This window comes from Desemzia sp. FAM 23988 (assembly GCF_045528365.1).
Taxonomy (GTDB): domain Bacteria; phylum Bacillota; class Bacilli; order Lactobacillales; family Carnobacteriaceae; genus Desemzia.
The window spans coordinates 1-57,671 of sequence record NZ_JBGQQS010000011.1 but is presented as its reverse complement, the minus strand read 5'-3'; the positions used below and the strand labels follow the sequence as shown (position 1 = coordinate 57,671).

Here is a 57,671-nt window from a genome sequence, read left to right as displayed (position 1 = left end):
GTGTAGAAAAATAAGTAGAATTATTAGGTGAAGTCTAAAACGAGAGGGTTTACTGATGAGAAACTAAATAATCGTAGGTATGCTAAAAAGAGGTCGATTCGGTTCAACCAAATAATATGGATAAAAAAGAGTCTTTAAAATATAAGGAGAAGAGTCAGAACTTGTGAAGCATTACAATGAGAGTGTATGAAAGAATTATCCAGGCTGGATAAGAAAGAAATGCTGCTATCTTAGGGAAGATAAGCAAGATGGTTTGAAGCGAGGTGAAAATGAGAAAATTGCCATTTCTTTAAGTTGGCACAAGTATAGCACGCTTCATTTTATGAATGGAAGCCATTACACTGGCAGGACATCGTTTTGTCACAAAGATATGTCTAAAAATTGACAAACTTTATTGAAAGATCGAGCTTGTCCATTTGACGTGAGGCTCCGTAAATCTCCCTAACTAGATCATAGAGTTGTTCTGACTGGCGCTTATTTCCTCTACAAATGAAACAAAATGAGTTTATAAGTCAGTCTTTGTCTAGCTTAAATCAGATTGATTTACATCTTATTTTACGAGCGGTACTATAAAAACAAGAAAACAAGGAGGTCTTTTTTATGACAAAAGTATCTTATAAACCCCTATTAGCTCTTGGGGTATGCGGTATACTACTTGTCGGCTGTTCATCAAACCCAGAATCAGAGTCGGCGGAATCCTCTTCACAAATAGAAGAGTCACAAAGCAGTGAACCTGCCAGCAGTATGAGTAGTGACTCCGAATCATCCAGTAATCAGGAAGAATCGAGTGATACATCACAAGAAGAAAATGAATCCTCAGAATCGGAAGTCGGTTCTGAATTGGAAATGGATCCGGCTGTTGTGTTATTGCCGTCTTATTTGCCGGAAAACAGCAGCGCCAGTATCGTAACCAATAGCGAAGATGAATATACAGTAGCTTACACTGATGAACAAGGGAACGATTTGGCTGCTGTATCGGGAACCATTTATACAGATGCCGATACTGCTTTAGCTGAAATGGAAGCCAAAATGAACGGTGCTGTTTCTGTGACACCCAATGAAGAAACAGCTGTTGAATTAGGTTACGATGTTACTGGTTATGGAGAAGGCGCTGCAGGAAACCAATACTTCAGTTGGGAAGAAGGCAATTGGGATTTCACCATTCACTCTCTAACTATGGATGAAATGGATGCGCCTGGAATAGCGAAGAAAATTGTCGCTTATTTGGAAGAAAATATGCTTCCTGCTCCAAGCGAAAAAGGGCTGATACTCATTGATTATCCACAAGGTGGAGACACAGTATCTGTGGATATCATGTGGCAAAAAGAAAACCGCGTTTACGAACTTTCTACCAGTCAAGTACCGTTGGAAGCCTTAGAAATGGTTGTTTCAATGAAATAACGTAAATGTTATTAGAATAACTCTAAAAAGAGTCTTTCACATCGATTGCGGTCGATTTGAAAGACTCTTTTTATGGTATTAATATTAGAATTCAAACGATGCATTCATTTTAAATTCATTTTTATGATAAAAAAGATTGCTCTTAGATCTGATTAGATGTTAGAATAGCGATTAATATTAAAAATATATTAAATTAAAATGTGTTAATCTTTAATCTGCTAATTAATAACGGCAGAAATCGTGATTAGCAATCATTTGAGGAGGATGAGTATGGAAAAGAAAAAAAGCTGGCAAAATTATCCACTGCAGATCATGGTGTTGATCTTTACCGTGATCGCTGAGCTGATCGGCACACAACGTATACCTTTAGGGAGATTCTCTTTCACCTTGGCGCCATTGATTTTCTCTATGATTTTAATGACCTTATTTTATTTAATTCCCAAGCAAAAAATCGTTACAGAAAAAAGTACTCATCATGCTTCTGAAATGATGGCTTTAGCTGGCGGATTATTGCTGGCTAAACTAGGGGTTTCCAGTGGTGCTGCCATTGAGGAAGTATTCGGAGCGGGGATTCCTGTTATTCTACAAAATCTAGGAGAAGGTTTTTCATTTGCTATCGGACTGCCGCTCGCTGTTGTAGTCTTCGGTATGGGCCGCGAATCTATTGGTATGACATTCGGAGTAAGTCGTGAAGCAAACGTAACATTGATCTCAGAAAAATACGGCGCTGAATCACCAGAATTCCGTGGTGTGATGACGAACTATATCGTTGGGACCGTATTTGGTGTGATTGCGGTTAGCTTCCTAATGTCTGTTTTAGCAGAGCTGCCGTTTATTTCCCCTATCTCCCTTTCGTTAGCATCAGGGATTGGTTCAGCTTCTATGATGGTGGGAGGATTAGGTACACTGTTGGAACGCTATCCAGAAATGGCTACTGAATTGGAGGCCTATGCGGCGATTTCGAATCTGGTTTCCTCAGTCATCAGTATTTATACCGCGTTATTTATTGGTCTGCCTCTGACCGAGCGTGTGTACAGCTGGCTGGATCGAGGAAAGAAAGGACAAGTGACTGAATATGGAGAAAGCTAAATTAAATAATAGAATGATTTTAGACTGGTCAATGGCTCTTTTGATCTCTGGTACGATAGCTCTTATCGGAAATGTTCTCGGTTATGGAGCCACAATTACTCAATCGATTTTCGGTATTCTTTGGTTATTATTGTTTACACTTTCGGGGCTGATTTTTAAACAGATCATCCCTCTAAATTTACCCGCTATGGCATACATTTCGTTTATCGCCATACTTTTTTCAGTTCCCATTTCGCCTGTTTCTGATATGGTGATCACACATGTAGAGCAAATCAGCTTACTAGCATTATGTACTCCTATTTTGGCTTATGCTGGGGTATCGATTGGTAAAGACTGGCCAGCGTTTCGCAAAATCGGCTACAAAGGAGCAATCGTCAGTATTTTAGTCATCATGGGCACAGTATTGGCTTGCGTCATTTTTTCAGAAATTTTATTCCGTATGTTCTAATAAGGAGGATTTAGTTTGGCTCAAATAGATGTGATTCAATTGGCAAAAGACACTGAAGCAGATATCATTCACTGGCGGAGGGACTTGCACCAAATTCCTGAATTAACGCTGGAACTCCCACGCACAGTGCAATATGTCACTCAAGTATTAGAAACATCCGGCATTGACTACGATGCTTCCTATGTAAACGGCAATGCTGTTGTCGGGTTGATCAAAGGGACGAAATCTGGCCCCAATAAAGACCGAGTGTTAGGCTTGCGTGCCGATATGGACGGATTGCCGGTCCAAGAACAAACAGGTCTCCCTTTTCAATCGATCAATCAAAATATGCATGCTTGTGGTCACGATGGACATACAGCCATGTTACTGGGCGCAGCAAAAATTTTACAAGAAAACCGTCATCTCTTTAGCGGCTCAGTTAAATTGTTGTTCCAACCCGGCGAAGAATATCCCGGCGGTGCTAAACCGATGATTGAAGAAAAAGTATTGGAAAATCCTAAAGTGACTCGTGTCCTAGGATTTCACGAAGGACAAATCGACCCGCATACACCAAAAGGCAAAATTGGGTATAAATTCGGACCGATGATGGCTTCCATGGATCGCTTTCTCATTGAAGTCAAAGGCAAAGGTTATCACGGTGCTTATCCTGAGCTGTCAGATGATCCTGTGAACGCTATCGGATACTTGATTACCGCAATCCAATCGATTAAGAGCCGAAACTTAAGAGCCATCGATCCTGCAGTGGTCTCCGTAACACGGGTGGACGGTGGTTTTAATCAAAATGTTATTCCAGATAATGCAGAAATTGAAGGCACAGTACGAGCATTTGATGATGCCATCCGGCAAAAAATATGTGCTAAGTTAGAACAGATTGCTAAAGGAGTCGGAGAAACATTTGGCGTGGAATGCACTGTAACTTACGACTACAAATACCCTCCTGTCATCAATGATAACGACGTAACCGCTGAAGTTGTCGGTAATTTAAAAGAGATTTTCGGCGATGATGTGCTGACGGAAGTTCGTGAACCTTTGATGGGCGGGGAAGATTTTGCTTTTTTCTTGCAAGAAGTTCCGGGGACATTTCTCTTTTTAAGCAACCCGCGTGAAATTGAAGGCTCTTTCCATGGTCATCACCACCCGAAATTTGATATTGATGAAACTTACTTATATATGGGTACTGCTTCCTTTGTGCAAGAAGCTTTGACATATTTAGAATAAAGAGTCTTAAAAACAGAGTTGTCTCAAGATAAAATGAGGCAGCTCTGTCTTTGGATTGCATAGGGCTATTTTGGCTAAGTAAAGTGTTTTTGTGCGTTTGCTGAGCGAATAGCGTCCATTCGGAGTGAGGCGAAGTATTCGGATGGCTCTTACTAGGTGAATAACATCTATTTGGGGTGGCACGAAGCATTTGAATGGCTCTTACTAGATGAATAGCATCCATTTGGGGTAGACGATGCCTTCCAAATAGCTCTTACTTGGCTAATAGCGTCCATTTTGGGTAGACGATGCCTCTCGAATGGCTCTTACTTGGCTAATAGCATCCATTTGAGGTGGCATGAAGCATCCGAATGGCTCTTACTAACCAAATAGCGTCTATTCGAAGAGGAACGAGGCATCCAAATGGTCCTTACCTTTACTAGACAAATGTCTATTTGCCCATTCAATAAAAAACGAAGCTGTTTCACTTTTTGTGTACTTAACAGGAATAAGGGCTTGATCGAAAAGAACTAGCTAATATAAAGGAACCACTCTATTCAAATTTACACCAATGTTCTTTAAAGAAATCATAATACGTGCGCACATTGTCCAGTTCGGTCCATTTTTTGACATCTACAGGATCACTATAAAAATCATATATTTGAGTCTCTTTAAATGCCAGCAGAAATGGCTAATACGTGGAAATTAACAGTGCGGGGCTGTTACTATTTAACAAAAGTATCTCTTTTCTGTATAATTTGAATACACTATTACTAAATCAAAATTATCAACATTTAATGAAAGGAGATAAAAAATGTTTACTAGCGACTCTTCTTCACTCATCCGGATTCTTGTTGTGGGCACTCTTTCTTATATACTGATTCTGCTCGTTTTGAGAATTTCCGGCAAACGTACCTTATCTAAAATGAATTCCTTTGATTTCATTGTTACTGTCGCGTTAGGCTCTGTATTAGGAAGCATATTAACGAGTCAAGATATTGCCTTGGTGGATGGAATACTGGCTTTTGGCCTGCTTGTCTTACTCCAATTTATCACTTCATGGCTTTCAGTTCGTTCAGATTTTTTTAGTCAGCTAATCAAATCGTCCCCTAAGTTACTTTATTACGATGGACAGTTCAATAGATTTTCTATGAAAAAGGAACGCGTTCCTGAAAAAGAAATATTACAAGCCGTCCGTTCAAATGGTTACGCTTCTCTTGATGAAGTAAGGGCAGTTATTCTCGAAACAGATGGCACCTTTTCAGTTATCAGCAATTCGTCTAATGAAAAACCAACTATCTCAAGTCTTAAAAACGTAAAAAAAGGGAAAGATGATAATTGAAATCCATTTTCCGTCTTATCTCTGGTCACTTACATGTTACTCGAACTCCATCCAATGTTCTTTAAAGAAATCATAATACGTGCGCACATTGTCCAGTTCGGTCCATTTTTTGACATCTACAGGATCGTTGTCCAAGTCATAGATTTTCGCCCCTTTGAGAGCTAGCAGAAATGGCGAATGCGTAGAAATGACAAACTGACAGCCAAAGAAACGCGCGTAATCTTCTATCAGTTTCATCAATTCCATTTGCCGCTGGGGAGAAAGGCTGTTTTCCGGCTCATCAAGAAGGTACAATCCATTCTCTTCTATCTTCTCAGTGAAATAGCGAAAGGCATTTTCACCATTGGAATATTCCCGGACATTGTCCATCAATTCATTGCGAACGTATTTGGACTGTGTCTTCCTTCTTGCATCCACCACTCTGCGGAGTTGTTCATAATCATCCAATGATTTCATTTGAAACTTGGAGTATTTATTTTCCAAATATTCTTCAAACAGGTCTTCTCGTTTATAATCGATTCCCTCATTAAGATTCCGAATGTTTAAAATATAATCAAATACATCATCACTTGTGATAATACGGCTATGAGTGGGAATCGTCTGCACTAATTCTACAGAGCAATAGTTCAAATAGTCTGAAAAGAAATTCGATTGATTAAATATTGCCTCTCGCTGCAGCTCTGTTTTCTTTGCAATGATATTTAAAGCGGTCGTCTTGCCTGAGCCGTTTCCTCCATATAAAATCGTGATTGGTTCAAAATCAATCCGTTCAAATCGGTGCTTCGGCATGATTTGAAAAGGGTAAAATGAGTCATATACCGTTCGTTTGATCGCGTTGAAAAAATCAAACTCTACTTCTGCATCAGGAAAGGTAAAATAATCTAAATAGCCCACAGCTGCCCCCTCCTTTTATGTACAAAAATCTCAACGAAACCGGTCCGCTGAGATTCTATGTTGATTACAGTAACTCTCTTCTTAATTCTTCCCCAGATTTAGGAGAAAGATAAGCTGGTGCGATATCAAAAACTGATTTAGCTCCATAATTGCCTTCTTTGTCTAGACGGTGTGCTGCTCGCGCATAAGCGATCGCTGCAGCTGCAGTGAATTGAGGATTACTTTCTAATTCCAAATTAAATTCGTACACTGCCATATTTTCATCATCCGTATAGCCACGACGAATTACGCGTCCGCCATGCGGCATACCTGTGTGCTGTTGTTTGAACTCAGCTTCATCAATAAAGTGGACTTCTGTTTCATAGCCTTCAAAATAATCTTTCATGGTAGAGATACTTTGAGTAATAGCTTCCTGGTCTGCCCCCTCATCAGCCACCACATAACAAACCCGTTTGTGTGAAGAAGTTTTGGTATACGAAACGTCTTTGCCATCTTTGATTTGGGAGATCAATTCATCATTTGGAATCGTATATTGCACACCCATTTTGACGCCGTCTACACGTCTGATGGCATCGCTGTGGCCTTGGCTGACTCCTTTGCCCCAGAAAGTATACGTATTTCCTTTTGGCAACACTGCTTCCGCCACTAAACGGTTCAATGAAAAAAGCCCAGGATCCCAACCAGTGGCAATTACTCCAACATTATTGTTCGCAAGAGCTACCTCATTAATACTGTCAAAGTGAGCTGGAATCTCTCCGTGGTTGTCGTAACTGTTTACTGTCGTAAAGTCTTTTTGCAATTCAGGAGCTTGTTCCGGAATATCTGAACGAGAGCCTCCGCAAAGGACCAATACATCGATTTTATCTTTAAATTGTTGGATATCATCTAAGTGATAGACTGCTGATTCACTGGCTACTTGAGCAGGATTTCTTCTTGAAAAAATCCCTAATAATTCCATGTCTGGGTTAAGCTTTAACTCCGTTTCGACACCTTTACCTAAATTTCCATAGCCTACAATACCGATTTTGATCGTCATTCTGTTTCTCCCTTCGAAACTATCTGATTTCTTGTTTTATCTTATAGTTTATTATAGCTAAAATACCCAACTAAAAAACAGCAAAACATAAGAAAATTATTCAGTCCTAGTTACTTATTTTTTGCTTTAGTTAGATTCTCTTTTACACGAGTTTTTATCATTTGTCTGATTAAGTCATATGGAATAGGTTTTGAAAGTAGAAATTGGACAGATCCTTTAGCGTGTCTGTAGGGTTTTAATTGCTCTTCAAATTTGGCAATGCCGCTTGGAGTAGGATAAAAGCCAATATGATTTTTATAAGCTGCAAAGTGAACCAATACACCCTTGTACGAAAAAGTCGGCATCCCATAACTGATTTTTTCTTGTGCCTCTGGCGCTTCCTCTTTCACGATAGCTCGAATTTTTTGCAAGATTTCTTGCACTTCTTTAGGAAATTCTTGAATGTACTCTTCTACTGTTATTGGATTTTTTTTGGTATCAGACAAAATGATCCCTCCTATCATTCACTAGATGCTTATTACTGATATTGTACCTTTATCTGTTGTATTATCAAAAGGAAAATAGTCATCGGCTAATTTTTTTATACCAATAGCTAAAAGTAAGTTAATCTGCAATGGTTCAAAAACGCGTTGCTATTTTTGAAATTGGAATAGCTTTTAATTTTATATTTTATCGACAAGAAGAAAGTTTTCCATCTGAAAAATAATCTATGTTTTATTGAATGTCCGCTATTTAAATTACCCTATAGACTAAAAAAACACTAGAACCTCTAAAGTATTATGCTTAGCGATGCTAGTGTAAATTTTTTTATTCAGTTAGCCTTTATATTCTCTCATCGAATTTTCTTTCTTTCATCTCTTTGTCTAATTGTTTTTGGGCTTTTTTGGATCCACGATCTAAGTCTCTTCGTGTTTTTCTCGTTTGGTACTCTGTAAACAAAATGTCCAAATCATATCCTTCTGGGTACAGTTCATTAGCAGAAGTTAACAGTTGGACTCTTTGTCTCGGTACTTCTACAACTTCTTTATTAAAATAAACGTAAACATTATCTGAAGCATTGTCTTCATATATTAGCCCTTTTTGTTGGCTTTCTGTCAGAATAACGCGGTCCCCTTTTCCTAATAAAATCTTTTTCTTTGTGCCAGTTTCGAGCTTCACTTCACTTTTCCTAAAAGATTTTTTCTGGGTTGGATAATCTTTTTTATCCATATATTTTTTAGCTTGTTTAATCAATGATGAAGCCATATTAACTTTTTTAGCAATCCAAAGAGCTTGGCTGTCGCCACTTTCGCCCAAATGAAGAATAAATTTAGGCGTTAATGTTTCTCGATCAAATTCCATTGCTGCTGGAATAAAATCCTCATGTTCTTCAGCAAAACGTTTAATTTCTCCATAATGAGTTGTCGTAACGACCAAAGCTCCTTTAGCATATAATTCTTCCATAATCGCGATAGCTAAAGCCGCACCCTCGTTCGGTTCCGTCCCGCTGCCAATTTCGTCTAATAGAACTAAAGTATTTCTTTTTGTCTTATTTAAAATAGAAGCGATATTGTTCATATGTCCAGAAAAAGTACTTAATGCATTTTCCATACTTTGCTGATCTCCAATATTCACAATTACTTCATCGAATACTGCTATTTCCGTTCCTTCTGCAACAGGAATCTGTAAACCAAACATTGTCATCAAAGTTAATAAACCAACTGTTTTTAGCACCACAGTCTTGCCTCCAGCATTTGCTCCGGTAATGACTAACCCACGATGTTCTTCGCCTAAAGTGAAATCTAGCGGAACCGATCCTTTTGGTAAAAATGGATGGATGCCTTTTTTTATGACAATAGTCTCTGATTTATTCACCAGTGGAGTGATTCCGTTGATTTCTCGACTATATTTTGCTCGCGCAAAAATCATATCAAATGCAGTGATTGTTTCTATAATGAATTCAATCGTAGTTTCATTCTCAGCCAGAAAACCTGTTAACTGAGCTAATATTTGATATTCTTCTGCAACTTCTTCGGCTTTTAACAGAATCAGCTGTTCATTTAGTTTCGCTATGGCCGCTGGTTCAACAAAGACTGTTGTACCTTTATTGGATTGTTCAATCACACTTCCAGCTACTTTATTTTTATAGCTTGACTTGATTGGGACTGTGTAACGTCCGTCTTTTTGAACTATTATACCGTCTTGAATCTTATTCTTATTACTCGAATGCTTTAAGAACTTCGTTAACTTATCTTGAATCTCTTTTTCATTTTCCCGCACTTGCCTGCGTACTTTTCTAAGACTTCTTGATGCATCATCACTGACCTTTTGGTGCTGGATTTTTTGATAAATCTCTTCTTCGATTTCTAATAAGCTCGGCAAACTCTTACTATATTGGTAAAGCAGCGGAGTTTGATATTGGTTTTTATCAAAAAACTGCTCGATCATACGGCTACTTCTAAGGAAATCAGCGTATTCAATCAAGTCCCCTGGAGACAATACCATCCCATTTTTCACTTGCGTCATTAAAGCGTCAATTCTAATTAGTCCCATAAATGGCACATGCTGATTGCTTTCCAAAATCAAGCGAGCTTGCTGTGTTTCTTGCTGCCATACTTTTACCGTTGCTAAGTTCGTTTGTGGTGCAAGTTCTTCAATTCGGATTTTACTGTAATGCCCAATCGCTCTAGATTGAACTTCTTTTTGAACTTTATCAAATTGTAATTTAGTGAGTGTTTCTTTATCCATTCTTCTCTCCCTTTCGATGAAGAGATACCTGTCCCAAAATAAATCATTAAACCTAGAGGGTACAAAAAAAAGACCATAGTCATACATACTATCGTCTTTAGAATACAATATTTTATCTATCGACAGGTATCACTTATAAGCATGCCAAATAAACTGATAGTTTATCGGCTATTCAACTTACTGGTTAGATACCTGCTACACTCACAAAAAAATCCCCATTCGTCTAGGTTTATATTTATTCTCATTTAGAACTATAGCAAAAAAAACATTGTTCTGTCAATGAGTCATTTAAAATGATTGCGTTAAAATTCTATACAAAATATTTTACACTCTCCGGCTCCTGATAGGATATATTTAGATTAACCGTCCATTTTATTGCATCAATTTCATCTAAGATTTCTTAAAAAAAATATTGAGCAAACAGAATTTACTGAAAGAACTCAACTTTCTCAAGTGCAAATTGCCAGATTTGAAACTTTGGCTCCTATTCCTTCTATTGAACTAATAGCTAAAATTGAAAATTCATTAAATTTAGAGCTTACATTTATTGATAAAAATACTAAACATCCATAAGCGCTCCAAGATGTTGAAAGAGTGAAGAATCTAATTCATAAACAGTTAGACTCTAAAAATGACATTTAAAATGAATTGATTTTGACTGACTGAAACAGAAGTCACCCTCTTCAGCACAATTGGTGGGTGACTTCTATTTTGTTTAATTAAAATACAAAAATCCTCATGGAAACTTAAATTTTGAAAGAAAAATTATACATAAACATCTGAACAATGTGGTAAAAGTTTTCTTCTTCAAGTCTATCTATAAATTGAATATGTCTATTTGCCTGTTCTGTATAATCTAATGAAAAAACTTGATTAGTATTTACTTTACTAACAGCTGTTCCATTAGCACGCAACTTCTCTGATAAAATTGGGATGAGAAAAACTTTTTCCTTTTCTGTTGTTGTAATCGGACAAACAATAACAAGATTGGTAGCTCGATTATAGTCATCACTACTCATTACAAGTGCAGGACGTCGCTTATTAATCTCATATCCTTTAGACGGTGCAAAATCAATGATGACTACATCTCTCTGCTTCGGTTTATAACCCATCTAGTTCTCTTTCAGTGGGCATGTAATCAACGTTTAAATCTGGAACATAAAATTCTCCATCTTGAGCATTTTTAAAAGGGTCTTCAATTTTAGGTATCATCGTAATTGCACCATTATCTTTTTTGATAAAAAAGAATTCTTCTCCTTCTTTAATACCAAACGAACTAGGAATAGTAATCATAATTGAATTGCCTTGTTTTCTAGCCTTTATCGTAGTCATTAATAACCCCTCCGTTTCAACGTTATTATAACACGTAATTATTACCCCTTACAATTAATTAAGTAGTTATCCTTAATATAGTGAAGCTAGCATTACCTTTATAATAATTTACGCAAAATGAGCAGATTTTCTTCAATTTTTTTATTTCGTTTATCACTCACTATAAGCTAGGAAAAAATTTTATAAGTCATTTGATCAAGTCCTTGTAACGCCAAATCTACACCTAATTAGTCAATCATTTCCGTTAAAATAGTTTACAAGAAAGACCATCCTTTACGATTGTATTTAGGTACTGAAACCTATAATTGTATAGTAATGGTCTTCCCGTTTTTTTGTCCACTTCATAAAGAAACGATTATCATTCGTTTTTAGTTTCTATCACCGAATATTTTACATTAAGAGGTTATTCTGAATTAGTTCATTCAAACTCGAGGTAGTTGAAAAAAGTTAATTCCTTGCTACTCGAATATGAGTCTCATTTTGATGTTGAGTAAAAAGTAAACTTCAAATAAGATAAAGCAACAGCCAAAGTGGATTCTCTAAACTAACGAATCCACTTTGGCTATTGTTGATATATTTCTTATCTTTTCCCTTCAACTCTTAACGAAAAAAGTTCTTCAAAATCCATTTAATTTTCAATGTTTTAGGTACTAAGTGCATAAATTTTTGGTGGACAGTTAATTCTTCGATAGCCTTCTCATTTTTCTTGAGGTATGTTACTACACTATCTATGGAACCTTCATTCTTATTCAGTCTTTCCATCATAACTTTCATATTGGGGCCAGTAATCAAAGAATGCTTGTCCTGCAACTGGTATTTTTCTCCTTCATCAGCAATACTCTTGATGAGCAGCAACAAGGCAATATTGAATCGAGTCCCTTTAAAAGTCACGATACCAATGTTCGCTTGATTGTCCTCATACCAATAATTTCCGTCATCATGGAACAATTCACTCTTCATAAACTCAAAATCTTGATTGATTTTCTCGTTGTTCAAGCTTAAATATGTCCCATTCTTTAACAGCATTTCCATATTTTCCCGCACTTCATTGGAAACGAATCCTGCATCACTAACGAATTTAGGAGCTTTTACTTCTGTTGTCTTTTCGACCATAACTCGCTTCGCTTTGATATCAATGTCTTTTACATTCCAGACTCTACCTGCCAACAGAATTTTACTGTCAATTTGGATATCAGGTGTAAACGGTAGACTACCGATGCGCTCATGCTGGTAATGAACAGAAAAATCACTGGTTGTCATAAACATAGCGTAGAAATCTCTGAATCCCAGCAACTGCTCCCCTTCCAAGCCCACAATAGCTTCTGTACCCAAAATTTCAATGAACTCGTTTTCCACCATATAATCAATCAAGGCAGCTAAATCTGCATCTGAAATCTCTGTCCAAACCGGGAAATTTTTGCTCATTTGCATTAAGTATTCCAGAGGGACACTTGTCTTTTGGAACAAAATGGCCATCATTTGATGCGCCAAAGCATTGTACGGCATTTCAATCATTTCGGTAGCATCCATTTCTTTTCTCTCTAGCAGATCCAGAGCCGAATAAGTCTGAAGCATGTCCCAGGGATCATCTTCGACTATATGCAAGATGCTTTGCCGGGTTCTACGGCCGCTTCGTCCTAGTCGTTGGCTGAGAGAAGAGGTAGAAGGAGGCGAACTGTACTGTACCACGCTATCCACTGATCCAATATCTATCCCCAACTCTAATGTCGAGGTACACGTAATGGTAAACAAATCCTGCTCATTGTTTTTGGCAAAAAATTCGACTTCTTCACGCAAAACTTTATCCACTGATGAATGATGCGCAAAGTATCGAATAGGGAGATTCTCTTTAGTAGCCATCTTTTCCAATTTATGGGTGATTTCTTCTACCTTATTTCGCGAATTTGGAAACACTAGCATCGTTTCGTTTTTGGAATACTGGTAAATAGCGGCCAGGGATTCTCTTGAAAGAAATGGACCTGCTTCACCACTGGTGTAGTCTATGGTAACGAGCAAATCATTTTTGTCCCGATCTACAAGAATATCCGTATCGCGTTTGCTCCCAAAAAAAGCTTTCGCATAACTAAAATCGATTTTGCTTAAAGTTGCGCTCATTGCGATAAATCGCGGATTCTGCATAAACAAACTGATCCGCTGTATCAGGGATTGAAGGTGGATCCCCCGTTCTGTCCCCAGAAAACTGTGCAGCTCGTCAATAATGATCCATTCGACCCCTTCAAATAAATGCTGCGCTTCACCAGGCCGATTCACCAGCATACCCTCAATCGATTCAGGCGTAATCAGTAGAATGCCTTTTGGGTGTTGAACAACTTTTCTTTTCTGTGCTTGGGATGCTTCGCCGTGCCACCGGGTAATCGGAACATCCAGATACTGACAGAGTTCACTAATGCGTTGGAATTGGTCATTTATCAAGGCTTTTAATGGCGAGATGTACAATATCTTGAGTCCAGTATCCCAATTTTCCACACTGTTTAGTGCCGGAATAAAAGCCGCTTCTGTTTTTCCGGAAGCTGTCGGCGCAGATAAAATAAGGTTATGATTCGTTTGAGCAATTTGTTTAATAGACGCACTTTGTATTCTAGTCAATTGTGACCAGCCTTTATCGTATATATAGTGCTGAATATCTCTGTTTAATCTATCAAATGCTTGCATCAGTAAACCTCAATTTCATCATGGTCATCCGCGTCTTTCTCCACCATAGCCGTCTTTCTTCCAAAACGTTCAGCAAGAATCTGGTTAAACGAGTAGTCTTTGTTTTGACGTAGCAAAGATAAAATCTCAATATAATCTTTAATGACTGCACGTGGTGTCAAGAATGCCTCAGCACCTGGTCGATTCAATTGTGCTTCCATGTATTCTTCAATATCGCTGCCCTTCACGACTAAGTCGGTTTGATTAGCGACATTGTATATCTCCAATACCTTTTTCAACAAAATAAAAATCTCTTCAGGCGTCAGTGGTTTCAAATCGATTACGGTACTATTCACGTTAACATAGGCTTTATTTTTCATCAATTCATTGCCAAACCGAGTTTTCAACGCGCCATAACTTGCCAATCCTCTGCGCTCATCATAGACCGTGTTTTTCGTCGCCCCAAAATTGATAAATAACCCTTTTGCTTCATTCGTTTTGGTTTCATTGTACAAATTAAGAATCATTTCATAATTTTTTTCGCGTGTCAGAGAACGAGGTAATTTGTACAAATTGACTGATTCGTCAAAATTGATGACAAATCCTTTGTAGCCAATTTCCAAAAACAATTCTGCTAGATTTTTCAATGCGATAAGATAATTTGAATCATTAATGATGTTTTTGATTCCCAGTTCTTTAGAAGCTTCTGTTTTGGTCGTGATGTCTCCGCGAATCCATCGAATGGCTTCAATTTGAAGGGAAATGTTGTCTTCTGCAACTCCTTCAAAATATTTCATCAATGCTTGGCCAAATTCATAGGATAACCCTGATGAGTAGAAAGAATTCGTTGTCTTCAAAATGACATTTTCCACTAATTTCCAATTGGACTTTTCAAGTAAAGCAGGAACACTGAGTTCATTTTCTGCAGCAATCTGCTCAAGCAGTCCTTGGATCCATTGTTGGACAATTGTTTCGATGGCATTCCCATTGCGGTTATTCTTGATTGTTATCTTATTGACGACTTCATTATAAAGCGCCAATGCTTTTCCTGACGAATCATAAAAACGACGTGTCGGAGTCAGATCAAGGGTAGATACCACGAAATTCTTTTGCAATGCCAACGATTCAATCGTCCGTAAAACGAAGCTTTTCCCGGAACCGAAATCGCCCACCCAAAAACGCAGATCACTATTGCCGTCTTCTAATTTCTGTAAGGTAGCGATGATTTCCTCGACCTCATTGCTTCTCCCTACCAACACGTGCTGAACTCCTTTGATAGGAACAACACCTGCTTCCAAGGAGTCAATAATGGCTTGGGCATCCTTCTTTCTCAGTTTCTTTTCAACCATTGATCCATTCCCTCATTTCTTCCATAAAATCTTCTTCAATAATGACTTGTTGTTCTTCAATAATCAGCACTTGATCCTCAAATACTTCATATAAAACCTCATTCAATTCATTCAGATAAGCTTGGTATAGCTTACCTTTTCTTGCTGCTTGCTGTTTAAACTCTTCTAAAGAAATTCCATTATTTTGCACCAAATAGTTCAAGAATTCCATTTGTTCCAATTCTTGTTCATCAGCCTCTTCTATAACAGAGACCGACACCACATTTTCAGGTTTCATTGATTCCTCTGCCACTGGCATTTCCTTGTGAACGAGGACTTCTGGCTCTATTTCTTTTTCGTCCAGGTAATCGTCGACCATATCAATGATGTTGTACAGTGCCGAATTGGAGGCAGTAATCAATTCATTGTTCAACTTGATTTTCCTTCGTGCCGGCTGCGTTAGTTTTTTCAAAAGTACCGTCACATTGTCATAATCCAACTCTTCAGTAACCAGTAACTCTTGATACTCTTCTTGTCGGGTTGGGTGGATGAAGTCATCACGCTGTTTTTGTTGGGCTTTTGATAATGGCATGGCTCTCTTTTCCATTAAGAAAATAAACAGCATCTGCTTATCCGAATCGCCGCTGTTCTTGATGACCTTAGTAGCTATCTTTTTCAAATCCGGATCTTTGGCTATGTTCTCAAGACTCACACGAACTTTCTCTATGGGTTCGTCCACAATAAAATTAGCTGCTTCATTCCAAGCGGTCTTGTACACGGTTCTCAAACTAATTATGGTTGGGTAATCAAAATTTAATTCCGTTTTTGGATCTAGATACGCTTGAATTTTCTGAACCGTTTTTTTCGGCAAATATTGTTGCAGACTTTGCCAGCTCTGTTCATCTGCTGCCAAACGAAACCCTTCGATTTCTTTACGAATGCTGTTTTCAGCTAGTAGATAGAGATTAGTTGGCAGACTGTTTGTCTCTCTCCAGATACGAGCATCATATAACGGCAAACGAAAGAATTGTCTGAAATAGTTATTCGGCTTTACTTTCCACTTAATCGTTTCATCTTCTAAATCAGCTAACACAATGTGCAACAAGTCGGCGTACTTCTCCAAACAAAGGGTCATAAGGGCTGGAACTTCCGTAAACTTAGTGACCCGTTTGTTTACACGATTGAAACAGTTCATTTGCGTACTCTCAAATGCCTGTTTATTCCGTAGCTCTCCTGAGGGATCCCACCAAATGATTTTCGTGCCAAAGGAGGTTAATTTATATTCTTCTCTCGTTTCTTCATCCGGAAAAGGAAGACTTTCACGGCATTCATCGATTTCTTTCCTCACTAAGAAACAAATCTCACTAGATAGCATGGATTCCAGCATAAAAGAAATAAAACTAGCCGCTTCTTTATCTTCTTGTCTATAAAAAGAATCGACTACATTTCTAGCTAACCGATAGATCTCGTCAATAGCAGATTCCCGAGAGTAGTAATAAGTAGCCGTCACGTATTTGATATTTTGATGCCGTTTTTTCAATTCCACATCTACAACATCACACACTCTATTAAATAATCCTACAATTTCCTGTTCTACTTGATAGGTAAAATCATCATTAAACCTTATATAAGGTGTGATGGAACTGACCCATGCTTGTTTACCAGCCCTCCCAGAATGTTTTTTTTCTACTACAACATCTCTTGGATTGATAAAGGAGTCGTCCTTATCTACTAATTCGATAATAGACGCTTTTTGTTGTTCGGTCAGTTCCTTTTTTTCGAATAATTTGTTTAAAAATTCAAACACCCTGAACACCCTCCTTTCCGAACAACTGTGCAAATATGCTCTAAGTATACGTCTATTGACCTGTAGATTCAAGAACACACATTCTATTTTCAGACTCTTTTTCTCAGTGATACAATCACAATTCTAAAAGCCGACTCAACTCGAAATTTCTTCATCCAAAAAGAATGGAAACTGAAGCTTTTATTTCTCAATCGGTCCTAGACCTCTGTATCCATTAAGTTGCTTGAATCCTCTATTATTTGATAAACTTTTGATATAATCTTATTCATAAGAAGACCTCCTTCATTTATGTATTTGCCGTGCAAAGCATACATTTATGATAAAGTGCCTTCTTTCTTTTTTTCCAGTAAAATTATTAACTCTCGAGAACTATTTTACACATACAGATTTTGTATGCGGTAGATTTTGGTACTCTTTCACTTTTCAATATAAATAATTACCGACTTAAGACATAGCAAATCATCGCTTTTATAACATGTTTGTTATAAAATAACTCTATAGAAAGATCATAGGAGCTTATATAAAAAAATACGAAATTGAGATTTATGAAGATCGTAATGGAAATAGCCAGATTCTAGAATGGATTCAATATTTAGATGCTCATCCTTCCAAACTCAATTCTTCTATGTTAAGAAAATTCTATTATCAAATTGAATGTTTAGAACATGAGGGTCCATTTGTAGGAGAACCTATTTCCAAGCAAATCGATGGAAAATTATGGGAGCTTCGTCCAGTTCCTAATAGAGTCTTTTTTGGTATCTTAGAAAATAATCAACTGATTTTACTGCATCAATTTCGGAAAAAATCTCAAAAAACTCCACGAAAAGAAATTGAACAGGCTAAACGCGAATACAATGATTGGATAAAAAGAAAAAGGAATGATTGAAATGAAATGGACAGAAGTAAAAAAGGATATTCAGAACATCTCTGAAGATGAAAAAAATGTAATAGAATTAATGGCTTCATTAGCGAGCATTCGTAAATCTAAACATATGACTCAGCAAGACGTGGCTGAAAAAGCCCAACTTTCTCAAGTACAAATTGCCAGAGCTGAAACACTAGCTCATACTCCTTCGATTGAAACAGTGGCTAAAATTGCAAACTCTTTAAATTTAGAACTTACTTTTGTAGATAAAAGTACTCATCAATTGATTGAACAATAAGAACCTTACAAAAAGGCACGGTCTCCCAATAAAGTAGGAGCCGTACCTTTTTTGCTTTTATACAATATCAATTTTAAATATCTCTTTAGTGATCTCTGTTTTGTCATTTGCATTTTCCATAACAAAATAATAGGTTTGGCTTACTTGATAATTGTTGCTTAGCAGCACAAATTTTTCATTAAATACACGATCTTCGCTTGACCCGTTTTCGCTATCAGCGATCAGTGTGACTTCATTGGAAATTTTTCTTCCTTTGCTGTCTTCGAAGTACAAGTTCAATCGTTTTTCTTTTTTCGCTTCACTGATTGGTTCAGGTTGTAAGAAATTCAACCAAACAACTGAATTGGCAATGGTACGAGTTTGGCTTACTAACGCTACTCCAACTTCTGGAATTTCATTCCGTCCTCGCTCCGTCTTGATACGCAACAATGGGACCATCATTTCTTGAGGCAAATGACCTCCGTGAACGTATTGGTAGCCGCCGCCTTGTAACGCAAATCGATTCATGCCTCTTGGAACCGTAACGTAGCCCTCCGTCTCTAACCGTTCAGATAACTGAAAGCTCAAGTTGCTGTACTCTTCTACGGACTTTTCAGATAAGATAAACCGTTTATTTTTTATCCAAGCATCTATGTCTTTTTCTACGACTACTTTTTCAGTCGGTTGCACTGAACTTCTCGTATACAAATATCCGTGGTCTGCTGTCACTAAAAATTGACTGGCGCTCACTTCAACAGTCAAACGACTCATGAGACGCTTGATTTGTTCAATGGATTCTTCGGTTGCTTGAAAAACTCCATGTTCAGTTGGTCGGTGATCTCCAATAGCGTCCACTCGGTTATGGTAAATGTAGACAACTTTTTTACCTGCTACTAGATTTCTCAGTTCTGCTTGATTCATTTGGTTCAATTGATCCGCTTGGACTGCAATAGAGTCTGGGTGGCCATTTTCCTTAAGAATAGCTTCTCGATTTGCTATTCCGCTTGTCGATTTGCCATCCACCAAAGCTTCGCCATTTTCCATTAGTTGAACTTTCTTGTGTGGCAATAAGCTGGCCATTCCGACTGCTGTAATAGAAGGCAGCTCTGTCTGGATCCAATCGATTTCTCCGTTGAATCGTTTTTCTTTCGTCAAATTCAAGAAGAGCTCTTTACCCGCTTCATACCTTAACCCGTCTGAAATAATGACAAAGACTCTTCGATCATTTTCTACAAATGGTTGTACCGTCGTACATTTATCGGTCTCATCCTAAAGACTCTCCTAACAAAATTTCTACGATATTTTTTTCTTTATTTTCTTTCAAATAATGCCGAACACTCGGACTAACGATAAGAGGTTGCAACTGTAGCCCTTCATCAGTAAACACTGCATATTCAGCGTCTACTAGTGTTTTATGATAAGCACTTGCTAAACGTTTTTTAGTGGCCTCTCCCCAATTTTTAATGACTTCATTTTGTTCAGATTTGGTTTCAAAAAAAGCCATTGTTTCCTTTGTGGTAAGATGCCATTCAATGATGATTAATTTATCCCATGCTACTTCGCGCATCCACTCATAAAACAGCTGATCTTTTTTCAAAAGAGCGTATAATAAAATAGCTTTACTAGTAGAAGGATCAGACTCAATAAAATGATCCATCAAAAAAAAATCTAGTTCTTTTAATCGTTTCAGAATTTCATTTAAAAACTTGATTGCTCTATCATTACTTGCTAACTGGAAAAGGTTTTCCTGAAGAACCATTTTTCTGATTTCTTCTGTAGCTATTCCTTGAACTATTAATCCAGCTATTTCTTTTGTTTCTTTATACAAAAAAGGACGGGTGTTCAATGTTGTAAGATACTTTTTTGTCGTCATTTTTTCTCTCTTTTCCTAATAATGTCGTTATTTCCATTATAGCATTTAGAATTAAGTCATAGAATGCATTATTGGATTTTCCTAGCGATTTACTCATGTATTTTTCACAGTTTAGAAAATAGAAATTCAAACCTAAAACAATAGCCCTTTTAAGTTTAAAACATCCCTCTATATAACACAGTTTGTTAGTTTAGCAACATTACTGTTATAAACGAAAAGAGCCTCATCAGGCATAAATCCTGATAAGGCCCTTTTAAATCATTGGAGCATCTTTCTCCTCTTATCCTCTTATCTCCCACAGCATTTCTTATACTTTTTGCCGCTGCCGCATGGGCAAGGATCATTACGGCCTACTTTCACTTCATTTACAATTGTTTTATGATTCAATGGATTTTTCGGCAGTGGAATAGCGAAATCAAGCAAATCCAGAAATTCTTCTCCAGATTCTTGTTTAAACATTGCCCAGTGTTTCAATTCACTAATAGTATCCTCAATCATTTGCAACTGTTTATTTTCTGTAGCCATAGTTAATACTTTTAACTTCCCATAGTTCATCATCATATCTACGAATTTTAAATCAATTAGAAAAGTGTCTACTTTTTCATCCTTAAAAGCTTTTTTTATCTCCTCATACAGTTCTCCTGGATAAATATCAGTAACAGTAGATATTAACAGCGTTAGTATAGTCATATTCTCTATCTTGTTAAAGAGTTCTCTATAATAAGCAATGATTTCTTCTCGTCGGATATTATTATTTAACGCCAAGACAGCTAATGCTTGTATAGCTTCAGCTCGGACATACTCATCAATTTTTTCATTTTCGATCAATTCTTTGATAGGCTCTAAATCATTTCCGCAAATGGAAGCTAAGATTCTGCCCCCATCCTCAACTATCGTATCTCCAAATAAATCGTGCGGTATTTCATCTGGCAAACTGAATAATTCAACCACAATTGGATAAACTGCTGTTACTTTAAATTGAGCTAACAGATAAATAGCATAAATATGCCCCACATAGTCTTTATCAGAAGAATAGGTTTCTGGATCATTTGCTGCTCTCTTAAGGGTATCCATCAACACAGGAATAGCTTCTTCTTTTCTAGCGATTATTTCTTTCAGTTCTTCTTCAGGGAAAGCTCTGTCAGCAATATATTCAATTTGCTTTATTATTTCATTGACTGCTTTTTTTGAAGATTCGGTAGGAGCTCGATTTGGTTCCTCTTTACCCTCTATACGGTTTAACTGATTTCTAAGCTTTTCTTCATCAAACTGCTCTTTCCCCCTTTTTAAATTAACGTATATTTCTTCTAGCAAAACCTCAGCAATCTGCTCTTTTGCTTCATGCTCGGTATATCCTGAAATAATAAGACGTTCGAAAGTTTCAGTTGTACACTTTGGTTCTTCCATCTTTAATTGATTGTCTACAACATCTAATATAATGTCTTTCAGCCCTTCATTTGCCATCATAAGCACCTCTCTTTTGATATAGCATAGACCTTAAGTTACCAATAGTTCTTTTCCAGCAGTTAGTTTACTGATACTGAAGCTTTTCCTAGTTATTTTGTTCTGGTTCTATTAGTCCTTCTTCTTCTGCTTGTTCCCAAGTTATCCCATACGGAATACCATTACTTGTATAACCGGCAATAAAATAAAAAATTTCATCTTGATCGTAATCGATTTCTTCTTTTTCCATGCTCTTTCTCTCCCTTTTATAAAAAAACAGTTGTTGCATAATGATTGATTTCAGCTTATCCAACTCTTTTTTCTCTATTAGAATTATAGCCTATTTTCGTATCTTTTTCTGCTAAAATAATATCAACTCAGTCTGAATTTTACTATATTAATTTGCTGATTTGTTCAGAAAGACAGAAAAAAATCTATTTCTGCAATATAGTAAATATTCACCTCCAACTTCAGATTCCACCACATGACGGAATCAAACCTGTAAATAGCTTCTATCCCTAAATAATCTCTTATGTGAACACAGCAAAAAAACTCACCAGAAATTTATTTTGAGACAACTTTTTCAATTTGCCAATTTAGTCTTTCACAATCCAAACTCATGCACTTTCTCCACTGCACGTTCTTCATCTTCTTGTAAATCACCATAGACTTGGTAAATTTCTACCGTCAGTTCATTTCCAGCTACATTGTATACGGCAAAGTTTTGGATCGTAGAATCACGATTATTGGAATGTGAATTTGCGAAAACAGCATCTTTTTGCGGCTGAGTTCCGTAAGCAAATAAATTGTTGTAGTAGTCTAGATTTTCTTGAGTCATCCACTCTAAATTCGGTCTTACTTCATGGATATGCTCCAATGATTTGCCATAAAGCTCGTCATACGCTTTTGTTCCGCCTGTATTTGGCAAAACAAATACTGTTCCTGAAAGATTTCTGTAATATTCAACATTGCTTTCATTTAATACAACTTCCGCTTGATCCACAGTCGCATTAGAGAAGTTTTCTTCTGTCGGCACAAAATTCAGTGATTTGGTTCTAGAAACTACAAGGTCATGACCTTGCAACGCTAAATCCACATCTAATTCGTCAATCATTTGCATAAATTTTTCTCTGACTTTTTGAACATCTTCATCTTGCAATGAGTGATACGATTTAGAATACAAAGGCTTATGATATGTTAAAGCCTATTTGTGTTTGAGGATTTCCATTCAGTGTCGTAATGATACGATTGGGTACATTATTGGTTTCAACTTCAGCTACTTCAGGTTTACTATCCAGCAGTTCACCGTTCGTATTAGTTGACTCTGTCACAGCAGATGAAGAGGATTCCGCTGAATCTGCCGATGAAGTGACTTCACATCCAAATAAGACCATTGGTACCAGCATCATCATGGTTGCAATTTTTGAAGACGAATATTTCTTATACTTTTTATGTATAGACATTATTTCCCTCCCAAAAATAGATTCTTTGCAGCTCTGCAACGAACTACCGTACATCTCTACTCTATACAACCAATGTATATTTTTCGCAAAAATGAACTGAAGTTTGAGTAAACTGGGTAAAAGGTTTAAAAGTACAAAAAAACTTCTCTTAAACCGCAGAAGTTTTTTGTGTATTTATTCTTTTTTCAGATACTCTGCTGCAGCACGGACTTCAATAGGCGTTACTTCATGCCCACTATCCAACATTTTCAGCTCCGTTGACGGAAATTGTTCAGTCAACTGTTTCGCTAATTTCATCACATCTCCAGGTACAGACAAGGGATCATTTGCGCCAACCGTTAGAAAAATACGGCTGTTTGAGCCCTTTTCAAAAGTGTATTCTAAATTCGATGGGTGTAATAAGACAATGTTTTCCGCAATGTCCGGACGTTTTTCTAGCAACCCTAAAACAAAGTTGGCTCCATTTGAATAGCCGATAAAAGTGATTTTAGCATCAGTCGGTTTTACTGTATCCCAAAGCGTTAAAAAAGCAGCGACTTTTTTGTTGAAATCATCGCGTTGCAGTTGTCTATTGACTAAAGGTTTGAAAAATCTTCTAGTTTCTCCAGCCCCTTCTTCACCAAGAAAACTGATGACAGAAGCATGAGGATCGATATCTCCGGTAACGGCTAATAAACTGTACTCATTGCCGCCAGTTCCATGAAACAAGACAAAAAATTCATTTGCTGAAGCAGGTATGTTAATATATTCCATAAGAAGTTCTCTCCAATCATTCATCTAAAGGATGTGCTAAATCACTATGATAAACCATTCCGTTATCCATCATGTTTCTGTTATGAATAGGGACATTGAAAAATCTTTTCAACTTTATCATAAACTACTCGGATTAGATTTGCTATTAAAAACAGTAAACCAAGATGATATAGAAATGTACCATTTATTTTTTGCGGATACTACAGGCAGACCAGGTACCGAATTCACGATTTTCCAAATGACCAACGGTGCGGATAAAGCATTCGGCACTAATTCAATCGAACGAACTGTTTTTGCAGTTCCTTCTGTTGAGGCTCTTTACTTTTGGGAAAAGCGCTTGAATGACTATGGTTTATTCAATTGCGAAATTGAAGATTACAACGACTCTAAGATCCTGCGTTTTGAAGATTATGATGGCGTGCAATTAGGTCTGGTACCTCTAAAAGGGTCTGGCTCTCCGAGTGATTATTTTGGTAGAGAGACTGCTGATATCTCCCTTGAAAATGCCATCGTCGGAATCGATTCGATTCATTTGAGAGTGCGTTATTCTTTGGCAACAACAACTATTCTAGAACAATTCTTTCATCTATCTGTCACGAAGCACCTGATGCAAGGTGATTTACCAGTAACCGTGTTATCAAAAGCAGATAGCTTCTTGAACCAAGAAATCCACGTGATAGAAGATAAACAGAATCCTTTGGAAATTCTTGGGATCGGAGGAGCTCATCATGTCGCTTTATCCGTGAAAAACAAAGACGCTTTGCAAGCAGTCGAAACATTAGTAGCCGACAAGAACTTTATTAATTCTGGGATCAAGAATCGTGAATTTTTCTATTCACTTTACTTTAGAGAACCCAATAATATCTTGATTGAAGTAGCCACTGAAGAAGTCGCTTTGGATAGAAGCGCCCCTGAATCTTATGATGATGCGGAATTTGACGATGTACCGCTAACCCTTCCCGACTTTTTAGAGCCGCGGAGAGCATTTATCGAGCACAATTTGTTCAAATAAAATCAGTTTAGGCAAAATAAAGAAGCCTTGCTTAAAACAAGGCTTCTTTATTTTGTCTATCTGTTCAATGGAAATCATTCAGTAGATCGAAACTGAAGGATTTTCTCTCGTTAAAGTTAAAACGCGGCTTTCAATTTTAAAATAAGTATCCACCAGATCTTTTAAATCAGCAATAGCTTCATTTGCACGCTGAACTTGGACAGAATTAATAGCCTCCATCACCAGTATCGCATCAGTTGTATGTTCTGTCAGCATTGTCCGTTGAGCTTCTCTCCAATTCAAACACCGGCAAATAGCCCCTGCATCATCGTAATAGATGATTTCTTCGGGCAATGCGGGTGAATCTGCTTCAGCTCCTAAAGGTCGGAACCCTTCTCCGCCTTGAGCTTTTCCAAGATGCAGGTTGCCTTGGATAGAATGCACATCTTCTCCACCACAAGGCAGTCCATAAGTTAGCGAGATACTATTGTAACTATCCACTAATGGATTAATCGGAGTAAAATCTCTATCTTGGCTTACCCTCTTTAACAAAGCTTCGATCGAAGAACGAGCTCCTTTTTTCGTTTTAAACTGACTAAATGCTTTTCGCCATTCAGCTACTACTGGATTGAGGCTAAACGTCTCTTCAGTCAGGTATTTCTGAGCTTCTTTTTTACCATTTTTTAGCAGATCAGTAAAATAAGCTCGACTTTCTTCACTGTTCTGATTATGGACATTTTTTACCGTCAACACCTTGATTTGAGCATCTGGAAACAATGCCCAAAAATCAGATTCTACTGTTATTTTTTTCATCGTTATCCCTCCACTCTATGGATCCTTTTGGTCATAATATAGTCTACCTGCTCATCGTTCCCCATGAAAAATGAGTGCGCACCCGTTTGAACAAATCCAAGGTTTTGATAAAACGCTATCGCTCCAAGATTTTCCTCCCATACTCCCAGCCAGATAGTTGTCTTTTGATATTCTTCTGCTAGTTCGAGAGCTTTATAAATCAGTTTTTTACCTAATCCTTTTCTCTTAAAGTTGGATTTAATGTAAATTCGTTCGACTTCTAAAGCATTTTCTTGTATGGTTTCAGTTTGCGCTTGGCCTGTGTTGATTTTTAAGTAACCCGCAAGTTCTGTTCCATCGTATAAGAAGTAGAACTCTGAACTGGGATTCTCTAATTCTCTTTTTAATTGATCGCTATTGTAAGCTTTGTTTAAATAATCCTGCAGATTTTGAGCTTCGTTCTGATCCAGAAAGGTATCGCTAAACGTTTCGATACTAATCTTTTGTAACTCTGCTAAATCCTCTAGTGTACATCTCTTGATTTCATCAGTCATCTCTCGTGTCCTTTCATATCTCTATTTTAATACTGTCTCTTATGTCCCTTTTTCACAGAGTCCCAATCGGTTTCTACATTCTTTCGAACTCTTTCCAAAAGAAACGAGATAGTTTCAGATTCTTCTTTTGAGAATCCCTTTAAAGCAACCTTGTTTGAGTAGCTGTTTTCTTTAAGAATTATAGTCGCAGTTTCTTTCCCTTTTTTAGTGGGGTAGAGCTTTTTGATTTTTTTGTTCTCAAGGTCTGGCATTTTTTCGATGAACCCATTGTCTTCTAGTTTTTTAACGGCTCTTGCTGCTGTTGTTCGGTCTACTTTGATCATTTCAGCCATTTTTTCTTGAATGATACCTGGATTTTCAACAATTCGCACTAGATACAAATATTGACCACGCGTCAAATCGTATTCTTTAAACTCAATATTCGCAATTGAATCCAATGCTCTGGCGATCACTCCGATATCCCTTAAAATTTCCGTCATATTTCTATCTCCTAAATTTTTCGTCTTCTGTTTTTATCTTAACCTCGTTTTGTTGTATTTGCAACAAAAAAATAATGATGCCGTATTTTATCCAATATTTTTATTCAAAAAAAAGACTCGGCTTCTCAAATGAGAAGCCAAGTCTTTATTCTAGTTTATTTTCCACTTATCAAGAACCAGCAACACCTAGTTTAAATAAAGCTTTATTGCCGCACCGGATTTTGTAGATTCCTATAAATGAGTGGTTTCGGCTTATCTGCTCTTCATCAATAACTGAATCGCTTGTTGGATACTTTCTTCACCTGTATGGCCATCTTTGATATTTGCTTGAACACATTCTACTAAGTTTTCTGCTACGATCAGACTGATGGCGCGGTCAATACTCGAACGGACAGCAGACAATTGGGTCACGATATCTGCACAATCCTTTTCTTCTTCAATCATTTTTAACACTCCATGCAATTGACCATCGGAGCGTTTTAAACGATTGACAATTTTTGCATCGTATTCCATTACACTCTTTCTCCTCTCCAAGCAGAAATTCCTCCCATTACGTTTGTAACTTTGTAGCCTTCTTTAGCTAATTGTTGGCAAGCCATGGAAGAACGCGCTCCTGAGTGACACATCACATAATACTCTTGGTTTTTATCTAATGTTTCTTTTGCAGTTGATAGATTGCTTAAAGGAACATGGACAGCGCCTTCTAAATGTCCATTCTCCCATTCATTCATTTCTCTCACATCTACTACAGGAAGGCTTTCTTTTTTCCATTTTTGTTCAAATTCCGGCATTGATATTGAATTATACATTAGTTTACCACCTTTTCTGCTCTAACTGTAGAGTAAAGCGCGAACGCTCCATCTAAGTTTTTCGCTTTATAGCCGTTTTGCTTTAAGATGCGCTCCGCAAGATAACTGCGCAACCCGCTGTGACAACTCACTATAATCGGCTGGTTTTTAGGAACTTCTGACAGTCGTTCTCTTAAACTATCTAAAGGAATATTAACCGCTCCTTTTAAGCGACCATTCTTTTCAAGCTCACTTTCATTTCGAACATCCAACAACAAATACCCTTCTTGTTGTTTGTCTTCTAATTCATGCCATTGTACAGAATCGCTTAACCCTTCCATCAGGTTCAATGCAGCGTATCCCGCCATGTTCACGGGATCTTTTGCTGAACCAAAAGGAGGTGCATACGTAAATTCTAATTCCGGCAAATCTTCGACAGTCATACCTGCTTTGATAGCCGTTGCCAAAATATCGATCCGTTTGTCTACCCCGTCTTCTCCAACAGCTTGGGCGCCAAAAATCTTTCCGGTAGTAGGGTGAAACAACAATTTCAATACAATTGTTCCCGCATTTGGGTAATAACCGGCATGGCTTTTTCCTTGGATATGCACTACTTCATAGGTTTCATCGTTCATTTGCAATTGTCTTTCATTCAGACCTGTTGAAGCTGCTGCCAAATGAAACACTCGAACGATGGCTGTTCCAATACTGCCTTTATTTTTCCGTTCCAAGTCGCTGATCACATCCGCCACTTGTCTACCTTGGCGATTTGCCGGAGAAGCTAGTGCGATCATCGTATCTTCGCCATTGATTTGTTGTCTGACCACAATAGCATCTCCAACAGCGTAAATGTCTTTTAAATTCGTTTCATAGTGTTCATTGACAACTATCCCGCCACGTACTCCAGTTTCAATACCAGCTGCTACAGCAAGTGTCGTTTCTGGTTTGACACCTACAGACATGAGCGTAAGATCACTTTCTAATCGCTCTCCGTTTTCCAGCACAATTACTTTACCAGCTTCTTCAAATGATTCAGCTGCCAGTCCTGTATACAGCTTGATGCCATTCGCTTCTAATTCTTTAGTAATATAAGCTGCCATTTCTTCATCAAATGGCGGCAATACTTGTGGAGCCTTTTCAACAATGGTGACTTCTAATCCCCGGTGTGCCAAACTTTCAGCCATTTCCAAACCGATAAATCCAGCTCCAATCACTACCGCTTTTTTAGGTTGATGAGCATCTATAAATTCAGTAATAGCGTCCACATCCGGTACTGAACGCAATATGAAGATATTTTGGGCTTCTTCTAGTCCTTCAGCTGGTGGTACAAACGGTTTAGCTCCAGGAGAAAGAATCAATTTGTCATAAGATAATGCATATTCATCTTCTCCTGATTGCACAGTGACTTCTTTTTGTGCTGAGTTTATTGCAATTGCTTCGCTATTAGGACGGACATCCAATTCAAATCGCGCTTGCAGAGCTGCTGGTGTTTGCACCAGCAAGTCGCTACGTTCTTCGATTTCTCCCGCAACGTAATAAGGCAACCCACAGTTAGCAAAGGATACATAAGGTCCTTTTTCCAACACAATGATTTCTGCCGTTTCATTCAAGCGTCTTAACCGAGTAGCTGCAGACATTCCTCCTGCTACTCCTCCAATAATCACGATTTTCATTAGTTTTTGCCTCCTCTTTTAGCTCCAGTCCACGACATCATTCCTCCGCGAACATTGATCACGTCATGCCCTTGTTTCAATAATACTTTTGCAGCTCTTTTACTGCGCATACCTGATTGACAGATGACATATGTTTTTCCTTTTGGAGTATAGCGATCTACTTTTCCTAATGGGACGTTTTTCGCTCCCGGGATATGTCCAGCCCGAAACTCACTTGGTTCACGTACATCAATAATCTGTGGTTTCTCAGATAATTGATGTTCTAATTCGTTAGTCGAAATGGTTGGTGTTCTGTTGAAAAACATGATTTTCCTCCTTAGTTAATGGGCTGCTATTTTTTCTGCTAAATACTCTTTTAACACTTCTTTTGGTTGGTACCCGACAATTTTTTCAATCGGCTGACCATCTTGATATAAAACCATTGTAGGAATACTCATGATTCCAAGTTGGCTGGCCGCTACATCATTTTCATCAATATTCAATTTAGCAATTTTGATGTTTGGTGTAAATTCTTCTTCCAGTTCTTCTAAAACAGGTCCCAGCATTTTACAAGGTCCACACCACGGAGCCCAAAAATCGACCAGTGTAAATCCTTTTTCTACTTCTGTTGCCAAACTTGTATCGGTTACTTTTACAGTCATCTTATTCTTTCCTCTCTGCGTGTTTTAGTGGTGATTTCTTTTTAATGAAAAATGGTTTGGGACAGGATCGTGTCCGCCTTTTACAAAAGGATGACACCGTAAAATACGCGATGTTCCCATTAAAGTTCCTTTAACTGCGCCATGTTTTTCGATTGCTTCAATAGCATAATGAGAACAAGTTGGATAGTAACGGCAGCTTGGTGCAAATAAAGGTGAAATACACTTTTGATACCCTTTTATGCTTTTTATAAGAAGTTTTTTCATTTTTATACCCCCGCCCGTATTACAAATTATACCCCTGGCGGTATAATTTGTAAAGTAAGATAGTTAATTATTTTTTGTTCAAATCTCTTCGTAAGGAAAACAAAAATACTCCCCCTTTAAGAAAAAATCTAAAGGAGGAGTATTTTAATAGAGTTTTTTTTACCAGCTGGCTTTTTTAACGCCAGGAATTTTACCATCATGAGCTAAATCTCTAAAAGTAATTCTGGATACGCCGAATTTACGCATGTAGCCTCTTGGTCGACCATCTACTGCATCACGGTTCTTTAAGCGTGTTGGTGAAGCATCACGTGGTAATTTTTGTAATCCAGCGTAGTCGCCGGCAGCTTTTAATTCTTTGCGCAACTCTGCATATTTTTCAACTGTTGCTTGTTGTCGTTTGCTTTTTGCAATTTTACTTTTCTTTGCCATTATTTTATCCTCTTTTCTTGTGTTAAATCGTAATTGTTTCGTTCCATCAGTTTATCCACTTACTTTATCATAGTAAATAAATTTCGTCAATACGCAATGTGCAGTTCAACCAAAATAAAGCCAATCTCCTATTCTCATGAGAGAATGACTTTATTTTTAATGATTGATTTTAGAAATCCTAGCAACTTTACTTAATGGAACTTTCACATATTACAGCTTTTTATTTTTTTACGGCAGCTCTAAGCAATCCTGCAAATAACGGATGCGGTGCGTTTGGCCGTGAAAGAAACTCAGGATGGTATTGGCTGGCAATAAAATAAGGATGATCTTTCAATTCTATCACTTCGACCAAGCGTTTATCAGGTGATAATCCTGAAAAGACTATGCCATGTTTCTCTAAACTTTCGCGATAAGCATTATTGAATTCATAGCGGTGACGGTGACGTTCATCAATAGATTCTTTTTGATACAACGAACGTGCCAAAGAGTCTTCTTCAAGCTCACATGGATACAATCCCAATCGCTGCGTACCGCCTAAATCTCCCAGCTCATCTTGGTCAGCCATTAAACTGATTATTGGATGTTTAGTTTCTGGATGTGTTTCCGTAGAATCAGCCTCTTTCAAGCCAACCACGTTCCGTGCAAATTCAATACACGCCAGTTGCATTCCCAAACAAATACCTAAAAATGGCACTTTATTTTCCCGTGCATATTGGATAGCAAACATTTTACCGTCCAATCCGCGACTCCCAAATCCGCCCGGAACCAGTATCCCGTCAGCATCTTTCAAAATATCAGCCACATTTTCCGCAGTAACCTCTTCCGAATTGATCCAGTCAATGTCTACTTTCCGATTCACTTGGTAACCAGCATGTTTCAAGGCTTCAACGACTGACAGATAAGCATCTGGCAGTGCGACATATTTTCCGACCAAGGCGATCCGGACTGTTTTTTGAAGCTGTTGGGTCTTAGTGACCAGCTCTTTCCAACTTGTCATATCGGGTTGTGGAGCTTGGATATTCAATTTGTCCAAAATGATGTCGTCCATTTTTTGTTCTTTTAACAATAGAGGGATTTCATAGATTGACGTTACATCTTGGTTTTCGATAATGGCTTCTTTTTCCACATCACAAAAGTTGGCGAGTTTAGTTTTTACGGAGTCAGGTAATTCGGTCTCTGTTCGAACCACTAACAGGTTTGGTTGGATTCCTAAGCTGCGCAGTTCTTTCACACTGTGTTGAGTAGGCTTTGTTTTCAATTCTTCAGCAGCTTTCAAATAAGGGACCAGTGTTACATGGATATAAAGAACATTCTCACTTCCGGCATCTTTTCTCATTTGACGTAACGCTTCTAAAAATGGAAGAGATTCAATATCTCCTACTGTTCCGCCGACCTCAGTAATCACGATATCTGAATCAGTGGATTCACCGGCGCGGACGATTTTGTTTTTGATTTCATTGGTGATGTGAGGAATCACTTGGACTGTTGCGCCCAAATAGTCCCCTTTGCGCTCCTTTTGGATAACATTGGAATAAATTTTACCTGTCGTCAAATTGGAGTATTGGTTCAAGCGAATGTCAATAAACCGCTCATAATGCCCTAGATCCAAATCTGTTTCCGTACCGTCATCCGTCACAAAAACTTCTCCATGTTGATAAGGACTCATTGTTCCAGGATCTACATTGATATACGGATCAAATTTTTGGATCGTCACCTTTAATCCGCGCTCTTTTAATAATTTTCCTAGCGATGCTGCTACAATACCTTTCCCGATTGAAGACACTACGCCTCCTGTAACAAATAAATATTTTGTCATGATAAATCCCCCTATTTCGATGTCGAGGGCAATAAAACAAAAAAATCCCCATTCCTTTCAGAACGGGGGGATTTGTTTATTTTATTGTGCTCACCTGTTTATTGGGAGCCCTTTTAAATATTACTTTTTTTCACCCTTCACGTCAACAAAAAAATTATTATTTTCCATTTGAGCATACTCACTTAGCTTTAATAGCAGTAAAATAGGATAAAGTCACAAAAAAATCATAGTAATAAAATCTAAATAGCGGTATACTACTTCGCGAAAAGAAAACGATTTACATAGCTGAGGAGGATATATAATGGGAAAACTTGAAGGGAAAGTCGCACTAGTTACCGGAGCTGCATCTGGAATGGGAAAATCGATTGCAGAATTGTATGCTGGAGAAGGTGCAAAAGTTGTCTTGACCGACTTTAACTTTGAAGGATTAGAATCTGTCACTAAAGACATTGTTTCTAACGGTGGCGATGCAATTGCTGTTCGAGCAGACATGTCTGAAGCAACTGATATTGAAAATATGATTGATACAGCTATCACAGAATACGGAACGTTGGATATCTTAGTCAACAACGCTGGAATTATGGATGGATTTGAACCAGTAGGCGAAATTACGGATGAAAAATGGGATCGTATCTTCGATGTAAATACTAAAGGTGTCATGCGCTCTATGCGTAAATCAATCAATTACTGGTTGGAAAATGATAAACAAGGAAATATCATCAACGTCATTTCTACAGGCGGGTTGAACGGTGCTCATGCTGGCGTAGTTTATGGGGCTTCAAAACATGCTGTTGTAGCGTTAACCAAAAATTCAGCTTACATGTATGCACAAAGCAACATCCGCGTGAATGGTATTGCTCCAGGAGCTGTAGCGACCAATATTGGTCACAGTATGACGAATGTAAGTGAATTTGGTGCCGCAAGAACTAAAGTTGTTCAAGGTGTCATTCCTAGCGTCGGAAAACCGGAAGATATTGGAGCCGTAGCACTTTTCTTGGGTACTGAAGAATCTAAATTTGTAAATGGTACGATTATTACAGCAGATGGCGGCTGGACAGCTGCGTTTTAATTTGAATTTACTATTAACTTAATAAATCAGCCCTCTATATAACCATTTATTTTGGTAGCTAGAGGGCTATTTTTTTGTACTATCGCCAAAATTTAGTATAGTTCGCCTTATCCATCATATTGAACTCAATCATCTTCTCCAGTAATGAGTAATCCATTGGCTTGTTCCATGGGATACGCACTATTCCTTTTGTATAGTCATAGCCGGCTTGCTTGATGGCTTCCTCGCAGTGGGTGATTCCTGCATTTTCAGGAGACACTGCCAAATGTTGCTTGGACACACTAAAGCCGATAATAAACGTACCATGATCCGTAAACATCGGTTGATTCCACTTGATGACAGTCGCTAATTGTGGATACTGCTCGGATACCCGCTGCAGTATTTCTTGTGTGCGTTCCCGGTGATCTGGATGATCGATTCCCGTTAAAAATTCTTCAAACTTTTCCATCATTTTCCCTCCAAATGAGAAAAACAGAAGTCTTTCCGGTTTAAGAAAAAATCTTCTGTTTTTGAGTCAAGTTATTTTGTTGATTCCAATAGCACTGTTAATTTCTTGCCGAATTCCATCCAGCTGTATTTAGCCCCTTCGATAGCCCCTTTAGCAGCTTTTGTTTCTTCACTGAAGCCCGTTTGTTCAAAGTGAAGAGCTGTTCCTTCCTCATTCGCTGTCAATGTCCATGTAACAGTGGTTGTTTCGCCAGCACTTGCCCAAGTATAAGATAATTTATGAGGCTCGTTTACTTCAATAACTTCTCCATTTACAATGCCATCCCAATACTCATTCGGTTCTGAACGAAATTGAAACTCTTGTCCTTCAACAGGTTTAAAATTATTGTCCCAGATCCATTGGGCAAGCATATCCGAATTGGTTAAGGCGCTCCAGACTACTTCGATTGGACTAGTTAATTGAAAATCTAACGTTACATCTGCTGTCATTTTTTGTTCCTCCAATAATTGATTTAATTTACTGATTCTTTCTTTCCAAAAATCTTCGTAGAAAGATACCCAATCTTTAATTTCTTTTAAGGGTGAAGCATTTAACCGATACCTAGTTTCTCTACCTACTTTTCTGCTAGTAACCAGATCAGCTTCTTTTAGAATATTCAAATGTTTAGAAATAGCTGTGCGTCCTATATCAAATTGAGCCGTTAAGTCGTAAAGCGGCAACTCATCAGCATCTGCCAAGATGCGAAGCAACTTCCGTCTGTTAGCATCAGAAACAGCTTCAAAGACACTTCTCTCTGCAGCTTTTTCGCTCAACATCATCCTCTCCTCACTACGTCTATCATTATACGACACTAAAAGGTGTCCTTTTCAATAACTATCATACGTCACACTGGATACTCTGTCAAATTCGAACTACCGGCTTTTTTAGTCTGTGGATTTTTAGAACAACTCTCTTCTCGAAGTATGATTAGCAACTCTTAGGGGGCTTCTGTTATACTAAAAATAAAAAGCGAGGATGAATACAATGGAAGCTGTTGAATTTGATTTTGTGGTGAAAGATAGTCTCAAGGCGATTGAATTATATGAAAAGATTTTTGCGGTTGAGCGTGTAGAAGTAACGGATTTTAAGACAGGTTCTAACGAGGCAGTTTTCACTATTTTTGGCACTCGTTTCCACATGCTGGATGAAAATCCTGAATACCAATTGGTGGCCCCTAAAGAAGGCGCGCCACAATCGTTTTGGTTCAATGTTATGGTCAACGATATTAATGAAACCTACCATAAAGCGATTGAACAAGGTTGTACAGAAATTCAAGGTGTCACTAAAATGGAAAACATGGGCATATCTAACGGAATTTTTTTAGATCCATTCGGTTATGTCTGGATGTTGCACGAAATCCATGAAGAAGTTAGTTTTGAAAAACGTATAGAGATCTTAAGCGAAGATTTTGAATAGACTGTAAGCTCTTCAATATTTGAGTCACAACTAACTGATAAAATTTTATGCATAGAGCACAAGACATAAATCTTTGTGACCACTGAATACAAATAGAACTTCTCTGCTGAGGAAAAGCTCCTCAACAGGGAAGTTCTATTTGTAGGCATGTGATCAAACTCTTGAAACGCATTTAACAGTATTTATTCTATAACTTTTTAATTGTTTCAACCTATTATTTATCTCTATACAGCTCTAAAAAATGATTAATTTTTCTTAAGATGTACTTTTTGATAGATTTTTTTAGTGATTACCGGTGTCACAATGACCATCACAATTGAGGCGGTCAAGACTTGTGCAGATGCGTCTGATACATAGGCATCTAAGCCTGGATTTGCGGCAGCTATAACCACTGGGAATGCAGCAGACACACCTGCTACAGCATTCATAGACATAGCAGAAACCCCATCACTTTTTGCAAGTGTTTTATCCGCTATTACTAACAGACTCATCAAAATGTAAAATACAACCACCAGTAAGATTCCAGATAAACCAGCTTGAAACGCATCAATCAAATTCATCCCTTGACCGGTTTTCCATCCAAGAAACGGTATTAAAATACTTGTCCCACTACCAAAAAAGACTCTAGAATCATGATCAAGATTCCCTAAAATAATTCCCAGTAGTAACGGAATCAGTGTGGAGATGATCGGCATCCAACTTACTGTTCCTCCTCCAGAAACGGCGTAAACAAGTAAAGGCAGTGCAGGGATAGCAAATAAACTAACTACCCCAAAAGCACCTCTGTCCACCTCATCACCATAGTCACTAACCAGTGAAAGATAGAGGGCTGGATTTATACTGCTCAAAGCCACAACAAAAGCTAAAGCACTAATTCCAAATATTCCTTCTTGTCCAAAGAAGTTCATATAAAGTAAACCCGCTGCAATCGTTAGGATTATTTTTACTAATAAGACAACTCCATGATGTTTTAGAAGTTTTGAAACACTCTTAATATCTATCCCAACTCCCGAACAAAAAGTGATCATCCCAATAATAAAGTTGATACTGCTTCCCCCAAGGAAATCTTGCGTAATACCGCCTATATTGAATAAGTTCGGCCAAAAAGTATAGATAAACGCGCTGACCAGCATGGAAATAAGAAATGTCCCTGCTGGTACTTTTTTCATGAGCTTCATCATTATACTCACCTTTCTTGTTTGTTTTAGTCTTATTATATAGAATTGCTTTCAATTGTCCCAATATTACTGCTTTGTTAAAGAGGTTTACTGTTTATATTTCGCAATCCGTCATATAAATATACTAATTCTCTATCCCCTGAAACATTGAAATCTAGATGACAGATTAAAAGGTGTTTTAGGTTAGGTAAAGTCAATGGACCCTATCGACGCCTTTTAATGTCTTATTTAATTGCGAAGTTGTATGATGAAGACAGATGAAAGGGGACATGTATGATGAATAAAGAAGCACGTATTAAAATTCTACAAGATATTGTGAAAATCAAATCTGTCAATGATAATGAGAAAGATGTAGCCGATTATCTAGAAAAATTATTCACTGCTAACAGCATTAAATCTAAGCATGTCGCTTATAACGAAACCCGTCATAACTTAGTTGCCGAATACTCTAATGGCGAAGGGAAGGTTTTAGGAATCAGCGGGCACGAAGATGTAGTAGCGCCTGGAGAGGAAAGCGAATGGAAATTCCCACCCTTCTCGGGACAGATTGATGGCGACAAATTATATGGTCGCGGTTCGACGGATATGAAATCTGGATTAGCTGCTTTAGCCATCGCAATGATTGAACTGAAAAATGAAGAGACTGATTTTAATGGGACGATTCGTTTCATGGCTACTGTAGGCGAAGAAGTCGGAGCTTTAGGTTCTACTTTATTAGCTGAAGAAGGCTATGCTGACGATCTTGATGGTTTATTAATTGGCGAACCTGTAGATGTTGCAGCCTATACCCATAAAGGTTCTTTAAACTATTCCATTGTGTCTCACGGTAAATCTTCTCATAGTTCTATGCCAGATGAAGGAATCAATTCCATTACAAATATGAGTAAATTTATCCAACGTTTCAATAAAGAATTTAATAAAGTTACTAATGATTATAGTAATGATGTACTAGGGACTGTAGCAGCAAGTGTGACCATTATTAATGGCGGAGATCAAGTAAACAGTATTCCCGCTACGACAACAGTACAAGGGAATATCCGTACCATTCCTGAATTCGATAATACAAAAGTGAAAGAATTGTTGAAGGAAATCGTGGATGAACTGAACCAAGAAAATAATGTAGACCTTGAGTTGAAAATTGACTATGACTTGAATTCAGTGGAATCGGATAAAAATTCTGATTTAGCGAAAGCTGTTTTAGCCCATACAAATGCTAAAACTGGTGGTATCTCTCCTGTAACAGATGCTGCTGCCTTTACTCAAACGGATAATCAATTTGATGTGGTGATTTATGGCCCTGGAGTAACCACCCTGCCGCACCAGTTAGATGAGTATGTGTCGATTGAAGATTATTTATCTAAGATTGAAGAATACAAAGCGATCATCAAAGAATATTTAAAATAGGCTAGTTCGATGGCAACAGTTGCGCATATTTACAACCACCTAACTTCATATATATGTTATTGGTAAGTATCATCGACTTTTTTACTAAACAAAGGTAACTAACTATTTTTAGCAACCATGTGAATTATCATCTTATGGTTGCTTTTCTTATCTATGCTCCAAGGACGAATGTTATCCCAACTAAGCGACCTCAAAAAGTGACCGCATCATTATTCCTCCCTCATTTGTAACCTGTCCTTGTTCATGAGATAATAAGATATTATGTTAGGCTTTTTTGAAGTACATAATGACTAAAATAGGGGGTCAGGAATATGTTACAAAAACTGAGTACTATCGGATTCGTCAACAGTCATAAAACTGGGGAGAAACGGATTGCCTTGCTGCCTAAAGATATTGTACAACTGCAACATCGAGAAGCACTTTTTTTTGAAAAAGGTTATGGAAGCGCTTTGAATATATCAGATACTGAATATACCGCTTTAGGTTGTCAGATTGTCTCGAGAGAAACGGCGTTGGCTCAAGATATCGTTTGCGATCCAAAAATTGGAGACGCTGACTTTTTAGAAGATTTACAGCCAGGTCAAACCATTTTTGGTTGGGTACATGCGGTACAAAATAAAGAGGTGACCGATCTACTCATCGCAAATAAAATCTCTGCGTATGCTTGGGAAGATATGTATGAGGACAACAGACATTCTTACTGGCGCAATAATGAACTGGCTGGCGAAGCAGCTGTCATGCATGCCTATCAATTAAGCGGACTTATGCCGTATGATACCAAAGTAGCACTTATCGGACGCGGAAATACGGCTCGTGGTGCTCAACGTATTTTGATTGGTTTAGGTGCTGACGTCCGCGTTTATAATCGCCGTCAAGAAAGCTTGTTCCGAAAAGAAATGACTGAATTTGATGTCATTGTGAATGCTGTTCTTTGGGATACTGCCCGTGAAGATCATCTTGTGTATCAAACTGATTTACAATACCTCAAACCAGGTACGATGATTATCGATGTTAGCTGTGATGAACATGGTGCCATCGAGACCACTATACCTACTACTTTAAGCAGTCCTACTTACGAAATCGACCATGTGCTTCACTATGCTGTCGATCATACACCAACGATTTTTTACCGTTCTTCTTCAAACGCGATTTCAAATGAAACCGCTAAATATATTGATGACTTAGTTGAGAGTCGTTCTAACACCATTTTAGAAGATGCGCTGATTATTGAGCGAGGACATATTTTGGACGAACACATTAACGAGTTTCAAAATAGATCTACCACAGATACAATCATCGAAATTATAGACAGAGAAAATCCTGCAGCAACCATTTAAGTATTAAAGAGCTGATATGAATTCGGACTGCTACCGAATTCATGGCAGCTCTTTTTTCGCCGTTTAAACGTCAAGTTTTAAATGAGCAAACACTTTTTTAATCCAAATCACCTTGTAATCGTAAATCGAACGCTATAATATGAACGTTAAGTCCAGAAACAGAAAGAGGCAGCGTTACTATGAAAATTATTAAAGAAGAACCAGCCAATATAGAAGAATTAAAAATAAAAGCCAACACAAAAGATAGTTGGGAAACTAGAATGGAAGCCGTAAAAGAATTGGCTAAATATGATTGTCAAAAATCAAGATACATCTTAACCAAACTAGCAACAAGCGACCGAGTGTTTGCCGTTAAAGAAGCTGCTTTTTATGCCGCACGATTTATGGGTGTGACTGAAAAAGGTGTACCCTTAAAAACGCCAAGAAAAAAACTGGGTTACGACGGAAAAGCTTATACGAAAATTTTCAGCCGTGTGAAAAGAGATACACAGATGGAAGAATTTGATTTAGCTGTTTTTAAAAAGCAATTCCAAGTTGTCTCTCCTGAAATGTATGATGTGATGCAATACGAAAAACAAGAAGACTTTGATTTGTGGATTGCTGATTCTTATGCGAATCTAGGTTAAACTTTACTATAAAAAAGGCATTTCCACCGGATATTTAGAGTCGGTGGAAATGCCTTTTTTACTTCGCTTGTATGCCTAAGCTGCTATTTTCAGTTTATTCTTCAAGTGAGTTTTATTTTATATGTCACTTGATGAGTAAAGTGGATTTATTACTCAAGTAAGTCTTTTCTTATGCACCACTTGATGAGTAAAGCTACAATATTCTTCAAGTGAACGTTTAAAAAGACTTCACTTGAAGAATAAAATCTAATCCATTTAACAATTTAACCCTTTTTTCGCGAATAGTATACAGTAATAACTATTTTGTGAGAGGAGTTTTTTTATGATTATTAAGAAACGTTCTAAACCGTTGACACTTAGAGTTTTAGAATCTTTAAATTATCGAACTGACCTCAAATCTTCTGAGAAAAAAGAGTATTTCAACCATAAAAAGGGGTTCGAAGGTGAAGTGGATTTTGATGTTTTACCTGAAACCTTGCCAGATGAAAGTCTCGTCATCAACGATTTGTTAATTAAGGATAACGGACAACTGTTTCAAATCGATTGCCTGATTTTAAAGGGGAATCAGCTTTCTCTTTATGAAATAAAAAACTATTCTGGCAGTTATGATTACAAAAATGGTGTTCTTCACGGACGATCTGATTTCATTATATCGAATCCTCTAACTCAAATTTACCGAAGTCAGCCGCTTCTCCATAATTTAGTTCACAAATTAGGCTTCCAAATGGACGTAAACCCGCACATCGTCTTTATCAATCCTGACTTTTATTTGTACAAACTTCCGAGAGATAAGCCGTTCCTATTTGCAAACCAATTACCTCGCCACTTTGAGCAACTTGCAAATCAATTATGCGCATTGCATATTGAAAACTATCGTTCCCTTGATTTGCCACAGTATGACTTTTCTGTGTTAAAGAAAGGAATCCTTTGTCCCAAATGCTTTTCATTTGAGCACATAAGTACACGTCAGAATCGCATTTGTGCAGCTTGCGGGTATAAAGAAACGGCCTCAGAAGCTATCAAACGTTCGGCAGAAGAATGCCATCTACTTTATCCAGAAATGAACGTTACTAAATGTCTCATCTATCTCTGGTGTGGGGAAGAATACGACGAACAGCGCGTTCAGCGGGTATTAGCGAGTCATTATCAAACACACGGCCACTACAAAAGCACTTTTTACGAACTCCATTCTCCTTTATTGGTCAAGTGAGGTGTGAAAAAAAGTTCACTTGATAAGTAAAGTCAGTTTATTAGTCAAGTGAGCTGTAATTTTTAATCCACTCGATAAATAAAACTACTTTATTCTTCAAGCGATCGTTTTTGGAGCCCCCACTTGACTAATAAAGCCATCGCAACGCGTAAAACAACAAATAAACGCGCACGAAATCAAAGATCACCGTTGATTTCGTGCGCGTCTTTTAGATTATTTCAGGAACTTGCTTACCTTTCCTGTATAAGTCATAAACAAATTTTGCATCCCTCTGGATACTGCTGTATAGAGAATACGCTGATCGCGCTCATCCGCATAATTAGCTTCGGACACATCATGCACAAGCACATTATCAAATTCTAGCCCTTTAGATAAACTGATGGGGATAACGTTAATCGAATACATGAACGGGAGAGTCTCCATCAGGTAATCCGACAACTCTTCTGCAGCTTGTTCACTCTTGGTGATGACCGTTAACGATTTGCCGTCTAGTTCAGCCACTACTTGTTCAAATACAGCTTTTAAGTCATTCCTATCAGACACTTCAAACCATTTTGGTTCATTCCCTTGAGGTCAAACAGGAACTATCTCAATTTTTTGATTTTCCCCTACAAACTGACTAAAGACTTTCGTAATGGCACCACTAGAGCGGTAGCTGTTCACTAAGTCATAACGCTGGATACTCTTTTGTTTGTTCTCAAAAATACCTGCAATCTCTGCAAATGTAATCGAAGAATTGAAAATGGCTTGGTTTTCATCTCCGACCATTGTAAAGTCGCTTTTCATAAATAAATCCGACAGCAAACTCATTTGCGCTGGAGTGTAATCTTGCACTTCATCAATCAGCACAAAGCGCATTAACGGAAACGAGATTCTTTCCACGAAAGTATTCATCAGCAGCAAGTAAATGACGGCTTCATCTACTGTTAAAGATTCTTTAGAATGAACATACACTTCCTTTTGATGATGAAAATACAATGTATCAAAAAGGTGAGTCAAATCTATCCATTCATTTTGGTTGATTTTTTTCGTGATCCCGCGGTATTTCTTGCGCAGTAACTGTTCTCCATACTGAATAATTTCATCTTCTTTATCATCTGCAATCAGTTTTCCAAAATGCTTCAATTGCATTTTTTCTGACATTTCCAAAATTTGGTCTTGTATGCCATGACTTTTAGCCTGAGTAAGAAGACGTCTTTCCCAATAACTAGAAAGACGCTGTTTGGTAGCTTGGATTCTGTCGATTACAGGATTCTCAGCTGGAGTCGTCTCATAAATTTTCTTCATTTTTTCTTTTGAAATGAGGACTTTCCCTCTATACATCAAGTCTTTAAATAAACCATCTGTATTGGCTATCACTTCATCAGTACCTTTTAAAAAGTCCACATATTCCAGACTTCTTAAAAGGGCTGTTTGATGGTCTATATCAGTTTGGCTAATGCGTGAAAAGTACTCTTCTTCTGTTTCCATAGCCCAATTAGAACGCTGTCCCAAAAATTGCAGCAATGTCATATTCAACGGATTCTTTTCTCCTAAAGAAGGCAAAACATTTGAGATGTAGTTAATAAATTGATTGTTGGGGGACAATATCAATACATTATCCGACGTAATTTCTTTGCGTAAAGAGTACAGCAAATAAGCAATGCGTTGCATAACAGTAGATGTTTTCCCACTACCTGCCACTCCATTTACCAACAAAATAGGATGTTTTGTGTCTCTAATGATGACGTTTTGCTCGTTTTGAATGGTTGCTGTAATGTCTTTCATTTGCTGGGTAGTGTCTTGCTCCAAAGCTTCCAAGAGCACATCGTCTTGGATGGCTACTGTCGTGTCAAAATAGTTCAACAACTGGTCTTTTTCAATAATCAATTGCCGGCGACTGTTGATTTCCACGTCTATTGGCAGCTCGTGCGCAACATAAGAAGATTTCCCGAGAGTATTGTTGTAAAACAATTCCGCAATCGGCGAACGCCAATCGTACACCAGATTTTCTCCATCTTCATCCGCAAAACCATTGGTACCGATGTAAAACGGTTCTTCTGGCTCCTCGTCCAAAAAATCCACCATAACTTTCCCAAAATAAGGAGCTTTTAGGAGACGCTCTACTTTTTCCAACAACGCTTGGTTTGCTTGCATTTTGATATTCATTTGGTCGATTTCTCGGCTTTTCATTTCGATGCCTAAAAAAGTATCCAAATTGTCCAACACGCTGTCAAAGTTCAAACTGCCTTCACTCGACATGTGTTTCAATTCAGCAATGCCTTCTTCCCTGTTCCGTTTGATAGCATCCTGCAGCATTTCTTCCGCTGCCAGCAGTTTTCCGTACACCAACTCAAGGTACTCTTTTTCTTTTCTCAATTCTGTATCAACCAATGTACATTGCCCCCTTATCCGTATCAAAGCGAACCATAATTGTACTGCCTTTCTGCCAAGGAATCAATAGATTTCTACCAAATTAGGCTGGCAACAGAATCGGTTCATTAGCTTATTCATCAATTGAGCTGTGAATAATGGTCCACTTGATGAATAAAGTGGATTTATTAATCAAGTGAACAGTTTTGGAGGCCTCACTTGAATAATAACCTCTCTTTATTACTCAAGTGACCCTTGTCTTCCTTCTCACTTGATCGATAAACCATTCTCCAAAATGAATTTCTCTTTTTAATCCGTACGCTAAAGTGTAAACTAGAACTATCCTACCATTTGAAAAGAGGCCGACAATATGATATCTGTAACTGATTTAGCCCATTTAATAGACCATACTCTATTGCGTGCAGATGCAACTGAGGAAGAGTTCAAGCAGCTCTGTAAAGAAGCCGATGAGTATGGCTTTAAAATGGTCGCCATCAATTCTTTCCCCGTCCAAATGTGCCGCGAATTTTTACAAGACAGTCCCGTTCATGTGGGAGCAGCGATCGGGTTTCCATTAGGCCAAACTACGATAAAAGCAAAAGTAGTTGAAGTAGAAGATGCTATTCAAAACGGCGCAGACGAAATCGACTATGTCATTAATGTCAGCAAATTAAAAGATGGTGATGTGGAATACATTCGCCGAGAAATGGAAGCAATCGTAGCCGTTTGTCGAAAAGAAGAAATTCTCAGCAAAGTTATTTTAGAAAACTGCTATTTGACAGATGTAGAAAAAATCGCTGTGTGTGAAATCGCCAAAGAAGTGAAACCGGACTTCGTCAAAACTTCCACTGGTTTTGGACCAAGCGGAGCGACTGTAGAAGATGTGGCGTTGATGAAACAAATCGTTGGGGACCAAGTCAAAGTAAAAGCTGCTGGTGGAATTCGTGATTTGGACACGGCTTTAAAAATGATTGAAGCTGGTGCCGAGCGTTTAGGTATGAGTGCGGGAATCAAAGTGATCGAAGAATACAGAAAAGTGGAGAAAAATTCTTAAAAGTTCGTTTTATTGATACAAAGAAAAAGACAGCAATACCGTTGTGTGGGTATTGCTGTCTATTTTCAACCCATTATTTTAAAGAAAAACTCAGCTTATCAATAATCAGCCGATTTGAGATAAATGAAACTCCAAATGTTCTTCAATAAAACTCGCGATCGTGTAATAACTATGGTCGTGTCCTGGCAGCATACGAACCGTCAATGGGTAATTTTTTTCTTCTGCAATCGCCGCTATTTTAGAAGGCTGCAATTGTTTATCGTAAAAAGGATCTGCATCTCCTTGATCAATCAAGACCGGAATATTTTTGCCCGTGTATTGCTTAAGCAATTCGGTTGCATCCCATTCACGCCATTTTTCTTGATTACTGCCAAGATACGCGCTGAAAGCTTTTATTCCCCAAGGAACTTCCATCGGGTTCACAATGGGCGCAAAAGCAGAAATGGAAGTAAATCGTTCTGCATTACGCAGTCCAATCACCAATGCTCCATGTCCTCCCATAGAATGTCCGGAAATAAATTCTGGTCCAGTCAGTTGAAATTGGTCATGAGCGATAGCGGATAACTCTTTAGTGATGTAATCGTACATCTTATACTGAGCTGCCCAAGGTTGTTCGGTAGCATTGAGATAGAACCCTGCTCCTTGACCTAAATCCCAATCCTCTGAATCGGCTATCTCTTCTCCTCGAGGACTAGTGTCCGGCATAATCATCGCTATCCCTAAACGAGCAGCAGCTTTTTGTGCGCCAGCTTTGTGCGTGAAATTATCATCGGTAGACGTTAAGCCAGATAACCACCACAATAAAGGTGGTTGCGCGAACGTTTCTTTATTTGGTAAAAATAAGCTGAAAGTCATTGGGCAACCTAAAGTGTGTGAATCATGACGGTATTTGTATTGTGTTCCGTCAAAAACAACGTGTTCTTCAAGCAATTCTAATGTTGACATCCTTACCCTCCTCATTTGAAATAGGTTGAAACAACTGATTAGTAAGAAAGAACTGTACGAATCGATTTTCCTTCATGCAATAAGTCAAACGCTTCATTGATTTTTTCGAAAGGCAGCGTGTGTGTGATGAATGGATCCAATTGAATCTCACCGCTCATCGCTTTTTCAACCATGCCCGGCAATTCTGTACGTCCTTTAACTCCGCCAAAAGCAGATCCGCGCCAAACGCGTCCCGTTACCAATTGGAATGGGCGAGTGCTGATTTCTTCTCCAGCTCCGGCTACTCCGATCACAACACTTTCTCCCCAGCCTTTGTGGCAGCATTCTAAAGCTGAACGCATGACATCGACGTTTCCGATACATTCAAAACTATACTCCACACCGCCATTTGTTAACTCAACAATAACTTCTTGGATCGGACGGTCATATTCTTTAGGGTTCAAGAAATCTGTCGCTCCCATTTCTTTCGCCAGTGCAAATTTATCCGGATTGGTATCAATCGCAATAACTCGTCCCGCTTTTGCTTGAACAGCACCTTGAATAACCGCCAAACCGATAGCCCCTAAACCAAAAACAGCGATAGTATCGCCTTCTGTTACTTTCGCTGCATTGCTTACAGCACCAATTCCTGTGGTTACGCCACAACCCAATAAACACACTTTTTCTAGAGGTGCTTCTTGATTCACTTTAGCCAATGAAATTTCAGAAACTACGGTATATTCACTAAACGTGCTTGTTCCCATGTAATGGTAAATAGGTTCTCCTTTGTAAGAAAAACGCGTCGTTCCATCCGGCATTAATCCTTTACCTTGTGTTTCACGAACCGCTTGGCACAAATTCGTTTTGCCTGAAGTACAGTACTCACATTTGCCACATTCAGGTGTGTACAAAGGAATCACATGATCCCCTGCTTGAACGGAAGTAACTCCTTCGCCGACTTCTACGACAACCCCGCCGCCTTCGTGTCCTAGTACTGCCGGAAAAACACCTTCAGGATCCACACCAGACAATGTATACGCATCTGTATGACAAACCGCTGTATCTGTAATTTTAACTAATACTTCCCCTTTTTTAGGTCCTGCTACATCAATTTCTACTATTTCAAGAGGTTGACCTGGTCCAAATGCTACTGCTGCGCGTGATTTCATGTTATTGATCTCCTTTTCACTATCCAATTAATCCAAAATTGAGGGGGGATAACCCTTATTGTTTCACTATTATTTCCCCTAAAAATGCATCTTAGCCAAATGATAACATGGTTATTCTTTTGCTACAACTTGTCTCATTTGCACGATAGACATTTTCTATCAGACTTCAACCCAATAAAAATGATTAACTTACGTTCCACGGAAGAATAGACGGTGTTTCTTATTGGAAAGAGTAGCTCTTCATCTTCTAGCATTGGTAAAGAAATTTCCTCCGGCCTATGAGGTTCCTTATGGAAATCCATGGGACCGCCTTGGTAGCGACCCAAAAAAGTTAGAGTAAAAAACTAGTTTTTTGGTGGGCATTTTTTTACGGCAAAGTATAGTGAAGTGAAGATATGATTTGAACATCAAGAGTAAACTCACCTTGATGAAGAATGCGGTTTGAACATCAAGGGTAAACTCGCTTTGATGAAGAAATGGGTTTGAACATCAAGGGTAAGCTGGGCTTGATGAAGAATGAGGTTTAAACATCAAGAGTAAATTCGCCTTGATGAAGAATGCGGTTTGAACATCAAGAGTAAATTCGCCTTGATGAAGAATGCGGTTTGAACATCAAGGGTAAGCTGGGCTTGATGAAGAATGAGGTTTAAACATCAAGAGTAAATTCGCCTTGATGAAGAATGCGGTTTGAACATCAAGGGTAAGCTCGCCTTGATGAAGAATGCGGTTTGAACATCAAGAGTAAATTCGCCTTGATGAAGAATAACCTAAGCAGTCCCATATCCCTCCAGGAATTTCTAAGAATGAGTTTCTAAAAGATTCTATTTAAAAAGACAGTAGTTTTTACTTACCAACGTCAAATGTTGTAGAATCAAAAGAGCGCTGTTTCCTCCTTATTTGAACCTGGAGGAAACAGCGCTCTTTTGTTCATCAACTATCATTTAGTTTGGTAAAAGTTTTTCAGTTTTTGTACATGAGAAAAATCCATAAAACGCAGATTAAGCACTTCGGTGGCGAGACCGGCTTTCAAGGTCATACTGATGTGTCCAATCTGCTTAGGAAACAACCATCTAGAGGTTTCTTCTGAAAAAGATTGGACTTTTTGGCGTTCTACAAAAGTATGCACTTTAGTAAACCACTCTGCGTCCTGTATGCAGACTCGATTAGCCGATTGAATGTGGTAGCCTTGAGTTCGGCAGTTGAACCATGAAAGAAGCAGTGACAAAAGCAAAATAATTACCACCGCTAACGCTATCCAACGATTCAAAAATGCCACGCCCACAGCAACCGGAATCAGCAGCAGCTTCCATCGCCAGAAGTACCAAAGTTTTTGGCGCGACACATAACCAATTTCAGGACGCTTAAAGTTCCATTCGGGCATCAACTGATTTAGCACCGTGTACAGTTCAGTATCAGAAATGATCGGTAAAATATAAAGTTTTTTTACTTCTCCATTTTCCCCTTCGCTTTCTTGGCCCCCTGCTAAAAGCAGTTCGACAGAAGAAATCCCTAAAATTTTTCGCAGAGGCTGTTGCCGAACTTTCAAACCTTGGATTTTTTCCAAGGGAATCTTTTGGATTTTCCGCTCAAATAGCCCACTTTCGATAGTCAGTGTATGGTTCGTGCGCTTAACTTGAAAGTTGTAATATTGGATAAATGTTTTAACTAAAGATAGCAGCATTACAATAATTAACGTCACAACAAGAATTGCTATTGTTACTAACCAACCTGTTCTCCAGACATTTTCTGCAAGTGAAGTGGCTGTCGTGATCCAGTTTTCCGGAATAAACTCTGTCACGAAAAAAATCAGAGCGATAAAGGATGCGATAATGCTCAAATCAGTCACAGCAAATAAAATAATTTGACTATTCGTTACTCGATAATCCGATGCAACTGCGGCAGGCTTTTCCACACTATCCTCTAGTACCTGATGATCGCTTTCTGGCTGTTCACCTTGACGGTAACTTTCTATCAGCTCCAACAGTTCAAAATTTACCGCTGGCATAGACGCTTCAGCTTTAGTGCTGTCTCCTCCAGCCGTTTCGATCAATAATTGAATCGTATTAAATGGTTTAAAGAAAAACCATTGGCGTTGTTTGATCGTTTGAATGCGTTCATAGGGAATATCTGTTTCTCGCTTACGAAATACTCCTTGATAAAGAATAATTTTCTCAGAGGAAATTTGATAGGACTGAGAAAAATATTTCCACAATGATTGAGCTGTTACAAATAAAAAGACCGCTAGTAAAACTAGTATTCCAAAAGTAGTCGTCAATTCTCCGTTAACGATCAGTAAAAAAATAACAAATAAAAGTCTTTTCAATCCATTAAACCCATAAATCGCAAGGGCGAGAGGATGAAATCTTTTTCGTTCAGACATCCTCTTTCGCCACCTTTACCATTTGGATAATTTGTTGTCGCAGGCTAACAGCCTCCTCCACATCTAAACCGGAGATGTTGTGACTAGATGCCGCTGTATGGATGACGATTTCCATCAAGTTTTCTTTGCGCAGGAAAGGTCCTTGTTCTGTTTCGATATGTTGAATACGATTGATTGGAACATGAGTGATGGTTCTGAATATGTACCCTTCTTGAAAAGACAAATCTTCAGAAGTAATTTCGTATCGGTGGTATTGATAGCGATAAGGAATCAACAGTATGTCAATGACAAACACAACAAGAACCACCGCAAAATAACTGCCTATAATCCATAACCATATCCCATTTAAAACATCAAACCAATTGAGTAAAGCTGTCACCCCAATTCCAATGAGTACAAAAATTTCTGTTGTCACCATACTGCTTTTCTTCCACACCGATTTGATTCGGTCCGGCATTTGTTTTGGTAATAATGGATAATCCAATCTCATTCTCCTCTATGTTCTTTTTTCTTTTATTATACACTTCTATGCGCTGGAATTACGGATGAATATTAAGAATTTTAACTAAACAAACGATCCAAAATATAAAGTAAAGAGCCGATAAAATCATAAGCACTCCTAAAATCAGGGTTCTTTCCGCAGCGCGTCCGCCTAAAAATTATATAGTTTCTGCAATTTAAATTGTATTTCTTAAACAGAAGTTTAAGAAATCATACTATTATGTATTGCAATATAGACCACTTAAAGTTACACTATTATGTAATACAACATAGCGAGTCAGGAGGGGTGTTTTGGCTCAATCTAATTTATCCACACAGATGCTAAAAGGAATTTTATCTGGTTGTATTTTAATATTACTAGAAAATGAATCCTTATATGGTTACCGTTTAAATGATCGATTAAAAGAATTTGGTTTTGATGTTCCCATGGGAACTATCTACCCTTTGCTGTTGTCTTTAGAAAAAAAGGAGTTCATTAAAGGAGTGAAACAACCTTCTAAAGATGGACCTGATCGAAAATACTATCACTTAACAGCAACAGGCCTCGAAGAAAAAGAACAGTTTATTTTACAATGGAATTCATTAAAGAGTACCGTTGAACATCTAATTAAAGGAGCTGACCAATATGGCGGTTAAAGAAACTGAAGCTTTGACGCAAAAAAATGCAGTATTACAGCAACAACTGATTAAAGAAAATGAAACTTACTATAGTGATTTACTAGTTTATATTAGAACGAAAACTTTTTTCAGAGATGAACTAAAAACAGAAGAATTACTGATCGAAGTCCTGCAAGATATATTAGAGGCGCAAGATAATGGAATAAGTGCTGCAGATTACTTTGGCAACAGCCCTAAAGAAACGGCCAATCAAATTATTGAACAGATTCCTTTTAATTTTAAGAATGTTCTCTCTACATTTATCTATGCATTCTTAGCTTATGCAGCTTTCAGTATTTTACCTAGTTTGATTTTTCCTGAGACCGCTTTTGATGCTGGAGTTTTTCTACTTTCTGGTATTTATTATTTTTTCCTTGCTACTATACTTATTTGGGGAGTTGGACAAACAATTTATCGTACTATACCTAAAGTCATTGAAATCACAGTTTTTTTAGTCTTTATTTTGCTTTCATCAGCTCCGTTTGTATTGAATTCTGTCCTTCATTTTGAGACTCCATTAACTTTTTCGTTAGATGGTACATTAGGGATACTATTGATTCTATTCATTGCTGCAATTGTCATTTATAAAGCAAGCCATGAAACTCTTTTCGCCACGTTTATCCCTATAATATTTATAAGTGCCTTGCTAGGAGTATTATATCGACTCGAACTTACGCAGCACTATTTAGTATCTGGTGCTGGTAAAGTAACTACAAGTATCATTATGATTATCAGCGTGCTTGTTTCAGTCTATTTAACTCATCGTTTATCAAAACATAATAGCCATTAATCATTATGAGCCGTCTTTCTAAAGTTGAACTTTTAGAAAGACGGCTCATAAGATTTAATTAACTTTGCAAGCTTTCAACATAGCTCTTCAACACATGAACAGCTTGTACACAGTCATCCAAGCTGCTCCATTCTGCTGGGTTGTGACTGATCCCATCTTTGCTCTGCACAAATAGCATGGCAACTGGGAGCTCGCTTCCCACCACTTGACTGTCATGTCCAGCTCCGCTCGGTAACGTGTAAGGACGAATATTATTTGCTTCAAGTGCTTTTTTCATTTGATCTTGCCGTTCTTCTGAAATAGGTACTGGCGGAGTAATTAATAAATCTTCGTATTGCACTTGGACCGAATGTTTTTGGGAAAGCTCTTCACTAAGTCGCAATATCCGAGCAACAACTTCTTTGCGTGTCTCCTCTTGAATGTCTCTCACATCTACATATAAAGTCACTTTTCCAGGAATCACATTGACGCCGTTTGGTTCCACAAATAATTTACCTACAGTGGCTACAGCAGACTCATTGACTTGACGAGGAATAGTATTCAACGTGAAAATAAATTCGCTCGCAGCTACCAATGCATCTTGCCGATCATCCTCCATCGGCGTATTCCCGGCATGGCCCGCTTGCCCTTCAAATGTGAACTTCAACCAGTGAGGGCCGGCAATTCCGGTAACGATTCCGCAAGACAGGCCTTCCTTTTCCAGACGCTTGCCTTGTTCGATGTGCACTTCTACAAAACTGTCTATTTCATTAAGATTCCGTTTAGCAGATACATAACTGTCCAAGCTCAATCCAACATCTTGAAGCACCTCTTCAAAAAACAGGCCATTTGCATCTTGGCGCTTTTTCTTAGCTTCCAGATCCGCTTTGCCCATCATCGCTTCACTTCCACTCAAGCCTTCTTGGAAACGAGAACCTTCTTCATCTGTAAAGATAACTACTTCAAAAGGCTTTTCTGGTTGGTATCCTGTTTCTTTCCAAGATTCAGCCACTTCTAAAGCTGCCAACACACCCAACGGCCCATCAAAGTGTCCACCATTGGGTACCGAGTCCACGTGCGAACCACTCAAAATTGCAGGTGCATCTCCATTCTTTCCTGCTAAACGCCCAAATACATTTCCTGCTCCATCCATTCGGGCAGTCAATCCAGCCTCTTTCATCCATTGCATGATCAATTCTTTGGCTGCTTTTTCTTCATGAGAAAAGCCAGGCCGGTCCGAGCCGTTGCTTTCTGTTCGGCCAATTCGAGATAAGGCATCCAGCCTCTCAGCCAATCGTTTTCCTGATATCCCGTTCTTATCTAATTTATTATCATACTTTTCTAGTAAGCGTCCTCGCAAATGCAATGTGTCTTTTTTCATCCTTATTCCCCCTATCTCTCTATACTAGCAAAAAAGACCCTAGTTGAAAATCGATTTTCCCGATTCAGGAGGCTCAGGTACTTTGAATTAAAATCTCAGACTAAAAAGACGCCTCTACTGTAAGAAGCGTCTTAAATCTTCTATTTGGCCCTTCGGCTTAATCAATTAATCCAAAATGCTGAAACGCTTTTTGTAATCCATCTTCGTCAACCGTATCCGTCACATAGTCTGCCATGGCTTTGATTTCTTCTCCTCCATTGCCCATCGCTATACCGATTTTACAATATTCCAACATTGGAATATCTACTTTGGCATCACCAAATGCAATGGTATCGTTTTTGTCCGCTCCATAATGATTCAACAATGTCTCAATCGCAGTTTGCTTATTGATATTGTCTAAAGCAATGTCACCAAACAGTGCTTTCTCGCCAACACCGCCCCAAGTTCCTACTTTCAACTCAGGAAATGTTTCCATAGCGTCTAAATAATCTTGGTACTCTTCCAGAATAAAACTGATTTTGTTCACATCATCGCGGTACAACTCGCCGTCAAAAATCATTTCTGGGAATACTTTGCGCACAGTTACCGATTCTACACCCGGCTTTTCCTTGTAAGCCATGTAATCTTTAACCGTCTGCTCACCTCTTGTTTCAAATTGCTCACTCGCAAATAAACCATTGTTCGATTCCAAATAAAACTCCAGCTTGCGCTCATGCAGCCAATCTACGATACTTCGTTCTTGTTCTTCAGTCATCAATTGGTGCAACAGAACCTCGCCGTCGCTTTCTACATAGTTTCCATTGCCGCCGATGTAACCGTCAAACCCGATATTCAGTATGTTGTCATACATTTCTGCTTTACTGCGTCCTGTCACGGTGTACACTTTGTGCCCATTCGCTTGTGCTGCTTTGATGGCTTTAACCGCTGAATTCGGCAATTTATTCGAGTAATTGACCAGCGTTCCGTCCACATCTAGAAAAATATATGTTGTCTTCATTGCATTCATCCTTTTCTTAAAAGACCATGCTGAAGTGTCCAGCATGGTCTTAATCACTTCATTATTCTTTTGTGGAACTCAAGTCTTCTCCGTTAGAAGCGATGACTTGTTTGTACCAATCAAACGATTTTTTCTTCGAGCGTTTCATTGATCCATTTCCTTCATTGTCACGATCGACATAGATAAAGCCGTAGCGTTTTTTCATTTCGCCGGTAGACGCTGACACAATATCGATACAGCCCCAAGGAGTATAGCCTAAAACGTCCACACCATCTTTTTCCACAGCATCTTTCATCGCTTCAATGTGTTGTTGCAAGTAATCGATGCGGTAGTCATCTGCTACATAGCCATTTTCGTCTGGAGTATCCACTGCACCCAACCCATTTTCGACTACGAACAACGGTTTTTGGTAGCGGTCGTACAACTCGTTCATGGTAATACGGAATCCAAGCGGGTCAATTTGCCAGCCCCATTCACTTTCTTCTAGGTAAGGATTCTTGATTGAATCGAAGATATTCCCACCTGTTTTTTCTTGGTCTTTTTGAGCTGCTGAAACGCGTGAAGAATAATAAGAGAACGTAATGTAATCCACAGTGTGCTCTTTCAGCAATTCTTTATCGCCTTCTTCAAATGGAATCTCAATGCCTTCGTGTTTCAAACGAGCCAATGCATAATTCGGGTATTCCCCGCGAGATTGCACATCAATAAAGAAATAATTCTCTTGATTGTCCAGTTGCGCTTGACGAACATCGGCTGGGTTCGGCGTATTCGGGTAATATTGCCCCGCTGCCACCATACAACCAACCATATTTTCAGGATCTACTTCATGAGCGATTTTAGTCGCTAACGCACTTGCCACTAACTCATGGTGAGCAGCAGTATACTTCACTTGCTCCGCATTCTCGCCTTCTTCAAATACCAGCCCAGCCCCCATAAACGGCGCGTGCAAAATCATATTGATTTCATTAAACGTAATCCAGTATTTCACTTTTCCTTTGTAATGGTTGAACAACGCGGTAACCAAGTTTCCATAAAAGTCGACTACTTTACGATTGCGCCAACCGCCGTATTCTTTGATCAAATGAATCGGCATATCGAAATGCGTAATCGTCACGATAGGTTCAATGCCGTATTTAAGGCACTCATCAATCAAGTTATCGTAAAATTTCAAGCCTGCTTCATTTGGCTCCGACTCGTCCCCATTTGGAAAAATACGCGTCCATGCAATACTGAAGCGGTAAGATTTAAAGCCCATTTCTGCAAATAAAGCGATGTCCTCTTTATAGTTGTGGTACATATCAATCGCTTCTTTGGCTGGGTAAAAATGATGGTCATCAAAATCTAAATGTTTCATTTGACCGGTAATGATCGGATAGCGATCTTCCCCAATTGGAACGACATCCACATTCGCTACTCCACGTCCATCTTCGTTGTATCCACCTTCACTTTGGTTAGCCGCAGTTGCGCCGCCCCACAGAAAATCTTTTCTAAAACTCATTCTTTTTCCTCCTAATACTATTGTCTTTGACTTCATTTTATCGAAACGGTTTCATTTACTCAATCCTTCCTAACAAATTAGTACAACTCAACACAGGTTTCTTAAATTTGGCCGTATATCTTGTAAATGTTGTACACAAAATTCTATAATAGTTGTGTACAAAGGTTTGCCGAAAAGGGGAATGAAGATGCTGCTCATTGAACAAATAAAAGAACAAGAATTTTCAGATGCAGAACAAGTATTGGCTGATTACATTCTTGACCATCCAGAACAATTGCCGGATTTGACCACTAAAAAGCTGGCCGCTATTACTCACACCAATCCTACCAGTTTGATTCGTGTAGCGAAGAAACTGGGATTTAATGGCTGGACAGATTTGAAAGAAGCCTACTTAGAGGAATGGCAGTATTTGAACAGCCATTTTACGACTGTTGATGCCAACTTACCATTTGATCAAAAAGATCATTTGATTTCCATTGCGAATAAAGTCAGTGCGTTGCAACAAAATACTCTGCAAGATACGTTGTCGTTAGTCGATCCAGAAAGCCTGCAACTAGCACAAAAACTGCTGCTGGAAGCCGAGGAGATCAAGATTTTCGCGAGTCAAACCAACGCCCTCATTGCTCAAGATTTTGTCACAAAAATGCGTCGCATCAATAAGAAAGTCACGATTTCCTCTACTTATGATTACAGCACTTATGAAGCTTTTAATAGCGATGCAAAAACATGCGCCATTATTATCTCTTACACAGGAGAAAACGAGGCCTACGTAAATTGTCTGGATATTTTGAAAAAACAAGAAGTACCGATCATCGGTCTAACCAGTATCGGCGATAACCCGATTTCAACTCAAAGCGATTGTTCCCTGAAAATAACCACTCGAGAAAAGCTGTACTCTAAAATCGGTAACTTTACTTCGAACACTTCTGTCATTTACTTATTGAATCTACTCTATTCAATCGTCTTCACCGCTGATTATGAAGCCAACCTTAACCGCTTAATTCAAATGGGGCGCGCGTCAGACACTCGCACAACAACTTTGGACATCATTAAAGAAAATCATTAGACAAAAAGAAAGCTCCTCCCTTTTGCGTATCTATATGTAAAGGGAGGTTTTAAGATGAAACGTAATCTAACCATGGAACACGCCTTGCTGCTGACTCTTTCCAAGCGCAGCAAATTAACCACTGATCAAAAGCGGCAGTTAGACAGAGATGATAAAGGACACAACGGTGAAATAGATTATGACCAAATCGTTGAAGAAAATAGCAGCCCGTCATGGTACCATTTTAAAAATATTTGGATTGATTACCTTGGCCGTACTCAACTTGATTCTTTACTGGTTACTGAAAATGGCGTTTTTTTAACAGACATCAAGAATTATACCAATCACTATACTTATACAAATTTCATGTGGACCTATCAAAATAAGCCGCTATCAAAAAATATCAATCAACAACTATTAGACAACATTGTCAAATGCCAATCCCTTGGCAAAGTGATTCCTGCGATGAAGGATACTCAAGGTACCATTGTCTTTATAAACGAACGCGCTGTACCAAATATCATGGATCAAATGCCTGTAAATTATTTGTTGCGCTATCAAATCTACGATTGGATTGACAGCCTAAAGCAGCCTGTTCCAGGCAACAGCATACCAATTCACAAAACGGTTGAACAAATCAAACAATTTATTATTCCCAACCCATATGACCACAACTATATATGCTCAGATGAAGAGTTTAAAAAATTAAAAAAAGGAATTTATTGCTTCAAATGTGGTAGCTTTCATTTGGAGATTGGAGAATATTTCATAAGTTGCAGTTGTGGCCATAAAGAAAAGAAAGAACAGGCGGTACTCCGTTCTATTTGCGAGTATGGAGTGTTGCAAAACAACAAGGAACTTTCAGTAAACAATCTTTTTGAGTTTTTAGACAAAAAAATTCCAAAACAATTTATTTATCGAAAACTGCAGCGCTTTTTCGTTCCTGTTACTGGAAAAAGCAGAGTCACCTTTTACAAAAATCCAAAGATGCTATATGAGTTTGTGTTTGAAGCAACAAAAGACAGTAAGATTCTGAGAATAGAATAAAGGAGTATAGTATAACCATGAAAAGGGTACAAGAATTGAGCTTGTATCCTTTTTGTGCGCAAGTTCATCACAAAATAGTTCCTCTTGATGTTTGAACTACATTTTTCATCAAGGCGGGTTTAGTCTTGATGTTCAAAACCATTTTTTCATCAAGGACGCTTTACCCTTGATGTTCAAAACCGATTCTTCATCAAGGACGCTTTACCCTTGATGTTCAAAACCGATTCTTCATCAAGAACGTTGTACCCTTGATGTTCAAAACCGATTCTTCATCATGGATGTTGTACCCTTGATGTTCAAAACCATTTCTTCATCAAGAACGTTTTACCCTTGATGTTCAAAACCATTTCTTCATCAAGAACGTTTTACCCTTGATGTTCAAACCACTTTCTTCATCAAGGTCATTTTACCCTTGATGTTCAAAACCATTTCTTCATCAAGGACACTTTACCCTTGATGTTCAAAACCATTTTTTCATCAAGGACATTTTACCCTTGATGTTCAAACCACTTTCTTCATCAAGGTCATTTTACCCTTGATGTTCAAACCACTTTCTTCATCAAGGTCATTTTACCCTTGATGTTCAAACCACTTTCTTCATCAAGGACATTTTACCCTTGATGTTCAAACCACTTTCTTCATCAAGGTCATTTTACCCTTGATGTTCAAACCACTTTCTTCATCAAGGACATTTTACCCTTGATGTTCAAACCACTTTCTTCATCAAGGACATTTTACCCTTGATGTTCAAACCACTTTCTTCATCAAGGTCATTTTACCCTTGATGTTCAAACCACTTTCTTCATCAAGGACATT

55 protein-coding genes and 3 pseudogenes are annotated in these 57,671 nt (G+C 38.2%); 20 read left to right on the top strand and 38 right to left on the bottom strand.

Annotation, left to right across the window (positions count from 1 at the left end; all coding sequences use genetic code 11):
• The first annotated feature begins 600 nt into the window (after nt 1-600).
• The 5 genes from ACEN4L_RS07940 (at nt 601) to ACEN4L_RS07920 (ending at nt 5,477) form a co-directional block, all read left to right on the top strand.
• The gene (locus ACEN4L_RS07940) at nt 601-1,401 is read left to right on the top strand and encodes a hypothetical protein (protein ID WP_407096558.1); all 801 of its coding nucleotides are present in this window, start codon (nt 601-603) and stop codon (nt 1,399-1,401) included.
• A gap of 270 nt (nt 1,402-1,671) precedes the next feature.
• Nucleotides 1,672-2,490 (top strand): DUF3100 domain-containing protein, encoded by an 819-nt coding sequence (locus ACEN4L_RS07935; protein ID WP_407096559.1) that lies wholly within the window; start codon nt 1,672-1,674, stop codon nt 2,488-2,490.
• Entirely contained in the window at nt 2,477-2,938 is a 462-nt protein-coding gene (locus ACEN4L_RS07930; RefSeq protein WP_407096560.1) for a hypothetical protein, read from the top strand. Before ACEN4L_RS07935 ends, ACEN4L_RS07930 begins: the two co-directional genes overlap by 14 nt.
• Before the next feature lie 15 nt (nt 2,939-2,953).
• Nucleotides 2,954-4,156, top strand: a complete 1,203-nt coding sequence (locus ACEN4L_RS07925) for a M20 family metallopeptidase (RefSeq protein WP_407096561.1) — start codon at nt 2,954-2,956, stop codon at nt 4,154-4,156.
• 793 nt (nt 4,157-4,949) lie between these two features.
• Nucleotides 4,950-5,477 (top strand): DUF421 domain-containing protein, encoded by a 528-nt coding sequence (locus ACEN4L_RS07920; protein ID WP_407096562.1) that lies wholly within the window; start codon nt 4,950-4,952, stop codon nt 5,475-5,477.
• Nucleotides 5,478-5,513: 36 nt separating this feature from the next.
• Here the strand turns inward: ACEN4L_RS07920 and ACEN4L_RS07915 are convergent, their stop codons facing one another.
• From ACEN4L_RS07915 to ACEN4L_RS07900, 4 genes are all read right to left on the bottom strand, one after another.
• Nucleotides 5,514-6,371: an AAA family ATPase gene (locus tag ACEN4L_RS07915; protein ID WP_407096563.1), complete on the bottom strand. Its 858-nt coding sequence runs from the start codon at nt 6,369-6,371 to the stop codon at nt 5,514-5,516.
• Between the two features lie 64 nt (nt 6,372-6,435).
• Complete coding sequence (locus tag ACEN4L_RS07910) at nt 6,436-7,407, bottom strand: diaminopimelate dehydrogenase (protein WP_407096564.1); 972 nt, start codon at nt 7,405-7,407, stop codon at nt 6,436-6,438.
• Nucleotides 7,408-7,517: 110 nt separating this feature from the next.
• A complete protein-coding gene (locus ACEN4L_RS07905) occupies nt 7,518-7,892 on the bottom strand; it encodes an iron chaperone (RefSeq protein ID WP_407096565.1) in 375 nt (124 codons plus the stop codon).
• Nucleotides 7,893-8,229: 337 nt separating this feature from the next.
• Entirely contained in the window at nt 8,230-10,134 is a 1,905-nt protein-coding gene (locus ACEN4L_RS07900) for an endonuclease MutS2 (protein ID WP_407096566.1), read from the bottom strand.
• 375 nt (nt 10,135-10,509) lie between these two features.
• Here ACEN4L_RS07900 and ACEN4L_RS07895 point away from each other — a divergent pair, with 375 nt between their 5' ends.
• Complete coding sequence (locus ACEN4L_RS07895; protein ID WP_407096567.1) at nt 10,510-10,707, top strand: helix-turn-helix domain-containing protein; 198 nt, start codon at nt 10,510-10,512, stop codon at nt 10,705-10,707.
• Nucleotides 10,708-10,880: 173 nt separating this feature from the next.
• Here ACEN4L_RS07895 and ACEN4L_RS07890 read toward each other — a convergent pair whose 3' ends face one another.
• From ACEN4L_RS07890 to ACEN4L_RS07870, 5 genes are all read right to left on the bottom strand, one after another.
• Nucleotides 10,881-11,246, bottom strand: a complete 366-nt coding sequence (locus ACEN4L_RS07890) for a type II toxin-antitoxin system PemK/MazF family toxin (protein ID WP_407096568.1) — start codon at nt 11,244-11,246, stop codon at nt 10,881-10,883.
• Nucleotides 11,236-11,466 (bottom strand): type II toxin-antitoxin system PemI/MazE family antitoxin, encoded by a 231-nt coding sequence (gene mazE / locus ACEN4L_RS07885; RefSeq protein ID WP_407096569.1) that lies wholly within the window; start codon nt 11,464-11,466, stop codon nt 11,236-11,238. Before mazE ends, ACEN4L_RS07890 begins: the two co-directional genes overlap by 11 nt.
• Nucleotides 11,467-12,066: 600 nt before the next feature.
• A complete protein-coding gene (locus ACEN4L_RS07880; protein WP_407096570.1) occupies nt 12,067-14,139 on the bottom strand; it encodes a DEAD/DEAH box helicase in 2,073 nt (690 codons plus the stop codon).
• On the bottom strand, nt 14,139-15,467 hold the full coding sequence (locus ACEN4L_RS07875; RefSeq protein WP_407096571.1) for an ATP-binding protein: 1,329 nt from the start codon (nt 15,465-15,467) through the stop codon (nt 14,139-14,141). The genes ACEN4L_RS07880 and ACEN4L_RS07875 overlap by 1 nt, the downstream gene beginning before the upstream one ends.
• Nucleotides 15,460-17,253: a tellurite resistance TerB C-terminal domain-containing protein gene (locus ACEN4L_RS07870; RefSeq protein ID WP_407096572.1), complete on the bottom strand. Its 1,794-nt coding sequence runs from the start codon at nt 17,251-17,253 to the stop codon at nt 15,460-15,462. Before ACEN4L_RS07870 ends, ACEN4L_RS07875 begins: the two co-directional genes overlap by 8 nt.
• 505 nt (nt 17,254-17,758) lie before the next feature.
• Between ACEN4L_RS07870 and ACEN4L_RS07865 the strand changes: the two genes are divergently transcribed.
• Both ACEN4L_RS07865 and ACEN4L_RS07860 read left to right on the top strand, forming a co-directional pair.
• Nucleotides 17,759-18,139 (top strand): type II toxin-antitoxin system RelE/ParE family toxin, encoded by a 381-nt coding sequence (locus ACEN4L_RS07865; RefSeq protein WP_407102131.1) that lies wholly within the window; start codon nt 17,759-17,761, stop codon nt 18,137-18,139.
• 1 nt (nt 18,140) lies between these two features.
• A complete protein-coding gene (locus ACEN4L_RS07860; protein WP_407096573.1) occupies nt 18,141-18,416 on the top strand; it encodes a helix-turn-helix domain-containing protein in 276 nt (91 codons plus the stop codon).
• A 57-nt stretch (nt 18,417-18,473) separates the two neighbouring features.
• On the opposite strand, the pseudogene pglZ reads toward ACEN4L_RS07860, so the two are convergent.
• The 7 genes and pseudogenes from pglZ to ACEN4L_RS07825 form a co-directional block, all read right to left on the bottom strand.
• A pseudogene (gene pglZ, locus ACEN4L_RS07855) lies at nt 18,474-19,631 on the bottom strand (BREX-1 system phosphatase PglZ type A); the annotation flags it as partial.
• Between the two features lie 28 nt (nt 19,632-19,659).
• Nucleotides 19,660-20,268, bottom strand: a complete 609-nt coding sequence (locus ACEN4L_RS07850) for a DUF1819 family protein (RefSeq protein ID WP_407096574.1) — start codon at nt 20,266-20,268, stop codon at nt 19,660-19,662.
• 288 nt (nt 20,269-20,556) lie between these two features.
• Nucleotides 20,557-21,735 carry a DUF1186 domain-containing protein gene (locus ACEN4L_RS07845; protein WP_407096575.1) on the bottom strand — a complete coding sequence of 393 codons (1,179 nt, stop codon included), beginning with the start codon at nt 21,733-21,735 and terminating at the stop codon, nt 20,557-20,559.
• Nucleotides 21,736-21,820: 85 nt separating this feature from the next.
• Complete coding sequence (locus tag ACEN4L_RS07840; protein ID WP_407096576.1) at nt 21,821-21,961, bottom strand: hypothetical protein; 141 nt, start codon at nt 21,959-21,961, stop codon at nt 21,821-21,823.
• 354 nt (nt 21,962-22,315) lie between these two features.
• Nucleotides 22,316-22,831 (bottom strand): hypothetical protein, encoded by a 516-nt coding sequence (locus ACEN4L_RS07835; protein WP_407096577.1) that lies wholly within the window; start codon nt 22,829-22,831, stop codon nt 22,316-22,318.
• A 67-nt stretch (nt 22,832-22,898) separates the two neighbouring features.
• Nucleotides 22,899-23,174: a hypothetical protein gene (locus ACEN4L_RS07830; protein ID WP_407096578.1), complete on the bottom strand. Its 276-nt coding sequence runs from the start codon at nt 23,172-23,174 to the stop codon at nt 22,899-22,901.
• Between the two features lie 174 nt (nt 23,175-23,348).
• Nucleotides 23,349-23,927: an alpha/beta hydrolase gene (locus ACEN4L_RS07825; protein WP_407096579.1), complete on the bottom strand. Its 579-nt coding sequence runs from the start codon at nt 23,925-23,927 to the stop codon at nt 23,349-23,351.
• 46 nt (nt 23,928-23,973) lie between these two features.
• Between ACEN4L_RS07825 and ACEN4L_RS07820 the strand changes: the two genes are divergently transcribed.
• The gene (locus ACEN4L_RS07820; RefSeq protein WP_407096580.1) at nt 23,974-24,939 is read left to right on the top strand and encodes a VOC family protein; all 966 of its coding nucleotides are present in this window, start codon (nt 23,974-23,976) and stop codon (nt 24,937-24,939) included.
• 78 nt (nt 24,940-25,017) lie between these two features.
• On the opposite strand, the gene ACEN4L_RS07815 is transcribed toward ACEN4L_RS07820, so the two are convergent.
• From ACEN4L_RS07815 to ACEN4L_RS07765, 11 genes and pseudogenes are all read right to left on the bottom strand, one after another.
• Nucleotides 25,018-25,731, bottom strand: a complete 714-nt coding sequence (locus ACEN4L_RS07815) for a B3/4 domain-containing protein (RefSeq protein WP_407096581.1) — start codon at nt 25,729-25,731, stop codon at nt 25,018-25,020.
• A gap of 2 nt (nt 25,732-25,733) precedes the next feature.
• Nucleotides 25,734-26,264, bottom strand: coding sequence for a GNAT family N-acetyltransferase (locus tag ACEN4L_RS07810; RefSeq protein WP_407096582.1), 531 nt, complete (start codon nt 26,262-26,264; stop codon nt 25,734-25,736).
• Nucleotides 26,265-26,290: 26 nt separating this feature from the next.
• On the bottom strand, nt 26,291-26,743 hold the full coding sequence (locus ACEN4L_RS07805; RefSeq protein WP_407096583.1) for a MarR family transcriptional regulator: 453 nt from the start codon (nt 26,741-26,743) through the stop codon (nt 26,291-26,293).
• Between the two features lie 252 nt (nt 26,744-26,995).
• Nucleotides 26,996-27,256, bottom strand: coding sequence for a metal-sensitive transcriptional regulator (locus ACEN4L_RS07800; RefSeq protein WP_079650570.1), 261 nt, complete (start codon nt 27,254-27,256; stop codon nt 26,996-26,998).
• A complete protein-coding gene (locus ACEN4L_RS07795; protein ID WP_407096584.1) occupies nt 27,256-27,552 on the bottom strand; it encodes a rhodanese-like domain-containing protein in 297 nt (98 codons plus the stop codon). Before ACEN4L_RS07795 ends, ACEN4L_RS07800 begins: the two co-directional genes overlap by 1 nt.
• Entirely contained in the window at nt 27,552-29,204 is a 1,653-nt protein-coding gene (locus tag ACEN4L_RS07790; protein ID WP_407096585.1) for an FAD-dependent oxidoreductase, read from the bottom strand. Before ACEN4L_RS07790 ends, ACEN4L_RS07795 begins: the two co-directional genes overlap by 1 nt.
• Nucleotides 29,204-29,509 carry a rhodanese-like domain-containing protein gene (locus tag ACEN4L_RS07785; RefSeq protein ID WP_407096586.1) on the bottom strand — a complete coding sequence of 102 codons (306 nt, stop codon included), beginning with the start codon at nt 29,507-29,509 and terminating at the stop codon, nt 29,204-29,206. The genes ACEN4L_RS07790 and ACEN4L_RS07785 overlap by 1 nt, the downstream gene beginning before the upstream one ends.
• A 15-nt stretch (nt 29,510-29,524) precedes the next feature.
• Nucleotides 29,525-29,851: pseudogene (gene trxA, locus ACEN4L_RS07780) on the bottom strand (thioredoxin); the annotation flags it as partial.
• A gap of 18 nt (nt 29,852-29,869) precedes the next feature.
• Nucleotides 29,870-30,109 (bottom strand): membrane protein insertion efficiency factor YidD, encoded by a 240-nt coding sequence (gene yidD, locus ACEN4L_RS07775; protein WP_407096587.1) that lies wholly within the window; start codon nt 30,107-30,109, stop codon nt 29,870-29,872.
• Nucleotides 30,110-30,268: 159 nt separating this feature from the next.
• The gene (gene rpsN / locus ACEN4L_RS07770; RefSeq protein ID WP_407096588.1) at nt 30,269-30,538 is read right to left on the bottom strand and encodes a 30S ribosomal protein S14; all 270 of its coding nucleotides are present in this window, start codon (nt 30,536-30,538) and stop codon (nt 30,269-30,271) included.
• Nucleotides 30,539-30,758: 220 nt separating this feature from the next.
• Complete coding sequence (locus ACEN4L_RS07765) at nt 30,759-32,354, bottom strand: CTP synthase (protein ID WP_407096589.1); 1,596 nt, start codon at nt 32,352-32,354, stop codon at nt 30,759-30,761.
• Nucleotides 32,355-32,655: 301 nt separating this feature from the next.
• Here ACEN4L_RS07765 and ACEN4L_RS07760 point away from each other — a divergent pair, with 301 nt between their 5' ends.
• The gene (locus ACEN4L_RS07760) at nt 32,656-33,423 is read left to right on the top strand and encodes an SDR family oxidoreductase (protein WP_407096590.1); all 768 of its coding nucleotides are present in this window, start codon (nt 32,656-32,658) and stop codon (nt 33,421-33,423) included.
• A 79-nt stretch (nt 33,424-33,502) separates the two neighbouring features.
• Here ACEN4L_RS07760 and ACEN4L_RS07755 read toward each other — a convergent pair whose 3' ends face one another.
• Nucleotides 33,503-33,871, bottom strand: coding sequence for an iron chaperone (locus ACEN4L_RS07755; RefSeq protein WP_407096591.1), 369 nt, complete (start codon nt 33,869-33,871; stop codon nt 33,503-33,505).
• Nucleotides 33,872-33,942: 71 nt separating this feature from the next.
• Nucleotides 33,943-34,683 carry a metalloregulator ArsR/SmtB family transcription factor gene (locus ACEN4L_RS07750; protein ID WP_407096592.1) on the bottom strand — a complete coding sequence of 247 codons (741 nt, stop codon included), beginning with the start codon at nt 34,681-34,683 and terminating at the stop codon, nt 33,943-33,945.
• Between the two features lie 211 nt (nt 34,684-34,894).
• Between ACEN4L_RS07750 and ACEN4L_RS07745 the strand changes: the two genes are divergently transcribed.
• A complete protein-coding gene (locus ACEN4L_RS07745) occupies nt 34,895-35,326 on the top strand; it encodes a VOC family protein (protein ID WP_079650724.1) in 432 nt (143 codons plus the stop codon).
• 245 nt (nt 35,327-35,571) lie between these two features.
• Here ACEN4L_RS07745 and ACEN4L_RS07740 read toward each other — a convergent pair whose 3' ends face one another.
• Nucleotides 35,572-36,495: a 2-keto-3-deoxygluconate permease gene (locus tag ACEN4L_RS07740; RefSeq protein ID WP_407096593.1), complete on the bottom strand. Its 924-nt coding sequence runs from the start codon at nt 36,493-36,495 to the stop codon at nt 35,572-35,574.
• A gap of 285 nt (nt 36,496-36,780) precedes the next feature.
• Between ACEN4L_RS07740 and ACEN4L_RS07735 the strand changes: the two genes are divergently transcribed.
• The 4 genes from ACEN4L_RS07735 to ACEN4L_RS07720 all read left to right on the top strand — a co-directional run bounded on the left by ACEN4L_RS07735 (nt 36,781) and on the right by ACEN4L_RS07720 (nt 41,081).
• Nucleotides 36,781-37,908: an ArgE/DapE family deacylase gene (locus ACEN4L_RS07735; protein WP_407096594.1), complete on the top strand. Its 1,128-nt coding sequence runs from the start codon at nt 36,781-36,783 to the stop codon at nt 37,906-37,908.
• A 311-nt stretch (nt 37,909-38,219) separates the two neighbouring features.
• Nucleotides 38,220-39,245, top strand: coding sequence for a N(5)-(carboxyethyl)ornithine synthase (locus ACEN4L_RS07730; RefSeq protein ID WP_407096595.1), 1,026 nt, complete (start codon nt 38,220-38,222; stop codon nt 39,243-39,245).
• A 179-nt stretch (nt 39,246-39,424) separates the two neighbouring features.
• Nucleotides 39,425-39,871: a HEAT repeat domain-containing protein gene (locus ACEN4L_RS07725; protein ID WP_407096596.1), complete on the top strand. Its 447-nt coding sequence runs from the start codon at nt 39,425-39,427 to the stop codon at nt 39,869-39,871.
• Nucleotides 39,872-40,193: 322 nt separating this feature from the next.
• Complete coding sequence (locus tag ACEN4L_RS07720; RefSeq protein ID WP_407096597.1) at nt 40,194-41,081, top strand: nuclease-related domain-containing protein; 888 nt, start codon at nt 40,194-40,196, stop codon at nt 41,079-41,081.
• Between the two features lie 213 nt (nt 41,082-41,294).
• Here the strand turns inward: ACEN4L_RS07720 and ACEN4L_RS07715 are convergent.
• A pseudogene (locus ACEN4L_RS07715) lies at nt 41,295-43,454 on the bottom strand (HelD family protein).
• A gap of 349 nt (nt 43,455-43,803) precedes the next feature.
• On the opposite strand from ACEN4L_RS07715, the gene deoC reads away from it, so the two are divergent.
• Nucleotides 43,804-44,487 (top strand): deoxyribose-phosphate aldolase, encoded by a 684-nt coding sequence (gene deoC, locus ACEN4L_RS07710; protein WP_407096598.1) that lies wholly within the window; start codon nt 43,804-43,806, stop codon nt 44,485-44,487.
• A gap of 105 nt (nt 44,488-44,592) precedes the next feature.
• Here deoC and fghA read toward each other — a convergent pair whose 3' ends face one another.
• The 4 genes from fghA to ACEN4L_RS07690 form a co-directional block, all read right to left on the bottom strand.
• Nucleotides 44,593-45,432, bottom strand: coding sequence for an S-formylglutathione hydrolase (fghA, locus tag ACEN4L_RS07705; RefSeq protein ID WP_407096599.1), 840 nt, complete (start codon nt 45,430-45,432; stop codon nt 44,593-44,595).
• A 38-nt stretch (nt 45,433-45,470) separates the two neighbouring features.
• The gene (locus ACEN4L_RS07700; RefSeq protein ID WP_407096600.1) at nt 45,471-46,580 is read right to left on the bottom strand and encodes an S-(hydroxymethyl)glutathione dehydrogenase/class III alcohol dehydrogenase; all 1,110 of its coding nucleotides are present in this window, start codon (nt 46,578-46,580) and stop codon (nt 45,471-45,473) included.
• Nucleotides 46,581-47,517: 937 nt separating this feature from the next.
• Nucleotides 47,518-48,960 carry a PH domain-containing protein gene (locus tag ACEN4L_RS07695; RefSeq protein WP_407096601.1) on the bottom strand — a complete coding sequence of 481 codons (1,443 nt, stop codon included), beginning with the start codon at nt 48,958-48,960 and terminating at the stop codon, nt 47,518-47,520.
• On the bottom strand, nt 48,953-49,450 hold the full coding sequence (locus ACEN4L_RS07690) for a PH domain-containing protein (protein WP_407123602.1): 498 nt from the start codon (nt 49,448-49,450) through the stop codon (nt 48,953-48,955). Before ACEN4L_RS07690 ends, ACEN4L_RS07695 begins: the two co-directional genes overlap by 8 nt.
• 302 nt (nt 49,451-49,752) lie before the next feature.
• Between ACEN4L_RS07690 and ACEN4L_RS07685 the strand changes: the two genes are divergently transcribed.
• The gene (locus tag ACEN4L_RS07685) at nt 49,753-50,097 is read left to right on the top strand and encodes a PadR family transcriptional regulator (RefSeq protein ID WP_407096603.1); all 345 of its coding nucleotides are present in this window, start codon (nt 49,753-49,755) and stop codon (nt 50,095-50,097) included.
• Entirely contained in the window at nt 50,087-50,908 is an 822-nt protein-coding gene (locus tag ACEN4L_RS07680) for a hypothetical protein (RefSeq protein WP_407096604.1), read from the top strand. Before ACEN4L_RS07685 ends, ACEN4L_RS07680 begins: the two co-directional genes overlap by 11 nt.
• A 58-nt stretch (nt 50,909-50,966) precedes the next feature.
• On the opposite strand, the gene ACEN4L_RS07675 is transcribed toward ACEN4L_RS07680, so the two are convergent.
• The 3 genes from ACEN4L_RS07675 to ACEN4L_RS07665 all read right to left on the bottom strand — a co-directional run bounded on the left by ACEN4L_RS07675 (nt 50,967) and on the right by ACEN4L_RS07665 (nt 54,763).
• Nucleotides 50,967-52,268 carry a M20 family metallo-hydrolase gene (locus ACEN4L_RS07675; RefSeq protein ID WP_407096605.1) on the bottom strand — a complete coding sequence of 434 codons (1,302 nt, stop codon included), beginning with the start codon at nt 52,266-52,268 and terminating at the stop codon, nt 50,967-50,969.
• 157 nt (nt 52,269-52,425) lie between these two features.
• Nucleotides 52,426-53,265, bottom strand: a complete 840-nt coding sequence (locus ACEN4L_RS07670; RefSeq protein ID WP_407096606.1) for a Cof-type HAD-IIB family hydrolase — start codon at nt 53,263-53,265, stop codon at nt 52,426-52,428.
• 61 nt (nt 53,266-53,326) lie between these two features.
• On the bottom strand, nt 53,327-54,763 hold the full coding sequence (locus ACEN4L_RS07665) for a 6-phospho-beta-glucosidase (RefSeq protein WP_407096607.1): 1,437 nt from the start codon (nt 54,761-54,763) through the stop codon (nt 53,327-53,329).
• Between the two features lie 187 nt (nt 54,764-54,950).
• On the opposite strand from ACEN4L_RS07665, the gene ACEN4L_RS07660 reads away from it, so the two are divergent.
• On the top strand, nt 54,951-55,829 hold the full coding sequence (locus ACEN4L_RS07660; RefSeq protein ID WP_407096608.1) for a MurR/RpiR family transcriptional regulator: 879 nt from the start codon (nt 54,951-54,953) through the stop codon (nt 55,827-55,829).
• A 54-nt stretch (nt 55,830-55,883) separates the two neighbouring features.
• Complete coding sequence (locus ACEN4L_RS07655; RefSeq protein ID WP_079650488.1) at nt 55,884-56,855, top strand: nuclease-related domain-containing protein; 972 nt, start codon at nt 55,884-55,886, stop codon at nt 56,853-56,855.
• The last annotated feature ends 816 nt before the right edge of the window (nt 56,856-57,671 follow it).

Bases quoted from the DNA above. Each gene is read 5' to 3' on its own strand.
- ACEN4L_RS07940 (WP_407096558.1), top strand. From the start codon at position 601: ATGACAAAAGTATCTTATAAACCCCTATTAGCTCTTGGGGTATGCGGT.
- ACEN4L_RS07935 (WP_407096559.1), top strand. From the start codon at position 1,672: ATGGAAAAGAAAAAAAGCTGGCAAAATTATCCACTGCAGATCATGGTG.
- ACEN4L_RS07930 (WP_407096560.1), top strand. From the start codon at position 2,477: ATGGAGAAAGCTAAATTAAATAATAGAATGATTTTAGACTGGTCAATG.
- ACEN4L_RS07920 (WP_407096562.1), top strand. From the start codon at position 4,950: ATGTTTACTAGCGACTCTTCTTCACTCATCCGGATTCTTGTTGTGGGC.
- ACEN4L_RS07910 (WP_407096564.1), bottom strand. From the start codon at position 7,407: ATGACGATCAAAATCGGTATTGTAGGCTATGGAAATTTAGGTAAAGGT.
- ACEN4L_RS07900 (WP_407096566.1), bottom strand. From the start codon at position 10,134: ATGGATAAAGAAACACTCACTAAATTACAATTTGATAAAGTTCAAAAA.
- ACEN4L_RS07890 (WP_407096568.1), bottom strand. From the start codon at position 11,246: ATGGGTTATAAACCGAAGCAGAGAGATGTAGTCATCATTGATTTTGCA.
- mazE (WP_407096569.1), bottom strand. From the start codon at position 11,466: ATGACTACGATAAAGGCTAGAAAACAAGGCAATTCAATTATGATTACT.
- ACEN4L_RS07880 (WP_407096570.1), bottom strand. From the start codon at position 14,139: ATGCAAGCATTTGATAGATTAAACAGAGATATTCAGCACTATATATAC.
- ACEN4L_RS07875 (WP_407096571.1), bottom strand. From the start codon at position 15,467: ATGGTTGAAAAGAAACTGAGAAAGAAGGATGCCCAAGCCATTATTGAC.
- ACEN4L_RS07860 (WP_407096573.1), top strand. From the start codon at position 18,141: ATGAAATGGACAGAAGTAAAAAAGGATATTCAGAACATCTCTGAAGAT.
- ACEN4L_RS07850 (WP_407096574.1), bottom strand. From the start codon at position 20,268: ATGACGACAAAAAAGTATCTTACAACATTGAACACCCGTCCTTTTTTG.
- ACEN4L_RS07845 (WP_407096575.1), bottom strand. From the start codon at position 21,735: ATGATGGCAAATGAAGGGCTGAAAGACATTATATTAGATGTTGTAGAC.
- ACEN4L_RS07840 (WP_407096576.1), bottom strand. From the start codon at position 21,961: ATGGAAAAAGAAGAAATCGATTACGATCAAGATGAAATTTTTTATTTT.
- ACEN4L_RS07835 (WP_407096577.1), bottom strand. From the start codon at position 22,831: ATGCAAATGATTGACGAATTAGATGTGGATTTAGCGTTGCAAGGTCAT.
- ACEN4L_RS07830 (WP_407096578.1), bottom strand. From the start codon at position 23,174: ATGTCTATACATAAAAAGTATAAGAAATATTCGTCTTCAAAAATTGCA.
- ACEN4L_RS07825 (WP_407096579.1), bottom strand. From the start codon at position 23,927: ATGGAATATATTAACATACCTGCTTCAGCAAATGAATTTTTTGTCTTG.
- ACEN4L_RS07820 (WP_407096580.1), top strand. From the start codon at position 23,974: ATGATAAACCATTCCGTTATCCATCATGTTTCTGTTATGAATAGGGAC.
- ACEN4L_RS07815 (WP_407096581.1), bottom strand. From the start codon at position 25,731: ATGAAAAAAATAACAGTAGAATCTGATTTTTGGGCATTGTTTCCAGAT.
- ACEN4L_RS07810 (WP_407096582.1), bottom strand. From the start codon at position 26,264: ATGACTGATGAAATCAAGAGATGTACACTAGAGGATTTAGCAGAGTTA.
- ACEN4L_RS07805 (WP_407096583.1), bottom strand. From the start codon at position 26,743: ATGACGGAAATTTTAAGGGATATCGGAGTGATCGCCAGAGCATTGGAT.
- ACEN4L_RS07800 (WP_079650570.1), bottom strand. From the start codon at position 27,256: ATGGAATACGATGCAAAAATTGTCAATCGTTTAAAACGCTCCGATGGT.
- ACEN4L_RS07795 (WP_407096584.1), bottom strand. From the start codon at position 27,552: ATGTATAATTCAATATCAATGCCGGAATTTGAACAAAAATGGAAAAAA.
- ACEN4L_RS07790 (WP_407096585.1), bottom strand. From the start codon at position 29,204: ATGAAAATCGTGATTATTGGAGGAGTAGCAGGAGGAATGTCTGCAGCT.
- ACEN4L_RS07785 (WP_407096586.1), bottom strand. From the start codon at position 29,509: ATGTTTTTCAACAGAACACCAACCATTTCGACTAACGAATTAGAACAT.
- yidD (WP_407096587.1), bottom strand. From the start codon at position 30,109: ATGAAAAAACTTCTTATAAAAAGCATAAAAGGGTATCAAAAGTGTATT.
- rpsN (WP_407096588.1), bottom strand. From the start codon at position 30,538: ATGGCAAAGAAAAGTAAAATTGCAAAAAGCAAACGACAACAAGCAACA.
- ACEN4L_RS07765 (WP_407096589.1), bottom strand. From the start codon at position 32,354: ATGACAAAATATTTATTTGTTACAGGAGGCGTAGTGTCTTCAATCGGG.
- ACEN4L_RS07760 (WP_407096590.1), top strand. From the start codon at position 32,656: ATGGGAAAACTTGAAGGGAAAGTCGCACTAGTTACCGGAGCTGCATCT.
- ACEN4L_RS07755 (WP_407096591.1), bottom strand. From the start codon at position 33,871: ATGGAAAAGTTTGAAGAATTTTTAACGGGAATCGATCATCCAGATCAC.
- ACEN4L_RS07745 (WP_079650724.1), top strand. From the start codon at position 34,895: ATGGAAGCTGTTGAATTTGATTTTGTGGTGAAAGATAGTCTCAAGGCG.
- ACEN4L_RS07740 (WP_407096593.1), bottom strand. From the start codon at position 36,495: ATGAAAAAAGTACCAGCAGGGACATTTCTTATTTCCATGCTGGTCAGC.
- ACEN4L_RS07735 (WP_407096594.1), top strand. From the start codon at position 36,781: ATGAATAAAGAAGCACGTATTAAAATTCTACAAGATATTGTGAAAATC.
- ACEN4L_RS07730 (WP_407096595.1), top strand. From the start codon at position 38,220: ATGTTACAAAAACTGAGTACTATCGGATTCGTCAACAGTCATAAAACT.
- ACEN4L_RS07725 (WP_407096596.1), top strand. From the start codon at position 39,425: ATGAAAATTATTAAAGAAGAACCAGCCAATATAGAAGAATTAAAAATA.
- ACEN4L_RS07720 (WP_407096597.1), top strand. From the start codon at position 40,194: ATGATTATTAAGAAACGTTCTAAACCGTTGACACTTAGAGTTTTAGAA.
- deoC (WP_407096598.1), top strand. From the start codon at position 43,804: ATGATATCTGTAACTGATTTAGCCCATTTAATAGACCATACTCTATTG.
- fghA (WP_407096599.1), bottom strand. From the start codon at position 45,432: ATGTCAACATTAGAATTGCTTGAAGAACACGTTGTTTTTGACGGAACA.
- ACEN4L_RS07700 (WP_407096600.1), bottom strand. From the start codon at position 46,580: ATGAAATCACGCGCAGCAGTAGCATTTGGACCAGGTCAACCTCTTGAA.
- ACEN4L_RS07695 (WP_407096601.1), bottom strand. From the start codon at position 48,960: ATGTCTGAACGAAAAAGATTTCATCCTCTCGCCCTTGCGATTTATGGG.
- ACEN4L_RS07690 (WP_407123602.1), bottom strand. From the start codon at position 49,450: ATGAGATTGGATTATCCATTATTACCAAAACAAATGCCGGACCGAATC.
- ACEN4L_RS07680 (WP_407096604.1), top strand. From the start codon at position 50,087: ATGGCGGTTAAAGAAACTGAAGCTTTGACGCAAAAAAATGCAGTATTA.
- ACEN4L_RS07675 (WP_407096605.1), bottom strand. From the start codon at position 52,268: ATGAAAAAAGACACATTGCATTTGCGAGGACGCTTACTAGAAAAGTAT.
- ACEN4L_RS07670 (WP_407096606.1), bottom strand. From the start codon at position 53,265: ATGAAGACAACATATATTTTTCTAGATGTGGACGGAACGCTGGTCAAT.
- ACEN4L_RS07665 (WP_407096607.1), bottom strand. From the start codon at position 54,763: ATGAGTTTTAGAAAAGATTTTCTGTGGGGCGGCGCAACTGCGGCTAAC.
- ACEN4L_RS07660 (WP_407096608.1), top strand. From the start codon at position 54,951: ATGCTGCTCATTGAACAAATAAAAGAACAAGAATTTTCAGATGCAGAA.
- ACEN4L_RS07655 (WP_079650488.1), top strand. From the start codon at position 55,884: ATGAAACGTAATCTAACCATGGAACACGCCTTGCTGCTGACTCTTTCC.